Source organism: Allobosea sp. RCC_152_1, from assembly GCF_041360765.1.
GTDB classification, from domain to species: domain Bacteria; phylum Pseudomonadota; class Alphaproteobacteria; order Rhizobiales; family Beijerinckiaceae; genus Allobosea; species Allobosea spartocytisi.
The window spans coordinates 1,006,906-1,062,020 of record NZ_JBFUPU010000002.1 but is presented as its reverse complement, the minus strand read 5'-3'; the positions used below and the strand labels follow the sequence as shown (position 1 = coordinate 1,062,020).

General features: G+C 67.1%; 56 protein-coding genes (2 of these 56 only partly in view). 34 read left to right on the top strand and 22 right to left on the bottom strand.

The features are described 5' to 3' along the window. The 3 genes from AB6806_RS11555 to AB6806_RS11545 form a co-directional block, all read left to right on the top strand. Window positions 1-283, top strand: partial view of a GntR family transcriptional regulator gene (locus AB6806_RS11555; protein WP_081925417.1) — the 3' portion only. Its footprint begins 395 nt before the window's first position; the window shows 283 of its 678 coding nt (coding positions 396-678); its start codon lies beyond the left edge, outside the window; the stop codon is at window positions 281-283. A gap of 227 nt (window positions 284-510) precedes the next feature. Then, window positions 511-1,203, top strand: coding sequence for an invasion associated locus B family protein (locus AB6806_RS11550; RefSeq protein ID WP_112763651.1), 693 nt, complete (start codon window positions 511-513; stop codon window positions 1,201-1,203). 158 nt (window positions 1,204-1,361) lie between these two features. After that, a complete protein-coding gene (locus AB6806_RS11545) occupies window positions 1,362-3,758 on the top strand; it encodes a transketolase-like TK C-terminal-containing protein (protein WP_142022127.1) in 2,397 nt (798 codons plus the stop codon). Window positions 3,759-3,862: 104 nt separating this feature from the next. Here the strand turns inward: AB6806_RS11545 and AB6806_RS11540 are convergent, their stop codons facing one another. Beyond that, complete coding sequence (locus AB6806_RS11540) at window positions 3,863-4,168, bottom strand: hypothetical protein (RefSeq protein ID WP_038363524.1); 306 nt, start codon at window positions 4,166-4,168, stop codon at window positions 3,863-3,865. Between the two features lie 114 nt (window positions 4,169-4,282). Continuing rightward, window positions 4,283-5,386 carry a hypothetical protein gene (locus AB6806_RS11535; RefSeq protein ID WP_142022126.1) on the bottom strand — a complete coding sequence of 368 codons (1,104 nt, stop codon included), beginning with the start codon at window positions 5,384-5,386 and terminating at the stop codon, window positions 4,283-4,285. Window positions 5,387-5,844: 458 nt separating this feature from the next. Between AB6806_RS11535 and AB6806_RS11530 the strand changes: the two genes are divergently transcribed. From AB6806_RS11530 to AB6806_RS11520, 3 genes are all read left to right on the top strand, one after another. Continuing rightward, window positions 5,845-6,879 carry an aspartate-semialdehyde dehydrogenase gene (locus tag AB6806_RS11530; RefSeq protein ID WP_112763648.1) on the top strand — a complete coding sequence of 345 codons (1,035 nt, stop codon included), beginning with the start codon at window positions 5,845-5,847 and terminating at the stop codon, window positions 6,877-6,879. A gap of 295 nt (window positions 6,880-7,174) precedes the next feature. Continuing rightward, window positions 7,175-8,131, top strand: a complete 957-nt coding sequence (locus AB6806_RS11525; protein WP_370954634.1) for a DMT family transporter — start codon at window positions 7,175-7,177, stop codon at window positions 8,129-8,131. Between the two features lie 95 nt (window positions 8,132-8,226). Then, window positions 8,227-8,727, top strand: coding sequence for a hypothetical protein (locus tag AB6806_RS11520; protein WP_038363530.1), 501 nt, complete (start codon window positions 8,227-8,229; stop codon window positions 8,725-8,727). On the opposite strand, the gene AB6806_RS11515 is transcribed toward AB6806_RS11520, so the two are convergent. After that, entirely contained in the window at window positions 8,720-9,421 is a 702-nt protein-coding gene (locus AB6806_RS11515; protein WP_142022125.1) for a TetR/AcrR family transcriptional regulator, read from the bottom strand. The genes AB6806_RS11520 and AB6806_RS11515 overlap by 8 nt on opposite strands. Before the next feature lie 150 nt (window positions 9,422-9,571). On the opposite strand from AB6806_RS11515, the gene AB6806_RS11510 reads away from it, so the two are divergent. The 6 genes from AB6806_RS11510 (at window position 9,572) to bfr (ending at window position 14,591) form a co-directional block, all read left to right on the top strand. Then, a complete protein-coding gene (locus AB6806_RS11510) occupies window positions 9,572-10,759 on the top strand; it encodes an HlyD family secretion protein (RefSeq protein WP_142022124.1) in 1,188 nt (395 codons plus the stop codon). 18 nt (window positions 10,760-10,777) lie between these two features. Next, window positions 10,778-12,364 carry a DHA2 family efflux MFS transporter permease subunit gene (locus AB6806_RS11505; protein WP_133560647.1) on the top strand — a complete coding sequence of 529 codons (1,587 nt, stop codon included), beginning with the start codon at window positions 10,778-10,780 and terminating at the stop codon, window positions 12,362-12,364. A gap of 43 nt (window positions 12,365-12,407) precedes the next feature. Then, the gene (locus tag AB6806_RS11500) at window positions 12,408-12,983 is read left to right on the top strand and encodes a YbhB/YbcL family Raf kinase inhibitor-like protein (protein WP_112763643.1); all 576 of its coding nucleotides are present in this window, start codon (window positions 12,408-12,410) and stop codon (window positions 12,981-12,983) included. A gap of 168 nt (window positions 12,984-13,151) precedes the next feature. Next, window positions 13,152-13,685: an iron response transcriptional regulator IrrA gene (gene irrA / locus AB6806_RS11495; RefSeq protein ID WP_051988175.1), complete on the top strand. Its 534-nt coding sequence runs from the start codon at window positions 13,152-13,154 to the stop codon at window positions 13,683-13,685. Next, window positions 13,682-13,972, top strand: coding sequence for a (2Fe-2S)-binding protein (locus AB6806_RS11490; RefSeq protein ID WP_038363536.1), 291 nt, complete (start codon window positions 13,682-13,684; stop codon window positions 13,970-13,972). The genes irrA and AB6806_RS11490 overlap by 4 nt, the downstream gene beginning before the upstream one ends. A 124-nt stretch (window positions 13,973-14,096) precedes the next feature. After that, window positions 14,097-14,591 (top strand): bacterioferritin, encoded by a 495-nt coding sequence (bfr, locus tag AB6806_RS11485; protein WP_038363539.1) that lies wholly within the window; start codon window positions 14,097-14,099, stop codon window positions 14,589-14,591. Between the two features lie 196 nt (window positions 14,592-14,787). Here the strand turns inward: bfr and AB6806_RS11480 are convergent, their stop codons facing one another. After that, window positions 14,788-15,423, bottom strand: a complete 636-nt coding sequence (locus AB6806_RS11480; protein ID WP_038363542.1) for a cold-shock protein — start codon at window positions 15,421-15,423, stop codon at window positions 14,788-14,790. Between the two features lie 378 nt (window positions 15,424-15,801). On the opposite strand from AB6806_RS11480, the gene AB6806_RS11475 reads away from it, so the two are divergent. Beyond that, window positions 15,802-16,416 (top strand): GNAT family N-acetyltransferase, encoded by a 615-nt coding sequence (locus AB6806_RS11475; RefSeq protein WP_051988081.1) that lies wholly within the window; start codon window positions 15,802-15,804, stop codon window positions 16,414-16,416. A 12-nt stretch (window positions 16,417-16,428) separates the two neighbouring features. Here the strand turns inward: AB6806_RS11475 and AB6806_RS11470 are convergent, their stop codons facing one another. After that, window positions 16,429-17,115, bottom strand: coding sequence for an AprI/Inh family metalloprotease inhibitor (locus AB6806_RS11470; protein WP_142022123.1), 687 nt, complete (start codon window positions 17,113-17,115; stop codon window positions 16,429-16,431). 173 nt (window positions 17,116-17,288) lie between these two features. Between AB6806_RS11470 and AB6806_RS11465 the strand changes: the two genes are divergently transcribed. Further along, window positions 17,289-17,672, top strand: coding sequence for a RidA family protein (locus AB6806_RS11465; RefSeq protein WP_113253641.1), 384 nt, complete (start codon window positions 17,289-17,291; stop codon window positions 17,670-17,672). A 19-nt stretch (window positions 17,673-17,691) separates the two neighbouring features. Here the strand turns inward: AB6806_RS11465 and acs are convergent, their stop codons facing one another. The 5 genes from acs to tsaD form a co-directional block, all read right to left on the bottom strand. After that, on the bottom strand, window positions 17,692-19,644 hold the full coding sequence (gene acs / locus AB6806_RS11460; protein WP_038363550.1) for an acetate--CoA ligase: 1,953 nt from the start codon (window positions 19,642-19,644) through the stop codon (window positions 17,692-17,694). A 182-nt stretch (window positions 19,645-19,826) separates the two neighbouring features. Beyond that, complete coding sequence (locus AB6806_RS11455; RefSeq protein ID WP_142022122.1) at window positions 19,827-20,237, bottom strand: EVE domain-containing protein; 411 nt, start codon at window positions 20,235-20,237, stop codon at window positions 19,827-19,829. Next, on the bottom strand, window positions 20,237-20,563 hold the full coding sequence (locus AB6806_RS11450) for a hypothetical protein (protein WP_038363555.1): 327 nt from the start codon (window positions 20,561-20,563) through the stop codon (window positions 20,237-20,239). The genes AB6806_RS11455 and AB6806_RS11450 overlap by 1 nt, the downstream gene beginning before the upstream one ends. 11 nt (window positions 20,564-20,574) lie before the next feature. Then, a complete protein-coding gene (locus tag AB6806_RS11445) occupies window positions 20,575-21,570 on the bottom strand; it encodes an NAD(P)H-dependent glycerol-3-phosphate dehydrogenase (protein WP_142022121.1) in 996 nt (331 codons plus the stop codon). After that, the gene (gene tsaD / locus AB6806_RS11440) at window positions 21,567-22,622 is read right to left on the bottom strand and encodes a tRNA (adenosine(37)-N6)-threonylcarbamoyltransferase complex transferase subunit TsaD (protein WP_112763635.1); all 1,056 of its coding nucleotides are present in this window, start codon (window positions 22,620-22,622) and stop codon (window positions 21,567-21,569) included. The genes AB6806_RS11445 and tsaD overlap by 4 nt, the downstream gene beginning before the upstream one ends. A 373-nt stretch (window positions 22,623-22,995) precedes the next feature. Here tsaD and AB6806_RS11435 point away from each other — a divergent pair, with 373 nt between their 5' ends. The 4 genes from AB6806_RS11435 to rpoH all read left to right on the top strand — a co-directional run bounded on the left by AB6806_RS11435 (window position 22,996) and on the right by rpoH (window position 28,997). Continuing rightward, window positions 22,996-24,855 (top strand): uroporphyrinogen-III synthase, encoded by a 1,860-nt coding sequence (locus AB6806_RS11435; protein ID WP_370954633.1) that lies wholly within the window; start codon window positions 22,996-22,998, stop codon window positions 24,853-24,855. 18 nt (window positions 24,856-24,873) lie between these two features. Continuing rightward, entirely contained in the window at window positions 24,874-26,565 is a 1,692-nt protein-coding gene (locus AB6806_RS11430) for a heme biosynthesis protein HemY (RefSeq protein ID WP_133560630.1), read from the top strand. A 273-nt stretch (window positions 26,566-26,838) separates the two neighbouring features. Next, a complete protein-coding gene (locus AB6806_RS11425) occupies window positions 26,839-27,882 on the top strand; it encodes an RluA family pseudouridine synthase (RefSeq protein WP_038363561.1) in 1,044 nt (347 codons plus the stop codon). A 218-nt stretch (window positions 27,883-28,100) separates the two neighbouring features. Then, window positions 28,101-28,997, top strand: a complete 897-nt coding sequence (gene rpoH, locus AB6806_RS11420) for an RNA polymerase sigma factor RpoH (protein WP_038363562.1) — start codon at window positions 28,101-28,103, stop codon at window positions 28,995-28,997. A gap of 184 nt (window positions 28,998-29,181) precedes the next feature. On the opposite strand, the gene AB6806_RS11415 is transcribed toward rpoH, so the two are convergent. After that, window positions 29,182-30,225 carry a DUF2125 domain-containing protein gene (locus AB6806_RS11415; protein WP_370954632.1) on the bottom strand — a complete coding sequence of 348 codons (1,044 nt, stop codon included), beginning with the start codon at window positions 30,223-30,225 and terminating at the stop codon, window positions 29,182-29,184. A 117-nt stretch (window positions 30,226-30,342) separates the two neighbouring features. Here AB6806_RS11415 and AB6806_RS11410 point away from each other — a divergent pair, with 117 nt between their 5' ends. Then, the gene (locus tag AB6806_RS11410; RefSeq protein ID WP_038363565.1) at window positions 30,343-30,912 is read left to right on the top strand and encodes a gamma-glutamylcyclotransferase; all 570 of its coding nucleotides are present in this window, start codon (window positions 30,343-30,345) and stop codon (window positions 30,910-30,912) included. A gap of 135 nt (window positions 30,913-31,047) precedes the next feature. On the opposite strand, the gene AB6806_RS11405 is transcribed toward AB6806_RS11410, so the two are convergent. After that, window positions 31,048-31,554, bottom strand: coding sequence for a hypothetical protein (locus tag AB6806_RS11405; RefSeq protein WP_166652890.1), 507 nt, complete (start codon window positions 31,552-31,554; stop codon window positions 31,048-31,050). Window positions 31,555-31,638: 84 nt separating this feature from the next. Further along, window positions 31,639-32,568: an amidohydrolase family protein gene (locus AB6806_RS11400; protein WP_370954631.1), complete on the bottom strand. Its 930-nt coding sequence runs from the start codon at window positions 32,566-32,568 to the stop codon at window positions 31,639-31,641. A gap of 231 nt (window positions 32,569-32,799) precedes the next feature. On the opposite strand from AB6806_RS11400, the gene AB6806_RS11395 reads away from it, so the two are divergent. The 8 genes from AB6806_RS11395 to AB6806_RS11360 all read left to right on the top strand — a co-directional run bounded on the left by AB6806_RS11395 (window position 32,800) and on the right by AB6806_RS11360 (window position 40,703). Beyond that, window positions 32,800-34,149, top strand: coding sequence for an ABC transporter substrate-binding protein (locus AB6806_RS11395; RefSeq protein WP_370954630.1), 1,350 nt, complete (start codon window positions 32,800-32,802; stop codon window positions 34,147-34,149). Between the two features lie 103 nt (window positions 34,150-34,252). Then, window positions 34,253-35,179, top strand: coding sequence for a carbohydrate ABC transporter permease (locus AB6806_RS11390; RefSeq protein WP_370954629.1), 927 nt, complete (start codon window positions 34,253-34,255; stop codon window positions 35,177-35,179). Next, window positions 35,179-35,997 carry a carbohydrate ABC transporter permease gene (locus AB6806_RS11385; RefSeq protein ID WP_038363572.1) on the top strand — a complete coding sequence of 273 codons (819 nt, stop codon included), beginning with the start codon at window positions 35,179-35,181 and terminating at the stop codon, window positions 35,995-35,997. The genes AB6806_RS11390 and AB6806_RS11385 overlap by 1 nt, the downstream gene beginning before the upstream one ends. 94 nt (window positions 35,998-36,091) lie before the next feature. After that, complete coding sequence (locus tag AB6806_RS11380; protein ID WP_112763629.1) at window positions 36,092-36,988, top strand: dihydrodipicolinate synthase family protein; 897 nt, start codon at window positions 36,092-36,094, stop codon at window positions 36,986-36,988. 25 nt (window positions 36,989-37,013) lie between these two features. Beyond that, on the top strand, window positions 37,014-37,691 hold the full coding sequence (locus AB6806_RS11375; RefSeq protein ID WP_038363576.1) for a GntR family transcriptional regulator: 678 nt from the start codon (window positions 37,014-37,016) through the stop codon (window positions 37,689-37,691). Between the two features lie 52 nt (window positions 37,692-37,743). Next, window positions 37,744-38,736 carry a sialic acid TRAP transporter substrate-binding protein SiaP gene (locus AB6806_RS11370; protein WP_142022113.1) on the top strand — a complete coding sequence of 331 codons (993 nt, stop codon included), beginning with the start codon at window positions 37,744-37,746 and terminating at the stop codon, window positions 38,734-38,736. 171 nt (window positions 38,737-38,907) lie between these two features. Next, window positions 38,908-39,420, top strand: coding sequence for a TRAP transporter small permease (locus AB6806_RS11365; RefSeq protein ID WP_142022112.1), 513 nt, complete (start codon window positions 38,908-38,910; stop codon window positions 39,418-39,420). After that, window positions 39,417-40,703: a TRAP transporter large permease gene (locus tag AB6806_RS11360; RefSeq protein ID WP_142022111.1), complete on the top strand. Its 1,287-nt coding sequence runs from the start codon at window positions 39,417-39,419 to the stop codon at window positions 40,701-40,703. Before AB6806_RS11365 ends, AB6806_RS11360 begins: the two co-directional genes overlap by 4 nt. Window positions 40,704-40,718: 15 nt before the next feature. Here AB6806_RS11360 and AB6806_RS11355 read toward each other — a convergent pair whose 3' ends face one another. The 5 genes from AB6806_RS11355 to ftsE all read right to left on the bottom strand — a co-directional run bounded on the left by AB6806_RS11355 (window position 40,719) and on the right by ftsE (window position 44,604). Next, window positions 40,719-41,132, bottom strand: coding sequence for a hypothetical protein (locus tag AB6806_RS11355; RefSeq protein ID WP_133560612.1), 414 nt, complete (start codon window positions 41,130-41,132; stop codon window positions 40,719-40,721). Window positions 41,133-41,227: 95 nt separating this feature from the next. Beyond that, window positions 41,228-41,989 (bottom strand): lysophospholipid acyltransferase family protein, encoded by a 762-nt coding sequence (locus tag AB6806_RS11350; protein WP_038363582.1) that lies wholly within the window; start codon window positions 41,987-41,989, stop codon window positions 41,228-41,230. Between the two features lie 141 nt (window positions 41,990-42,130). Next, window positions 42,131-42,925, bottom strand: coding sequence for a YdcF family protein (locus tag AB6806_RS11345; protein ID WP_112763624.1), 795 nt, complete (start codon window positions 42,923-42,925; stop codon window positions 42,131-42,133). 67 nt (window positions 42,926-42,992) lie between these two features. After that, entirely contained in the window at window positions 42,993-43,958 is a 966-nt protein-coding gene (locus tag AB6806_RS11340) for a cell division protein FtsX (RefSeq protein WP_142022110.1), read from the bottom strand. Next, entirely contained in the window at window positions 43,945-44,604 is a 660-nt protein-coding gene (gene ftsE, locus AB6806_RS11335; protein WP_038363585.1) for a cell division ATP-binding protein FtsE, read from the bottom strand. The genes AB6806_RS11340 and ftsE overlap by 14 nt, the downstream gene beginning before the upstream one ends. A 272-nt stretch (window positions 44,605-44,876) precedes the next feature. Here ftsE and AB6806_RS11330 point away from each other — a divergent pair, with 272 nt between their 5' ends. The 3 genes from AB6806_RS11330 (at window position 44,877) to AB6806_RS11320 (ending at window position 46,750) form a co-directional block, all read left to right on the top strand. Then, the gene (locus AB6806_RS11330; RefSeq protein WP_185747959.1) at window positions 44,877-45,677 is read left to right on the top strand and encodes a zinc-ribbon domain-containing protein; all 801 of its coding nucleotides are present in this window, start codon (window positions 44,877-44,879) and stop codon (window positions 45,675-45,677) included. A gap of 131 nt (window positions 45,678-45,808) precedes the next feature. After that, the gene (gene hpt, locus AB6806_RS11325; RefSeq protein WP_038363587.1) at window positions 45,809-46,366 is read left to right on the top strand and encodes a hypoxanthine phosphoribosyltransferase; all 558 of its coding nucleotides are present in this window, start codon (window positions 45,809-45,811) and stop codon (window positions 46,364-46,366) included. A 9-nt stretch (window positions 46,367-46,375) separates the two neighbouring features. After that, the gene (locus AB6806_RS11320; protein WP_038363589.1) at window positions 46,376-46,750 is read left to right on the top strand and encodes a response regulator; all 375 of its coding nucleotides are present in this window, start codon (window positions 46,376-46,378) and stop codon (window positions 46,748-46,750) included. A gap of 21 nt (window positions 46,751-46,771) precedes the next feature. Here the strand turns inward: AB6806_RS11320 and AB6806_RS11315 are convergent, their stop codons facing one another. After that, window positions 46,772-47,278: an Lrp/AsnC family transcriptional regulator gene (locus AB6806_RS11315; protein ID WP_038363591.1), complete on the bottom strand. Its 507-nt coding sequence runs from the start codon at window positions 47,276-47,278 to the stop codon at window positions 46,772-46,774. Between the two features lie 135 nt (window positions 47,279-47,413). Here AB6806_RS11315 and AB6806_RS11310 point away from each other — a divergent pair, with 135 nt between their 5' ends. Beyond that, window positions 47,414-48,568, top strand: coding sequence for a trans-sulfuration enzyme family protein (locus AB6806_RS11310; protein ID WP_142022108.1), 1,155 nt, complete (start codon window positions 47,414-47,416; stop codon window positions 48,566-48,568). A 121-nt stretch (window positions 48,569-48,689) separates the two neighbouring features. Here the strand turns inward: AB6806_RS11310 and AB6806_RS11305 are convergent, their stop codons facing one another. Together AB6806_RS11305 and AB6806_RS11300 are read right to left on the bottom strand one after the other, a co-directional pair. Continuing rightward, window positions 48,690-49,277 carry a glycoside hydrolase family 19 protein gene (locus AB6806_RS11305; protein ID WP_142022107.1) on the bottom strand — a complete coding sequence of 196 codons (588 nt, stop codon included), beginning with the start codon at window positions 49,275-49,277 and terminating at the stop codon, window positions 48,690-48,692. A gap of 80 nt (window positions 49,278-49,357) precedes the next feature. After that, window positions 49,358-49,879: a cysteine dioxygenase gene (locus tag AB6806_RS11300; RefSeq protein ID WP_051988091.1), complete on the bottom strand. Its 522-nt coding sequence runs from the start codon at window positions 49,877-49,879 to the stop codon at window positions 49,358-49,360. Window positions 49,880-50,059: 180 nt separating this feature from the next. Between AB6806_RS11300 and AB6806_RS11295 the strand changes: the two genes are divergently transcribed. Further along, window positions 50,060-50,539, top strand: a complete 480-nt coding sequence (locus AB6806_RS11295) for an Lrp/AsnC family transcriptional regulator (protein WP_038363596.1) — start codon at window positions 50,060-50,062, stop codon at window positions 50,537-50,539. 99 nt (window positions 50,540-50,638) lie between these two features. After that, on the top strand, window positions 50,639-51,934 hold the full coding sequence (locus AB6806_RS11290) for an aminotransferase class V-fold PLP-dependent enzyme (RefSeq protein WP_370954628.1): 1,296 nt from the start codon (window positions 50,639-50,641) through the stop codon (window positions 51,932-51,934). A 111-nt stretch (window positions 51,935-52,045) separates the two neighbouring features. Here AB6806_RS11290 and AB6806_RS11285 read toward each other — a convergent pair whose 3' ends face one another. Then, window positions 52,046-53,665 (bottom strand): peptide chain release factor 3, encoded by a 1,620-nt coding sequence (locus AB6806_RS11285; protein ID WP_038363602.1) that lies wholly within the window; start codon window positions 53,663-53,665, stop codon window positions 52,046-52,048. Between the two features lie 197 nt (window positions 53,666-53,862). Here AB6806_RS11285 and AB6806_RS11280 point away from each other — a divergent pair, with 197 nt between their 5' ends. After that, window positions 53,863-55,115, top strand: partial view of an APC family permease gene (locus AB6806_RS11280; RefSeq protein WP_142022105.1) — the 5' portion only. The gene runs 115 nt beyond the window's last position; only the first 1,253 of its 1,368 coding nucleotides appear in the window; its start codon is at window positions 53,863-53,865; its stop codon lies off the right edge, out of view.

Below are 55,115 nucleotides of genomic sequence, written 5' to 3'. Positions count from 1 at the left end.
CTTCGAGGCGCTGCTGCTGAACGGCACGGCCATCGACCTGCACGATGCGAACATCGCCTTCCACGAGCATCTGCTCGGGCTGTGCGGCAATCTCGAACTGGCGGCGCTGGTGAAGGAGCTGCGCGGGCGCATCTCCTCGGCCGTGGCCGGGCAATGGCAGAAGCGCAGCCGCATCGAGCAGTCGAACCGCGAACATCTGGCGATGGTCGAGGCGCTGGCCGCGCGCGACACGGAGGCGCTGCGGCGGCTGGTGGGGGAGCATATCCAGCAGAGCGCGGAATAGGCGCGGGATTCCGCCGATGGCTCATCGGTCCGATTTCGAACGCAAGCGTCATTCTCTTCGGCCGCCGCTGGCATCTGGAGATTGAAGTTTAGATTTGATCGAATTCAGTTTCCTTGCCGAAAAGACACATGGCGAGATCTTGTTGGGGGCGTGGTGCATCGGGTTTTGACGCTGCCCGGGTGCCTTGCTACCTGTCGTTCCAGGCCCTCTTGCTGAACTGAGCCGTCATGAATCTTTCTTGCCGCCTGACCTTGGTTTCCTCCGCAGCGCTTCTGATCTCGGCGCTTTGGTTCGGCATCGGGCCGCTGCAAGCGCAGGAAGAGCCCTCTGCCGCGCCTGCGGCGCCTACGGTCCCGCGCCAGGCTCCCAGGCCAGCCGCGCCGGCACGGCCGGTGGCCAAGCCCGCCACTCCGGCTCCTTCCGCGCAAGGGGCGCCAGCCGTCACGCAGCCCGCGACGCAGGCCGCGACGCTGCCCAACGGCGCCAGCGCCATCAACGAGACCTATGGCGACTGGACGGTCGATTGCCGCATCCTCAACGGCCAGCGGCTCTGCGTGCTCAGCCAGTCGCAAGGCAACAGCCAGACAGGCCAGCGCGTCTTCGCCATCGAATTGCGCACGCCGCGCGAGGGCCGGGCGGAAGGCACGATCCTGATGCCGTTCGGCATGAAGCTCGACAATGGCGCGGTGCTGCGGCTCGACGACAAGAATCTGGGTCAGGGCCTGCGCTTCTCGACCTGTCTGGCGCAGGGCTGCCTCCTGCCGATCTCCTTCCCGACGGTCGCGACCGATGCGATGAAGACGGGCAAGACGCTGACGGTGGCGGCGCTCAACCTCTCCACCAGCGAGCCGGCTTCCTTCAATGTGTCGCTCAACGGCTTTGCCGCGGCGCTCGACCGCATCGCCCAGATCGATCGATAGCCGGCATTCGGCTCACAGGAGCAGATTGGCAGCTTCCGGCTTTCATGCCGCCTCGATTGGCGGAATCCGCCAAGTCGGGCGGGCCTGTCGCTGAAAATTGGTTCGCTTAGCCAGAGGCTTCGATGCATGATCGGAGTTCTGGGGAGTTCGAGCCAATCATGACGACCGATCCGCGCCTGCCGTTTCTCGCCGAGCTGGAGAGGAAGATCCTCTGGCTGGCCTCATGGACGATCCACAACGCCAATCATCTGCGCGACAACGGCGACGGCATGAAGGTCGGTGGGCATCAGGCCTCCTCGGCTTCGCTCGCCACGATCATGACCGCGCTCTACATGGCGGCGCTACGCCCGCAGGACCGGGTCGCGGTGAAGCCGCATGCCTCGCCGATCTTCCACGCCATCAACTATCTGATGGGGCTTCAGACGCGCGAGAAGCTGGAGAATTTCCGCGGCTACAAAGGCGCGCAGAGCTATCCGTCCCGCACCAAGGACATCGACGACGTCGATTTCTCGACCGGATCGGTCGGCCTCGGCGTCGCGCAGACGCTGTTCTCCTCGCTGACGCAGGATTACGTGAAGGCGCATGGCTGGGCGAAGGATCGCCCCGAAGGCCGCATGGTCTCGCTGATCGGCGATGCCGAGCTCGACGAGGGCAACATCTTCGAGGCCCTGATGGAGGGCTGGAAGCACGGGTTGCGCAACACCTGGTGGATCATCGACTACAACCGCCAGTCGCTCGACGCCGTCATCCGCGAGGGGCTCTACGACCGCTTCGAGACGATGTTCCGCAATTTCGGCTGGGACGTTGTCACGCTGAAATACGGCTCGCTGCAGCAGGCGGCCTTCAAGGAGAAGGGCGGCGAGCGGCTGAAGGCCTGGATCGATTCCTGCCCGAACCAGCTCTATTCAGCCCTGACCTTCCAGGGCGGTGCGGCCTGGCGCAAGCGGCTGATGGACGATCTCGGCGATCAGGGGCCGGTGACGAAGCTGATCGAGAAGCGTTCCGACGCGGAGCTCTCGAAGCTGATGTGCAATCTCGGCGGCCATGATCTGCCGTCGCTGTTGGAAGCCTTCGAGAGCATCGACCATGACAGGCCGGTCTGCTTCCTCGCCTATACGGTGAAAGGCTTTGGCCTGCCGCTCGCTGGCCACAAGGACAATCATGCCGGGCTGATGACCAAGGAGCAGCTCGACGGCTTCCGCAAGGCCAACGATATCCGCCCCGGCCATGAATGGGATTTGTTCGAGGGGCTCGACCTGCCCGAGAGCGAGATCCGGGCGTTCCTCGACAAGGTGCCGTTCTTCTCGCAGGGGCGGCGGCGCTTCTCGGCCGCGAAACTGCCGGTTCCGGAGAAGCTGGAGGCCGGCATCCAGGCCACGATGTCCACCCAGATGGGCTTCGGCAAGGTGCTCGACGATCTCGCCAAGACGGGTGGCCCGCTTGCCGACCGCATCGTGACGACGGCGCCGGACGTCACCGTCTCGACCAATCTCGGCCCCTGGGTGAACCGGCGCGGGCTCTTCGCCAAGGCCTCGATGGCGGACACCTTCAAGGACGAGCGCATTCCCTCGATGCAGAAATGGGAATTCTCGCAGAGCGGCCAGCATATCGAGCTGGGCATCGCCGAGATGAACCTGTTCATCAACCTGTCGGCGCTCGGCCTGTCGCATTCGATCTTCGGCGAGCGATTGATCCCGATCGGCACGCTCTACGATCCCTTCATCTCGCGCGGGCTCGATGCGCTGAACTATGCCTGCTACCAGGATGCGCGCTTCATGGTGGTGGCGACGCCGTCGGGCGTGACGCTGGCGCCGGAAGGCGGGGCGCATCAATCGATCGCGACGCCATTGATCGGCATGAGCCAGGACGGGCTCTGCGCCTTCGAGCCCGCCTTCGTCGACGAACTCGCGGTGATGATGCGCTGGTCCTTCGACTACATGCAGCGCGATGGCGAGGGCGATCCGGACGAGAGCACCTGGTTGCGCGACGAGACCGGCGGCTCGGTCTATCTCAGGCTCTCGACCCGACAGGTCGAGCAGCCGAGCCGGACGATGACGCCGGAGCTGGAGCGCGAGATCATCGACGGCGCCTACTGGCTGCGTAAGCCCGGTCCGAACGCCTCGGTCGTCATCGCCTATACCGGTGCGGTGGCACCCGAGGCGATTGAGGCGGTGGGGCTGCTCAGCGAGGACCGGCGCGATGTCGGCCTGCTCGCCATCACCTCGGCCGATCGGCTCAATGCCGGCTGGCAGGCGGCGGAGCGGGCGCGCCAGCGCGGCAACCACGCGGCGACAAGCCATATCGAGCGGCTGCTCGGAGAGCTGTCGCGGGATTGCGGCATCGTCTCGGTGCTGGACGGGCATCCGGCGACTTTGGCCTGGCTCGGCAGCGTGCATGGCCATCGGCAAAAGGCGCTCGGCGTCGAGCATTTCGGCCAGACCGGCACGGTCGCCGATCTCTACCGGCATTTCGGCATCGACGCGAACGCGATCGTGCACGCGGCGAATGCGGCCGCGCCGGGGCGGCCGGTGCGCTATCTCAAGGCGCTGCCCTGACAGGAATGCGTCATGGTCGGGCTTGGCCCGACCATCTCGGAAACCAGAAGACACTGGTCAGGTGATGTTCGGGTCAAGCCCGAGCATCACGACGATTGGTCCGCTCAGAAGCGGGGCGTCTCGATCGTATTGGCGAAGGGATTTGCGCCGGAGCCGACACGGCCGGGCAGGGTGCTCTCGCCATAGAGCGAGCCGGTGTTCACATAGACCGGCGCCGCCGCGAAGTGCTGGCTGGCATAGTTGTTCATCGAGCCGACCGGCACGACGTTCCCGGCGTCGAAATAGCTGCGCTTCTGGACGATGATGCGCAGCGGCTCGCGGCGGCTCTGGGCCTCGGCGATGCCCGCCATGACGGTCGACGCCGCCAGTGCGATGGTGAGGGCAGTGGCAACGCGCTTGAACGACATCATGACGGCGATCTCCGGGAGTGGCGCTACCCACCCGATGTAAGCATGCTGAACACGAAGCAAAGCCTAGCGCCTGCCTGTTAACAATATTGTTAGCATGGCGGCCGCTGCGCGGATTCAACGCTTCCGGCGCGTGGCCTTTGGGCGGACCGGTCGCGCGGGCGGCGTGGCTTTCGCCGGTTCGGCCGTCGCCGTCTTCACGCGCAGGGCCGGCACGGAGCCGTCGGTGTCGAGCCAGGACGCCTTGCGGCCCGCCGTGGCGAGGAAAGGCGTTGCGCAGGCCGCGTCGCGCTTGAGCTCGCTTTTCGTGAAAGACTGGCGCAGTTCCTCGTTGCCTGCGGCATTGGCGAGGTCGAGGCGGTCGATCAGGCAGGTGAGCTGACGCCGGTCAGCCGGCTTGCCGCCAGCGCACCACCAGCCGCTCATCGCGAAGCCTGTTTCGGCGCCGGTGGAACGGAAGGCGAGGCAATTACGGCTGGTATTGCCGTCGTCGAGGAGGACGTCGGCCGTTTCGAGCGGGCCGAAGCGTGTCGGGATCGCAGCCGGCGCGCTGCTGCGCCCGACCGAGAGGGAACGCAGCGCGGCCTCGCGGACGAGATCGATCGTGAAGGGTCGCGTGCTGGCCATGTCGAGCGGCCCGGTGCGCAGGCGCAGGACGAGATGCGGCCCGGCTTCCGCGAAGGCGGCGAAGGTCATGACATCCTCGCGGCGCCCATCCTCCGTGCGCTGGGCCTCATAGGCCGGCGTCGCACGCCCGAGCTCAGGGGAGCTGAGGTGGAACATCGCGATCGGCCGCGGAATCGCCATCCAGTTCGCGGGGCCGGGGCGGTCGGAACGGGTCGCGGCCGGGCGCGACAGCTCAGAAGGCGTCCGATCGATCGTGAGGCTGGCAAGTTGGGGCTGGTCCTCATCCTTGGCCGACAGGCCGGTGATGAGCGCGGCTGTCAGGCCGAGGCCGGCCAGCGCGGCAGCACTGCGCCAGAGCAGGGCGCCGGCGAAGCCGAGGCCGCGGCGTGGCGCGAGGCGGCGCATGCCTTGCCAGAAGGCACGAGCGAAGCGCTCGCCGTGATCGGCGGCGCTGATCAGACCGGGAACGAGATCGAGACTCTTGAGACGTGCCGCGAGCATGTGAGCCCAATCGCGCGCCGTCGCGAGACCGGGCCGCATCCGCGCGAGCCCCTCCCGGACCGCCTTTTCCGCCATGCTTGAAACCAGACGCAACCCGTCACTCCCGCGCGGCATCGCCGCCCCTGCACCATCCCAGCCCGTGCCGAGCTTGCCCGTGGGGAGTCGCCCGGCGGTTACCGAGCGGGCGGAATCGACCGGCAGCGTGAACAGGCGGTCAAGAAGCAGGGTTAACGGGCGGGCGGCCGAACCGGGCAGGAGTGGGAGGGAGATTGACTTTTCGACGCAACGGGTGTTCTCACGGGTCTCGGCGCATCCTCGCGCCGCCTGCGAAGTTTGCAGCCCTTTGGGATTGGTTCCGTGACTGTCGGCCTGACGACGAAACACACGACCAAAACGACGACCGGGAAAGCCGGTACGTCGCGCTGACGCTTCGCCTCGGTTCCGGGTCCATCTCCCCCCGGCGGGGGCAGATCGCCGAACCAGCCCGAAGACCGGGCGGGTCGGCTCCCAAAGGGAGATCCGAACCGATCTATCCGCAAAGGATCATATCAATGAGCTTCAAGGTCGCAGTGGTCGGGGCTACCGGCAATGTGGGCCGCGAGATGCTGGACATCCTGGCCGAGCGCGCTTTTCCCGTCGGCGAGGTGGTGGCGCTGGCCTCATCCCGCTCCATCGGCACCGAGGTCTCCTTCGGCGACAAGACGCTGAAGTGCCGGGCGCTGGAGCATTACGACTTCTCCGACACGGATATCTGCCTGATGTCGGCCGGCGGCGACGTTTCCAAGGAATGGTCGCCGAAGATCGGTGCGCAGGGCGCGGTGGTGATCGACAACTCCTCCGCCTGGCGCATGCATCCGGATGTGCCGCTGATCGTGCCGGAAGTGAACGCCGCCGCAGCAGCCGGCTTCACCAAGATGAACATCATCGCGAACCCGAACTGCTCGACCGCGCAACTCGTCGTGGCGCTGAAGCCGCTGCATGACAAGTTCGGCGTCAAGCGCGTGGTCGTCTCGACCTACCAGTCGGTGTCCGGGGCCGGCAAGGAGGGCATGGACGAGCTCTTCAACCAGACCCGCGCGGTGTTCTCGGCCGGCGAGGTCCTCACCAAGAAGTTCCCCAAGCGCATCTCCTTCAACCTCATCCCGCAGATCGACGTCTTCATGGAGGACGGCTTCACCAAGGAAGAGTGGAAGATGATGGTCGAGACCAAGAAGATCCTCGACCCGAAGATCAAGCTGACCGCGACCTGCGTGCGCGTGCCGGTCTTCATCGGCCATTCCGAGAGCGTCAACATCGAATGCGAGAAGCCGGTCACCGTCGACGAGGCGCGCGAGGTGCTGCGCACGGCGCCGGGCATCCTCGTCATCGACAAGCACGAGCCCGGCGGCTACATCACCCCGCATGAGGCGGCCGGCGAGGATGCGACCTATATCTCGCGCATCCGCGAGGATGCGACCGTCGAGAACGGCCTCGCCTTCTGGTGCGTCTCCGACAATCTGCGCAAGGGCGCGGCGCTGAACGCGATCCAGATCGCCGAGGTGCTGGTCAACCGCAAGCTGATCCAGCCGCGCAAGCAGGCGGCCTGACCGGCGCGGCCGCGTTCTTCGGGTGGTTTCCAAGGCGGGCTTCGGCCCGCCTTTTTGCTGCCAATCGTCATTCCGGGCGACCGAAGGGAGACCCGGAATCCATCGTAGAGCACGGAACTTTACGATGGATTCCGGATCGGTGCCGCTTCGCGGCTTGTCCGGAATGACGGTGATGTCGCTGCCGATCGAGGACCGGCGTCTGAAACCGACACTGCATAAGGCGCCTGTGATCTTTGCGCAGCGACGCGGCTCTCAAATCGATTAGACTATGGTTCCCCTCGCGATTTTCCGCCCTGTGCCCAGCCCCATTCCGCCCGGACCTGCTTCCGAAACCGCGCATCCGACCTCAGCCGGATCGCTGCGGCACGACAATGCCCTGCTCGGCATCGGCATCATGCTGCTGGCGACGGTCTTCCTGTCGGCCGGCGATGCGGCCTCGAAATATCTCGCGGCGAGCGTGCCGGCGCTGCATATCGTCTGGCTGCGTTACGCCACCTCGGCGCTCATCTTGCTCGCGATCATCGGCTTCCAGCGCGGCAAGATCTCGTTGCGGACGCGCCGGCCGGGCCTGCAATTGCTGCGCGGGATCGGGCTGATCGGCTCGTCGATCTTCTTCGTCTCGTCCCTGAAATACCTCAAGATCGCCGATGCGACGGCAACCAGCTTCGTCGCGCCGCTCTTCGTCACCGCCCTATCGATCCCGCTGCTCGGCGAAAGCGTCGGCTGGCGGCGCTGGCTCGCCACGATCGTCGGGTTGATCGGCGTGCTGATCGTGGTCAGGCCGGGCGGCAGCGGCTTCCAGCTCGCCTCGCTGCTGCCGGTGGTCTCGTCGCTGAGCTGGGCGTTTGCCCTCATCGTGACGAGGATGATGAGCGGAACCGAGAATCCGATCGCGACGATCACCTATTCGACCGTGTTCGGTGCGATCGTCTCGAGCCTGCTGCTCCCGGTGCACTGGGTCGAGCCGAATTGGACGATCGCGCTGGTCGGCCTCTTTATCGGCGCCGTCTCGACGGCGGGGCACTGGCTGGTGATCGTCGCCTTCCGCTATGCGGCGGCCTCGCTGCTCGCACCCTTCTCCTATATCCAGCTCTTCTGGGCCGCGCTCTTCGGCTTCCTGTTGTTCGCGGCGTTGCCGGACCTGTGGACCTGGGTTGGGGCTGCTGTCATCGCGGGCTCGGGCCTCTACACCGCCCATCGCGAGCGGATTCGGGCGCGGCAGGTCACGGCTGGTAACCAAGGCTCGCGATAGGGCGGCCGCTCCGCCTTTGGAGGAATGGCATTGCGGCCGAGTTGCTGTAGGGTGACGTTACGCCAACCGGCGCCCTTTTTTGCCAGGATCCCCCTATGCCGATGCATCTCGCACGCGCGGTTCTCGCCGCGAGCCTCCTCCTGCTGCCGGGGCTTGCGAGCGCCAAGACCTATTCGATCCCCGATCCCAATCCCGTCGCGGTCATCACGATGCCGGACGATTGGGAATCCACAGAGATCGACAAGGGTGTCGAATCGACGTCCGACGACGAGGCGGTCTACGTCTCGGTCGAGGTGACGGAGCTGAAGGACGCCGCACAGGCCATCGCCGAAGCGGTCACCTGGCTGAAGAGCAAGGGCGTCGTCGTCGATCCCGCGACGCAAGAGAAGAAGCCGTTCTCCAACAATGGCATGGAAGGCGTCCAGGTGCAGTGGACCGGCAAGGACGAAGACGGTCCCACCCATGTCAGCCTGACCCTGCTGCAGGTCACCGAGACCAAGGGCCTCGTCGTGACCTACTGGGCCTCTCCCGAAGGCGAGAAGGAGAACCTCAAGGAGCTCGCCTCGATCATCGACAGCCTGAAGGGCCTCAAATAGAGCGTAACGGCCGGCGCGCGGCAGGCTGTGCGCTGGCCGCGCGGGCGTAACGCGCCATGAACATCGTGACCGCCTCACTGACGATGCGGTGCACCTCCTCGTCGCTCGGGGGCGTCTGGATGGCGTTGAACAGACGCGGCCGCGTCAGGGTCGACTGGCAGAGATCAAGGAACTGCATCGCGGCAAGTTGGGTATCCTCGATGTCGAGCTTGCCCTCGCCGACCATGCGGTCGAGATATCGCGCGATCATGTTCGCGCCCGTTAGGGGACCGTTCTCGTAGAATTCCCGACCGAGATCCGGCATCCGCTCGGCGACGCCGATAACGATGCGATGGGCGCTGACCGCGAATTCCTGGTTGATCATGCGCACGAGGCATTGGCCGAAATTCTGCAGCGCGCGCGCCGGCTCTGGATCCTCGTTCAGGGCCGCGATGGCGCCACGCTTCTGGGCCTCGCGCTCGCGCTCGATCAGCGCGACGAAGAGATGTTCCTTGTCCTCGAAATAGACATAGAGCGTGCCCTTCGAGACATTGGCGGCGATGGCGATGTCGCTCATGCTGGCGGCGTCGAAGCCACGGGCCGTGAAGACCTGATAGGCGCCGTCGAGAATCTGGCGCCGCTTCTCGGGGTCGGTCCCGGCAACGCGTCGATTGCGCCGGTCCACCTTAACCTCCGGCTTGGAGTTCTCTGCCATGCTTCTCCGCCGGGCGGTCCGGCCATGCAATGCTGCTTTGCAAAAATAATCGAACCAATCAGTTCGATTTCACTTGATATGCATCATCACTGGCGCTATTTCAACCGCAATCGAACCAATCGGTTCGAATTGTTCTCATCAGGATAGCTCATGTCCGCCGAGATCACAGAACAGCGCCGGGACCGCCTCAAGCTGGTCGACCCGGCCCTGGAGACGGCACAGCCCACCGAGGCGCGCCAGCCCGTCGAAACCGCACCGGCCGCTCCTGTCGAGGCCGCGCAGCCGGCTTCGAAGCGCAATACCGTCCGCCGCGCCGGGCTGATCCTGCTCGCCGGCGTCGTACTCGGTGCCGGCCTCTGGTACGGCATCGACTGGTGGCGCAACGGCCGCTTCATCGTCTCCACCGACGACGCCTATGTCGGCGCGGAGATGGCGACGGTGTCGGCCAAGCTCTCGGCCAATGTCGCCAAGGTTTCGGTGCTGCAGAACCAGGAAGTGAAGGCCGGGCAGTCGCTCGTCACGCTCGATGACGGCGACCAGCGCATCGCGCTCGCCGCCGCGCAGGCGAAGACGGCGACCGCGCAGGCCACGCTCGGGCGCATCGACAGCCAGATCGAGGCCGGCCGCGCCAGCCTGCTGCAGGCCAAGGCGCAGCAGAACTCGGCCCAGGCCGGCGTGACCCGCACGGCGGCCGATTTCGATCGCGCCAAGAGCCTCGCGGCCAAGTCCTATGGCTCGCAGGCGACGCTCGATGCCGCGACGGCGGCGCGCGACCAGGCCCAGGCGGCGCTGGTCAGCGCCAATGCCGGCGTCACCGCCGCGGAAGCGAACATCAAGGTGCTGGAGGCGCAGCGCGTCGAGGCCGCAAGGCAGATCGACGAGCTCAAGGTGGCCGAGGACAAGGCCGCCCGCGACCTGACCTTCATGAAGATCGACGCGCCGATCGACGGCCTCGTCGCCAACACCAATGTCCAGCTCGGCGACCTCGTCGGCGCCGGCAAGCGGCTGATGTCGATCGTCCCGCTCGATCAGGTCTATGTCGACGCCAACTTCAAGGAGACCCAGATCGGTCCGCTGAAGATCGGCGACAAGGCGAGCGTCACGGTCGATGCGCTGCCGGGGCAGGTCTTCCACGGCACGGTCAGCGGCATCGCCGGCGGCACGGGCTCGGTCTTCACGCTGCTGCCGCCCGACAACGCGACCGGCAATTTCACCAAGGTCGTCCAGCGCGTGCCGGTGCGCATCGCGCTCGACCGGGAATCGACGGGCAAGCATGTGCTGCGCCCCGGCATGTCGGTCATCGTGTCCATCGATCCGCGTCCCGCCGGCCAGCGCTGACGCTGCAAGGAGGCCGTCATGGCCACCGCGACCCTGAACGCGCCGGCGGGTGCCCCGCCGGCCTCGGACGCCATCCCGCTACGCCGGATCTTCGCCTTCATCGCGATGGTCTTCGGCATGTTCATGGCGATCCTGGACATCCAGATCGTCTCGGCCTCGCTGGCGGAGATCCAGGCCGGACTCTCGGCGTCCTCGGATGAGATCGCCTGGGTGCAGACGGCCTATCTGATCGCGGAAGTGATCATGATCCCGCTCTCGGGCTATCTCAGCCGCGCCCTGTCGACGCGGGTGTTCTTCTCCATCGCGGCCGCCGGCTTCACGATCTCCAGCGTGCTCTGCGCCCAGGCCTCCTCGATCAACGAGATGATCCTGTGGCGCGCCGTGCAGGGCTTCATCGGCGGCGGCATGATCCCCGGCGTCTTCGCGGCCGCCTTCACGATCTTCCCGCCCTCCAAGCGGCCGATCGTCTCGCCGATCATCGGCCTCGTGGCGACGCTGGCGCCGACCATCGGGCCGACCGTCGGCGGCTATCTCAGCCATGCCTTCTCCTGGCACTGGCTGTTCCTCGTCAATGTCGTCCCCGGCATCGCCGTCACCATCGCGGCCTGGACGCTGATCGACTTCGACAAGCCGGATCGCGGCCTGCTGAAGCGCTTCGACTGGCTGGGCCTCGCCGGCATGGCCGCCTTCCTCGGCAGCCTCGAATATGTGCTCGAGGAAGGCACGCGGCTCGACTGGTTCGAGAGCCACGAGATCGTCTTCTTCTCGGTGGTCATGGTCTTCGGCGCGGTGCTGTTCTTCTGGCGTGCGCTGACGCGCGACGATCCCCTGGTCGATCTCTATGCCTTCCGGAACCGCAACTTCGCCTTCGGCTCGCTGTTCTCCTTCTGCATGGGCATCGGCCTTTACGGGCTGACCTATCTCTACCCGGTCTATCTCGGGCGCATCCGCGGCTATGACGCGCTGATGATCGGCGAAACCATGTTCGTCACGGGACTGGCCATGTTCCTGACGGCGCCGATCGCCGGCCGGCTCTCGGCCAAGCTCGATCCGCGCATCATGATGATCATCGGGTTCAGCGCCTTCGCCCTCGGAACCTGGATCGTTTCGCACATCACCGCGGATTGGGACTTCTACGAGCTGCTGCTGCCGCAGATCCTGCGCGGCTGCGGGCTGATGCTGTGCATGGTGCCGATCAACAACGTCGCGCTCGGCACCTTGCCGCCGCAGCAGCTCAAGAACGCCTCCGGGCTCTACAACCTGACCCGCAATCTCGGCGGCGCGGTCGGGCTCGCCGTCATCAACACCATGCTGAACACGCGCACCGACGTGCACATCACCCGGCTGCACGAATGGGTCGCGGCCGGGCGGCAGGTCGCCGAAGAGGCACTGGCGAACACGGCGCAGCGCTTCGGCGACTTCGGCGATGCCGCCAATACGATGGCTCTGGCCCTGCTCAACCAGCGTGCCCACAAGCAGGCGCTGATCATGGCGTTCGGCGACGTCTTCCTCGGGCTGACGGCGATCTTCGCCTGCCTCGTGGTGTTGTCGCTGTTCCTCAGCAAGCCGAAACCGGCACCGACCGGCGCGGGCGGCGGGCACTGAGCCTGCGATCCCGCCCGCTGGACCTCCTGGAATCGTTTCCGTCATGATCCCCAGTTTCGAACGCGTCTTCGGCCGCCTGCTGCGGCCTATCCGGGGCCATGACGCGGACCTGCTTTGCAACGATCCGCGCCTTGCCGTCGCGGCCGGGACGATGCAGCTGACCAGCCCGGCCTTTGCCGAGGGCGGCGATATCCCGAGCCGATATGCCGGGCGCGGGGTCGGCGAGAATGTGTCGCCGCCGCTGGCCTGGAGCGGCGTCCCGGCCGAGACGGTGGAACTCGTCCTCGTCATGCAGGATCCGGACGCACCGCTGCCGCGGCCGGTGACGCATCTCGTCGCGACGGACATCGCCGTCGACAGCGAAGGCGTGGAGGAGGGCATGCTCCGGCCCGAGACGAATCCGCAGATCGCCTTCCTGCCGGGTTCGCTCGGCCGCATCGGCTATGAGGGGCCGCGGCCGATCCGCGGCCATGGCCCGCACCGCTATGTCTTCCAGCTCTTCGCCCTGGCACGAGTCCTGCCCGCTCTCGATGACGTGATGCTTCCCGAGCTGGCATCGGGGATGGCGGGATGGGTGCTGGCGCGCGCGGTTCTGACCGGAATTTTCGAGCTCATCTAGGCGGATTGCAGCCGCGGATGGCGGTGGACGGAGCGGTGCTGCAGCGGAATGTCGCAAACCGCGCGATTGACATTGCGATGCCGGCAAGGCAAATATGGCAGTAATATCAGTAGTTTAGATGTTTTCTAAACTGCGAGGCCGCAAGGCCCCATGGTGGAAGGCGTTTCGATGAGCGTTCTGGTGAGCAAGGATCGGGAGCAGGCTGTCGCGGCGGAGCATATCCCGTGGCCGCAGAAAAGCCCGGCCTCCTGCCCGATCAGCGCGGTGAAGGCGCGCCTGCGTATGGCGGGTCTTCGCCCGACGCGGCAGCGCATGGCGTTGGGCTGGCTGCTCTTCGCCAAGGGCGACCGCCATGTCAGCGCCGAGATGCTCTATGAGGAGGCGATCCGCGCCCGCGAGCCGCTGTCCCTCGCCACGGTCTACAACACGCTGCGCCAGTTCTCGGAAGCCGGGCTGCTGCGCCAGGTTTCGGTGTCCGGCCCCAAGACCTTCTTCGACACCAATGTCTCGGAGCACCACCACTTCTACAACGAGGACGACGAGACGGTCACCGACATCCCCGGCTCGACGATCCATGTCTCGGGCCTGCCGGATGCGCCGGAGGGCATGATGATCGCCTCGGTCGAGGTCATCGTCCGGCTGCGCAGCGCGGATGGCGAAGAGGTCACGACGACGAAGCGGGTGGCGGGCCATCACGCGTGATCGTCTGTTCCTGCAACGTCATTTCGTGCCGGCAGATCAAGGGCACCGTCGGCGCTGACGGCAGCGGGCCGCGGACGGCCGGCGAGGCGTATGACTGCCTCGGTTGCAGCCCCGATTGCGGGCGTTGCGCGCGCGCGGTCCGTGCGATCCTGGCCGAGGCCCATGCCGCATGCGCGACGCAGTGCGGCAGTTGCGCCAGCCGCGAGATCGCGTGCGCCGTCCATGTCAGCGTGGGCCGCATGCTGGACGGCATCGCGCCGTCAGAGGATGTCTCGCAGGCCGCGTAAGCGACGCGCTGCCGGGATCGGGCGGCGTTGGATGATTGCAGCCGCCTTCGTTTTCCCTCTTTCCTTCCCGGATGCACCTCTCTACATTAGTATCATTCTAATGTAGATTGCGAGGAGCGACGCCATGAAGGGCGACAAGAAGGTCATCGAATATCTCAACAAGGGGCTGCGCTCGGAGCTCACCGCGATCAACCAGTACTGGCTGCATTACCGGATGCTCGACAATTGGGGGCTGAAGGAGATGGCCAAGACCTGGAAGAAGGAGTCGATCGAGGAAATGGTCCATGCCGACCGCTTCGTCGACCGCATCCTCTTCCTCGAGGGCTTCCCGAACCTCCAGACGCTCGACCAGCTCCGCATCGGCGAGACCGTCACCGAGGTCATCGAATGCGACCTCAAGGCCGAGATCGAGGCGCGGACGCTCTATCAGGAAGCGGCCAAATATTGCCGCGAGGTCGGCGATTTCCCGTCCGAGGATCTGTTCAAGGCCCTGATGAAGGATGAGGAAGGCCATATCGACTTCCTCGAGACGCAGCTCGACCTGATCAGCCGCATCGGCCTGGAACTCTACACCCAGAAGCATATCGGCGGCCTCGAAGGCGACGATCACGCGCATTGATCGAGGTGCTGCCTGCGTGGCACGCCGTCATGCTTGGGCTTGATCCGAGCATCTCAGGAACGAAAAGCGTTCGATCCTGCACGAGATTCTCGGGTCGCCGCCATGCGGCGCCCGAGAATGACGAGCCCGGTTGATCATGATCCAACAAAAAAGGCCCGCCATTGGCGGGCCTTCGTCTTTTGCGGCAGAAGCCGTCTCAGATGAAGCTGATGTTCGCGGCCTCCGGCCCCTTCCGGCCGGCACGGATCGAGAAGCGCACGCGCTGGCCGTCCATCGGCGGCTGCAGGCCGCTGCGGCTCAGCGAGGAGACATGCAGGAAGACGTCCGGGCCGCCCTTATCGGGAGCGATGAAGCCGAAACCGCGATCCGAGTTGAAGAATTTCACGGCGCCGTCATAGGGGCCTTCGACCGGTCCGCTGTCGCGATCCTGGAAACCGCCACCGCCATTGCGGTCCTGAAAGCCGCCGCCGCGGGGACCGCGGTCCTGGTAGCCGCCACCGAAATCGTCGCGCGGCGGACGCGCGCCGAAGCCACCGCCGCGCGGCGCGGGCGCCGCCGTCTGGGTCGCCGTCGACGGGTCGATCTCGTGGACTGCAACCACCTGCAGCCCCCGGCGGCCTTCACCGAGGTCGGCGACGATGGTTGCGCCGGGGAGCAGATCCTGCTGGTCCAGCGGGCCGATCGCCGAGATGTGCAGGAAAACGTCGGCAGAACCATCGGCCGGCGAGGCGAAACCGAACCCCTTCTCAGGGTCGAACCATTTGACTTTGGCTTCGATATTTTCGTGCGTGACGAAAGGCTGGGCAGCAGGAGGCTTGCGACGATCGAACATGGGGCTTCAGATATGAGTGACCGGGAGCACACAACTTAGCTCATGCCGGGCGCGCCGTCATCGGGGTCAGTGTGAAATTATCGCACGACAATTTCGGGGGTTATAGTGCTTTTTTTCGCGGCATCCCCAAGCTGATGAGGCCGCTTGCTATGCATCAAGGGCATGGGTTTTCGGCATTTTCGCCTGTTTCTTCGGCGGTTACGGCGAAAATGCCGCAGGTCTGCCTCTTGCAATCGCCGCATTCAGACGCGATCTGAGGCCGCGGATGCAATAACAAGTCGATAGATCACCGTCGCCGCGTCCTGTCGGATGCGCGACGCTTCAGGGAAGAACGCCTCCTGTTCGATCGCGCCTCAGGGCGCTGTTCGGGAGATGATAATGGCTCGATCAACACAAGCTCGCGGCAAGGCCGGCCGCGGGGAAATTCGCCGGCTCTGGCTGGCAGAACGCGATCTCTTCAGGGAGCATCTGCTCAGGCTCGATCCGCTGACGCGCCAGCAGCGCTTCGGCACGGCCGTGAACGATGCCTTCCTCGAGAATTATGCCACGACGACCTTTGGGGTCGGCGGGCTGGTCTATGCCTATGTCGAGGACGGGGTGGTCCGCGGCGCGGCCGAGTTGCGCGGTCTCGACGACATCGTCGCGCAGACAGGTGAGGCCGCCTTCAGCGTGGAGACGGGCTGGCGTCGTGCCGGTATCGGCGGCCAGCTGTTCTCGCGGCTGATCACGGCGGCCCGCAATCGCGGGATCAGGACGCTCTACATGACCTGCCTGCCGGAGAACGCGGCGATGAGGCGGCTCGCGCAGAAGTTCGAGGCCGATCTGGCCGGCGGCTACGCCGATATCGAGGGCGTGATCGCGACCGGCGGTCCGACACCCTTCACCATCCTGGACGAAGCCTTCGACAATGCGAAGGGCTTCGCGACGCTTGCCCTGTCGCTCCAGAAGACCTTCTGGCCGACGCGGATCCTGGCTCGCGCCTTCGGCGCCTGACGAGCGCTGCCCTCAGCGGTTGAGCGAGAGGGCGGCGCCCGATTTCGTCACGGCGCCGTCTAGCGCGTTGCCGCCCGAGGCGCGCAGCCGCGCCGCGACCGTGCCGCCTTGCTGGTAGAGATAGACCTCGCCGTCGCGATAGTCCCAGGCGGTGATCTTCTGCAGATCGCGATTGGCGCAGCCCGACGAGCTGGCGCGGTAGAGATCGAGGGTCGGCGAGCTCGAAAGCTGGACGCGGCAGGTGCCGCCGGTGGCCTCGCGCGCGGTCCAGCTCCCGATCACGTTGTCACGCGTCGCGGCCGGGCGGGCCGGGGCGGAGGGCGCCGGACCGAGGCCCGCAACCTGGTTGTTGCCGGGAGCGACCGGCGCGGGCGCCGGCTGGCCGGCGGGCGGCAGGCCCTGGCCCTGTGGCGTTCCGGCATTGGGATCGAAGAACGGATCCTGCGGCGGCGGCAGACCGGCGCCCGCCCCCGGCGGCGGGGCAGCGGCGGTCGGATAGCCGCCGGGCGGCGGCAGCGGCTCGGAGGTGATGGGGGCCGAGGTGACCGGCGGCGCGGAGGGCAGGGCCGGCTGATTGTAGGAAGGCGGATTCATCACCGGTCCGGAGAAGCGCTGGGAGCCGGCACAGGCCGTCAGGGCGAGGAGCGGGAGGAGTGCGGTCGCCTTCAGCGCCGGGATGGCGGTTTTCGTCGTCGTCATGCGGCGCGGTTCCGATTCCGATCAATCTTACGTGGCGTCAATATCATAGAGGCATAATGAACGCGGCATGAGCATGGTTTAGCTCAGCCGGGCCCGCTTGCGAACCCGCGAAGTCCGATCTGGTTCCGCTGTCACGCCAAAGGCATAGTGCGGCCTTCCCGGAAGGACCCGTCATGACGCCGCTCACACCTGCCAGCATCGCTGCTCCCTTCGCCCGCTACAGCCACGGCATGGAAGTGCCGGCGGGCTGGCGCCTCGTCGTCTGCTCGGGGCAACTCGGCGTCGCGGCGGATGGGAGCGTGCCCGAGGATGCGCGCGCGCAGGCCGATCTCTGCTTCGCCAACATCGCCGCGATCCTCGCCGAGGCGCGGATGACGCTCGCCGATATCGTGCGGATCAATGCCTATGTCACCGACCGCGCCCATATGAAGGGCTATATGGATTCGCGCGACGCCCATGCCGGCGCGCCGCCGCCGGCCTCGACCCTGATGATCGTCTCGGGCTTCACCCGGCCGGAGTTCAAGGTCGAGATCGAGGTGATCGCGGCCGCGCCCTGAGACGCGACCGCGCTGCGGTTCAGCCCGCCTTGCGCTTGTTCTGGCGATTGGCGACGAGGTCGTCGACCACGGCGGGGTCGGCCAGCGTCGAGGTGTCGCCGAGCGCGCCATGCTCGTCCTCGGCGATCTTGCGCAGGATGCGGCGCATGATCTTGCCGGAGCGGGTCTTGGGCAGGCCCGGCGCGAACTGGATCAGGTCCGGCGAGGCGATCGGGCCGATCTCCTTACGGACATGGGCGACGAGGTCCTTGCGCAGATCCTCGGACGGCTTCTCGCCCGCCATCAGCGTGACATAGGCGTAGATGCCCTGGCCCTTGATGTCGTGCGGGTAGCCGACGACCGCCGCCTCCGAGACGGCGGGGTGCGCGACCAGCGCCGATTCGACTTCCGCCGTGCCCATGCGGTGGCCGGAGACGTTGATGACGTCGTCGACGCGGCCGGTGATCCAGTAATAGCCGTCGGCGTCGCGCCGGCAGCCGTCGCCGGTGAAGTACTTGTTCGGATAGGTCGCGAAATAAGTCTCCTCGAAGCGCTTATGGTCGCCATAGACCGTGCGCATCTGGCCGGGCCAGCTTTCGGCGATGACGAGATTGCCCTCGCAGGCGCCGGTCAGCACCTTGCCTTCGGCGTCGACGATCTGGGGCTCGACGCCGAAGAAGGGCCGCGTCGCCGAGCCGGGCTTGAGGGCGGTGGCGCCGGGCAGCGGCGTGATCAGGATGCCGCCGGTCTCGGTCTGCCACCAGGTATCGACGATCGGGCAGCGGCGCTCGCCGACGACGCGATGGTACCATTCCCAGGCCTCGGGATTGATCGGCTCGCCGACCGAGCCGAGCAGGCGCAGCGACTTGCGCTTGGTCTTCTTCACCGGCTCCTCGCCGGCGCCCATCAGCGAGCGGATCGCGGTCGGGGCGGTGTAGAAGGTGTTGACCTTGTGCTTGTCGATGACCTCCCAGAAGCGCGAGATCGTCGGATAGGTCGGGATGCCCTCGAACATCAGCGTCGTCGCGCCGTTGGCGAGCGGCCCGTAGAGGATGTAGCTGTGGCCCGTCACCCAGCCGACATCGGCGGTGCACCAGTAAATGTCGCCGTCATGGTAGTCGAAGACGTACTGATGGGTGATCGAGGTGTAGACGAGATAGCCGGCGGTGGTGTGGAGCACGCCCTTCGGCTTGCCGGTCGAGCCCGAGGTGTAGAGAATGAAGAGAGGGTCCTCCGCCTTCATTTCGACCGGCGGGCAATGGGTCGAGACCTTCTCCGCCTCCTCGTGATACCAGACGTCGCGGCCTTCCTTCATGGTGACATGGCCGCCGGTGCGCTTGACGACGATGACGGTGCCGATGCCACCCTTCACCTTGTCGTCGGCGGCGTCGACATTCTTCTTGAGCGGCACGGCGCGGCCGCCGCGCAGGCCTTCGTCGGCGGTGATGACGACCTTGGAATCGGCATCCTCGATGCGGTTCGAGAGGGAATCCGGCGAGAAGCCGCCGAAGACCACCGAATGGACGGCGCCGATGCGCGCGCAGGCGAGCATCGCATAGGCCGCCTCCGGGATCATCGGCAGGTAGATGGTGACGCGGTCGCCCTTCTTGACGCCATGCGCCTTCAGCACGTTGGCGAATTTGCAGACTTCGGCGTGGAGCTGGCCGTAGCTGATCTTCTTCGATTCGGAGGGGTCGTCGCCTTCCCAGATGATCGCGGTCTGTTTGGCGCGCGTGGCAAGGTGCCGATCGACGCAGTTATAGGCGACGTTGGTGGTGCCGTCCTCGTACCATTTGATCGAGACCTTGCCCGGCTTGTAGCTGACGTTGCGGACCTTGCTGAACGGCTTGAACCAGTCGATCCGCTTGCCCTGCTCGGCCCAGAACTTGTCGGGATCCTTGACCGATGCCGCGTACATTTTCTTGTACTTAGCGTCGTTGGCCCAGGCCTTCTTCGCCCAGGCGGCGGGCACGTCGTAGATGATCTCGGTCATTGGCAGGCATCTCCCCGGACAGGGTTCTTTGTCGCGTTCCCGTGTCCGCCTGCCGGCGGGCGCGGTCCCGCTTCGTTTGAATTGGGCGCATCATAGGGTGCGTGTGCGGCGCGGCAAGCGCTTCGCGCTCGCACTTTCGTGTCACAGACTTTCGGCGATGTCGGCCTTGGGTCCGGATCGGTTCAGAGCCCGCCCATCTTGCAGACGAGGTCCCATTCCTCATCCGTCACCGGCTGGACCGAGAGGCGGAAGGAGGTGACGAGCGACATCTTGGCGAGCTTCGGCTCTTCCTTGACGGCGGCGAGCGTCACCGGCCTGGGCAGCGGCTTCACCGCCTTGAAGTCGACCAGCACCCAGGGCGGGCCGGCGGCCTCCCAGGGGTAGGCCTCGCGGATGACCTCGACGATGCCGACCACCTCGAGGCCTTCGTTGGAGTGGTAGAAGAAGACCTGCTCGCCCTTCTTCATGGCCATCAGGTTGAGCTTGGCGGTGTGGTTCTTCACCCCGTCCCAATGCGTGCCCTTGGCGCCGGCCTTGACCTGGTCGTCCCAGGACCAGACCGAGGGTTCGGATTTGATCAGCCAGTGAGCCATCAGGCCTCGTCCTCCTTCAACGGCACGGGCGGCTTGGAGGCCGCTTCGCCCTGTTCGTTCCAGAACCGCACCATCTCGCGCGTCAGCGCGGCGTAATCCTTCGGGTCGAGCTCGACCCGGACCTCGCCCTCGCCGAAAGGCAGGATCAGCACGAAGCGATGCGTGCCCTCGGCCTTTCGCCGGCGATGCTGGATGACGGGCGTGGCGATGCGGCCGGCCAACGGCACCGGGCCGCTTTCGGCGACGAGCTCGGAGCCGGTCGTCTTCCTGACCTCCGCGATGCCGCGCGCGATGCGCTTGCCGAGATCGTTGAGCTCTCCCGCCATGGCTTCCTCCGTCATTCCGCCCTGAGCGGCCGGGCGAGCAGCGCCGCCACGGCTTCACGCACGCCGATCCTGCCCGCGATGACCGCCGCGACGGCCTCGGCGATCGGCATCTCCTTGCCCTCCCGCCGCGCCATCTCGGCAAGGACGGGGGCGGTGAAGGCGCCTTCCGCGAGCTTGCCGCCGGCGGCTTCAGCCGGGCTCCTGCCCTGGCCCAGCGCCAGACCATAGGCGAAATTGCGCGATTGCGGCGAGGCGCAGCTCAGCACCACGTCGCCCAATCCCGAAAGGCCCATCAGCGTCTCGGGATCGGCGCCATGCGCCTCGCCGAAGCGGCGCAGTTCGGCGAAACCGCGCGCCACCAGCGCGGCGCGGGCGCTCTCGCCGAAGCCGAGCCCGATGGCGATGCCGGCGGCGATGGCGAGCACGTTCTTGGCCGCGCCGCCGATCTCGACGCCGCGCGGATCGCCCGAATGATAGATGCGGAAAGCGGGCGAGCTCAGCGCCTCGGCGAGGCTGCGCGCCAGCGCGGGATCGGCAGCGGCGAGCGTCACCGCGGTCGGCAGGCCGTGCCCGATATCGGTGGCGAAGCTCGGGCCGGAGAGGATGGCGGTCGGGGCTTGCGGCCAGCTTCCGGCGATGATCTCGGTCGGGAACAGCCCGCTCGCCTGCTCGATGCCCTTGGCGGCCGAGATCACCGGCGCGCCGGCGGGCAATGCGGTTGCCATCGCGGTGCAGGCCGCGCGCAGGTTCTGGGTCGGCACGGCGACGACCAGCGCGTCGCAGGAAGCGAGATCGGCCAGCGTCGAAGTGGCGCGGATTGCTTCGGGCAGATCGATGCCGGGCAGGCGTGGGGCCTGCCGCGTCGCGCGAATCGCCTCGACCGTCGCGGTGTCGCGCGCCCAGAGGAGTACCTCGCGGCCGGCGCGATGGGCGGCGAGCGCCAGCGCGGCGCCATAGGAGCCGGCGCCGACGACGCCGACCGTCGCGAAGCCCGGATTCTGACTCATGCGGCGGTCGCGGGCTTGGCCGCGAGTTCGTCGAGCGGCCAGCGCGGACGGGCGACGGCCGACATGTCGTCGACGAGGCCGAGCCGCAGCCGCTCCAGCCCGGCCCATGCGATCATCGCGCCATTGTCGCCGCACAGCGCCAGCGGCGGGGCGACCATCGGCAGGCCGGCCTCGGTGGCCAGCCGCGTCAGCCCGCTGCGGATTGCCTGGTTGGCCGCGACGCCGCCGGCGACGACCAGCGTCGTGGGCGTGATGCCGGCCTCGCGGCAGGCGCGCAGGCCGGCGCGGGTCCGGTCGACCATGACGTCGACGATCGCGGCCTGGAAGGAGGCACAGAGATCGGCGACGTCGTTGTCGGAGAGCGGCGCGATGCGTTCGGCGACGAGGCGCACGGCCGTCTTGAGGCCGGAGAGCGAGAAATCCGGCGTCGGCCGGCCCTGCAGCGGGCGCGGGAAGTCGAAGCGTTCGGGGTCGCCCTTCGCCGCCTCGCGCTCGACCGAGGGGCCACCGGGATAGGGCAGGGCGAGCATCTTGGCGATCTTGTCGAAGGCCTCGCCGACCGCGTCGTCGATGGTGCCGCCGAGCTTGAGGTAGTCGCCGACGCCGCGCACCGCGAGGAGCTGGGTGTGGCCGCCGGAGACGAGCAGCAGCAGATAGGGAAAGGCGAGATCGTCGGTGAGGCGTGCCGTCAGCGCATGGGCCTCGAGATGGTTGACGGCGATGAAGGGCTTGCCCGTCGCGAGCGCGATCGCCTTGCCGGCGGTGAGGCCGACCATGACGCCGCCGACGAGGCCGGGACCGGCGGCGGCGGCGACGGCGTCGATGTCGCCGGGCTTGAGGTCGGCATGGGCGAAGGCGCGCGCGATGATGCGGTCGATCGCCTCGACATGGGCGCGCGCCGCGATCTCCGGCACGACGCCGCCATAGGCGGCATGCGCCGCGATCTGGCTCAGCACCTCGTTGGACAGGATCCTGCTCTCGCCCGAACGCTCGATGGAGACGATCGCCGCTGCCGTTTCGTCGCAGGTCGTCTCTATCCCTAGAACACGCATGATCGGTCGACTTGTCCCGCGGAATGGAGGATCAGGTGATGAAGCTTCGCGGCTGGCGGTGGCCCGCCGGCAATTCCTTCGTATAGTGCGTGCCATGGCCCAAGGCCAAGGGCAATGCAGCGGGCGCCGTCAGCGGCTCCGTGGCGCCGGAAAGAAAAAGGAGAGGGAATGGCCGGCATCATCGTTCCGCCTCAATACGCCCTGATCGCGTTGGCCGATGCCGTTTGCGGTTCGGCCTGTGACCGGTGGTTGCCTCGCTAGAGCGCCGCGCGTCCTGCCGGACGCGATGACGGTGATCTATGTATTTGTTATCGCATGGGATTGTTCCGGAAGCTGGATTCCGCGTTTCGATCCGATGCCATAGGAGCAGCGAATGCGCGTCTTCGTCTTCCGACCCCGCCCCGATGCCGACCGGACGGCGCAGGCGATCGCCGCCCATGGCTTCGAGCCGCTGGTCGCGCCGCTGTTCGAGGTGGTCAGGCTACCGGGGGAGGCACCGGCCGGCGATTTCGCGGCCATCGTCCTGACCAGCGGCAATGCCGTTCCCGTGCTCGTCGAGGGACCCGAGGGCTGGCGCGACCTGCCGGTGTTCACCGTCGGCGCTCGCACGGCGGCGAAGGTCCGTGAGGCCGGCCTCGACGACGCCCGCAGCGCCGATGGCGACCGCAACGACCTGATCGAGCTGATCACGCGGACGGTGCCGGCGCCGGCGCGGCTGCTGCTGATCCTCGGCCGCGACCGCAAGGAGGACGTGCCACAGCGGCTGAAGGACGCAGGCTACGACATCACGCTCTGGGAGGCTTATGCCGCCGAGCCGGTCTCGGTATTGCCGGAGGACACGCAGGCCGCGCTGCGGCACGGCCGGGCCGACGCCGCCCTGCATTATTCGGCGCGCGGGGCGCGGACTTTCCTGAGCCTCGCGCAAGCGGCCGGCGTCGGCGCGGAAGCGCTCGAGCTCACCCATGTCGCGCTCTCGGCCGATGTCGCCTCGCCCTTGATCTCGGCCGGCGCCAGCACGGTGCTCGTCGCCGAGCACCCCGAGGAGGCCGCGATGCTGGCGGCGCTGGAGGAGGTTTCCCGGCGGCAGAAGCCGGGCGGGTCGGCGCAGGCGGAGCCGCGCGGCAGCCTGAAGCGCACGCCGCCGACGATCGATCTCAAGGCACAGTCGGACGCCGATATGGCCGGGAAGGCCGAGGCCGTTGCAGGAGCGTCCGCGCCCGAGGCCGTGGCGCCCACCGAGGCGCTGCCGCAGGAATTCTCGCCGCCGCCACCTGAACCGCCGCGGGCCGCGGCCGCAGCGCCGGTTGCGAAGCCGGCGACGCCCTGGCCGGCTCTGGCGATTGCCGGCGTCCTCGGCGGCGTTCTCGGCGCGGGGCTGATGCTCTACGCACTGCGGGCGAGCAGCCCGGCCGTCACGCCCGAACAGCTCGCCGATCTGAGCGGGCGGGTCGACGGGCTTCAGGCCTCCGTCACCGCCGCCGACCGCAAGGCCGGCACCGCCGGGGATGCAGCGGCGAAGGCAGGCTCGGAACTGCAAGCGCTTTCGGGCAGGATCGGCTCGCTTGCCAAGGCGCCAGCGGCCGATACGGGCGCCCTCACGGAGCAACTCCAGCGCACCGAGGCGGCGCTCGCCGCCACAAGCGAGCGGTTCGACAAGCTCACCGGGCGGGTCTCCGCCATCGAGACGCAGGCGAAGGCCGCTCCCACTGCGAATACGGAGGGGATGGCGGCGGCGCGAATCGTGCTGGCCGAGCGGGTCCAGCGGGCTCTGGCGGCCGGGCGCCCCTTCGGGAGCGACGTCGCCGCCCTGGTCAAGGCCGGCGTCCCGCAGGCCGATGTCGCCGCTCTCTCCGCCGTCGCGACAGCGGGCGCGGCGACGCGGGAGGCGCTGCTGGCGGGCTTCCGCACGCATGGCGCGATGTTCCAGCGCGAGGTCACGCCGCAATCGGATAGCTGGACGGACAAGCTGATCGGCTTGACGAGCCGCATTGTCACGGTCCGTCCGGTCGGCGACAACAGCTCGAATGATCCCGCCACGCTGCCGCTGCGGCTGGAGAGCGCGGTTGCGGCCGGCGACATGCCGAAGGCGGCGGCGCTCTGGGGCCAGTTGCCCGAGCCGGCGCGTCGCGCCAGCGCGGAATTCGGCGCCGATCTGCAAAAGCGGGCGGCGGCGGATGCAGCCATCGCCAAAATCGCGCAGGATGCGGTCGCAGCGCTTGGCGCCGCCGGCTGACGGAGGATAGAGAGGTCCATGGTTCGCGTTCTCGTCTACCTCGCCGTCTTCGCCTGCCTTGCCTTCGGCGCGGTATGGCTCGCCGATCGGCCAGGCGAAATCTCGGTGATCTGGCAGGGCTACCGCATCGACACCAGCGTCGCGATCGGCGCCATCGGCGTCGTCCTGCTCGCCTTCCTGGTGCTGCTGGCCTGGGCCATCATCCGCTTCGTCTTCGGCCTGCCTTCCGCCTTCAGCCTCTCCTCGCGGGCGCGGCGCCGGGCACGCGGCTTCGAGGCCGTTTCGCGCGGCATGGTCGCGATCGGCGCGGGCGACCCCGTCGCGGCCGGACGTTATACCGGCGAGGCGCGCCGCTTCGTGCCGAACGAGCCGCTGACCTTGCTGCTGGAGGCGCAGACGGCGCAACTCACGGGCAATCGCGCTCACGCAGAGGCCGCCTTCAAGGCGATGCTGGACCGCTCGGAGACGCGCGTGCTCGGCCTGCGCGGGCTCTTCGTCGAGGCCAAGCGCCGCGGCGACATGGCGGCGGCGCGCGCCTTCGCCGACGATGCCGTGCGCCGCTCGCCCTCGCTCGCCTGGGCGAACGATGCGCTGCTCGATTTCCACACCAATGCCGGCGACTGGCAGGCGGCACGCACCGCCGTCGAGCGGCGCGCAGCCTTGCGTCTCGCAGACAAGGCGGAGGCGCGCCGGCAGCGCGCCGTGCTGCTTGCGGCCGAAGCGCTCGAAGCCCGCGACAAGGAGCCGGAGCGGGCGCTCGCCGCGGCGCTGGAAGCGGTGAAGCTCGCGCCGGCGCTGACCCCGGCGGCGGCGCTTGCCGGCCGGATGCTGGCCGAGCGTGGCGATGTGCGCAAGGCGTCGAAGCTGCTGGAGGCGGCCTGGCGCGAGGCGCCGCATCCCGATGTCGCGGCGGCCTATCTCGATGTCCGTCTCGGCGACAGCGCGCTCGACCGGCTGAACCGGGCGATGACGCTGTCGAAGCTTCGCCCGGCCGACCCGGAAAGCGTGCTGGTGCTGGCCGGCGCGGCCATTCAGGCGCGCGAGTTCCAGAAGGCGCGCGACACGCTGAAGCCTCTGCTCGCGGGTGGGGCCTCGGTGCGGGCCTGCCTGCTGATGGCGGAGCTGGAGGAGGCCGAACATGGCGCCGCCGGCAGGGTGCGCGAGTGGCTGGGGCGGGCAACGCGCGCACCGCATGACGCGGCTTGGGTGGCGGACGGGCTCGTCTCTGATCACTGGATGCCGGTCTCGCCGATCACCGGGCGGCTCGACGCCTTCGTCTGGACGGTGCCACCAGCGACGCTCGGCAGCCCGCCGCAGGCGCTGGACGACGTGCTCGCGGATCTCGACGATTCGACCAAGCTGATCGAGGTGAAGCCGGAGAGCGTCACCGTCGTCGAGCCGGCTGCGGTCGTGGTGTCCGCACCGCCGAAGGAGGAGCCGAAGCCCGCTCCTGCGGTTCCGGTCGAGGCCAAGGTCGAGATCAAGAGCGAGCCGGCTGCGAAGCCGGAGCCGGAAGCACAGCCCGCTCCGGTGCCGAAGCCTGCCGGGGCGACCAATTCCACGGCCTCCGCGGCCCATGGCGCTGTGGCCCGTGAAGCGGTGCCGCCGAAGCCGGTGATCTTCCCCGTTCCGCACGCGCCCGACGATCCCGGGCCGGATGAGGAGCCGCCGGGCGAACCGAAGAAGAGCGGTTTCCGCCTGTTCGGCTGAGCGGGGCCTTCCCTTCTCCCCTTGCGGGAGAAGGTGGCAGCGCGCAGCGCTGACGGATGAGGGGTCGGGCGACCTTTCAAAAGGAGAGGTTTGGAAAGCGCTGACGATTCGAGGCTGAGCGACCCCTCACCCCAACCCTCTCCCGCGAGGTGGCAGGTTGCGATTCGCTCGTGCCTCGCCTTCCTGAGACGATACCGGGTCAAGCCCCAGCATGACGATGGGTGTTCGCGGAAAAGGCGTGCGGCCGGCCGTCATGCACCTTATAGCGACGGCATGGATTGTGATCAGGACGGCCAGAGCGGCCAGGACAACGGCATGGTGACCCTGCAGGTCGGGGCGGAGCAGGCGGGCCTCAGGCTCGACAAGGCGCTCGCCATGCTTGCCGGCGAGATTTCGCGGGCGCGGCTGCAGCAGGTGATCAAGGAAGGCGGGGTCGGCCTCAACGGCACCCCCGTCAGCGATGGCAGCCGCAAGGTGGCCGAAGGCGACGCCATCACGCTGGTGATGCCGGAGGCGAAGCCGCCGGATCCGGTCGGGCAGGACATCCCGCTCGACGTCGTCTACGAGGACGAGCACCTGATCGTGATCGACAAGCCGGCCGGGCTCGTCGTGCATCCTGCGGGGGGCCATGAGGACGGCACGCTCGTCAACGCGCTGATCGCCCATTGCGGCGAGAGCCTTTCCGGCATCGGCGGGGTCAGGCGGCCGGGCATCGTCCACCGGCTCGACAAGGATACGAGCGGCCTGCTCGTCGTCGCCAAGAACGACCGCGCGCATCAGAAGCTCGCGAAGCAGTTCGCCGACCATGGCCGCACCGGTCCGCTGCAGCGCGCCTATCTCGCCATGGTCTGGGGCACGCCGCGCCTGCGCGAGGGTACGATCGACGCCCCGCTCGAGCGCTCCAACCGCAATCGCGAAAAAATGGCGGTGGTGAAGGAGGGGCGCGGCCGCGAGGCGATCACGCATATCCGCCTGATCGAGCGCTATCCGCCGCTTCTGAAGGGGCTCGACGAGACCGAGCCGCTGGCGAGCCTGATCGAATGCCGGCTCGAAACCGGGCGCACGCATCAGATTCGCGTGCATATGAGTCATATCGGCCATCCGCTTCTGGGCGATCAGCTCTACGGCTCCGGTTTCGCGACCAAGGCGGTGCGCTTGCCGGAGGAGGCGCGCGAGGCGCTGGCGGCGCTCGGGCGGCAGGCGCTGCATGCGGCGGTGCTCGGTTTTGCGCATCCGGCGACGGGCGAGGAGATGCTGTTCGAATCCGACCCGCCCGAGGATTTTGCGAAACTGCAAACAGCGCTCGCGAGGCTGTGAGCCAATCGGGCGTTCCTGCCACCTTTCCGCCAGAGTGAGTTCGCATATACTGGGGTTGTCGGATGCGGATGGCCAAGGGGGCGCCGCACGCAATCGATCCCGCCGAACTCCCGACCGGTTTCTGCGTTGGATCAATTCGCATTGTCCGAAACCTGCGCGAAGGTTGATCGCGCGGTGGGCCCGCCGCACAGCGGGGGCCTCGACGAGGAGACACGCGCATGGCGAGTGCTTCGCTGCCTGTCCTGTCCGCCGAGGGTGGACTCTCACGTTATCTCGATGAAATCCGCAAGTTCCCGATGCTGGAACCGAGCGAGGAATACATGCTGGCCAAGCGCTGGCGCGAGCATGGCGACCGCGACGCGGCGCATAAGCTCGTCACCTCGCATTTGCGCCTCGTCGCCAAGATCGCCATGGGCTATCGCGGCTACGGCCTGCCGATCGGCGAAGTCGTGTCCGAGGGCAATGTCGGCCTGATGCAGGCGGTCAAGCGCTTCGAGCCCGAGAAGGGCTTCAGGCTCGCGACCTATGCGATGTGGTGGATCAAGGCCTCGATCCAGGAATACATCCTGCGCTCCTGGTCGCTGGTGAAGATGGGCACCACGGCCAATCAGAAGAAGCTGTTCTTCAACCTGCGCAAGGCCAAGAGCAAGATCGCGGCGCTGGGCGAGGGCGATCTGCGCCCCGACCAGGTCAAGCAGATCGCGACCAAGCTCGGCGTCAACGAGCAGGACGTGGTCGAGATGAACCGCCGCCTCGGCGGCGACGCCTCGCTCAACACCCCGCTGCGCGAGGATGGCGAAGGCGAATGGCAGGACTGGCTGGTCGACGATTCCGAGAGCCAGGAGCGCCGCCTCGCCGATTCGGAGGAGGCCAGCAACCGCCATACGGCGCTGCACGAGGCGCTGGAGGTGCTGAATCCGCGCGAGCGGCGCATCTTCGAGGCGCGCCGCCTCGCCGAGGATCCGATCACGCTGGAGGAGCTCTCCGAGGAGTTCGGGGTGTCGCGCGAGCGCGTCCGCCAGATCGAGGTCCGTGCCTTCGAGAAGGTGCAGGACGCGGTGAAGAAGGCGATCACCCGCATCGAGGCGCCGCGCGCGGCGCTGCCGGCGGCGTGACCGCGATCATCGACGTCGAGAGAATTTAAAAAGGGGCGCTTCGGCGCCCCTTTTCATTTGCTCGACATTTTCAAACGAGCACCTGGCTGCGGCTCGGCAAGCTTCTGCCGGAGAAGGCGCTGACCCCTTCGCTTCCCGAGATGGTCGGGTCGAGCCCGAGCATGACGAGGAGACGCGCGCCGCCTCAATACAACGGCAGCAGCGGCTTCAGCGGCAGGCGGATCGGGCCGAGGAAGACGCGGCCCTCCCGCAGGGAGACCGGCGGCAGCGGCGTGAGGCCGGGCGCCGTGGCGGCGGCGCTGCCGCCGCGCCCGCCCAGCAGGCCGCCGAGCCCGCCCAGCAGATTGCCGACGCGGACGCCGCCGATCTGCTGGATGCCCGCGGCGGCCAGTTGCAGATCGCCGCCAACATGGTGGGTCGGGTCGAGCAGCAATTGCCCGCTGCCGTCGATGCGGGCCGCGCCCTTGGTCGTGGCGAGGCGCGTGATGTCGAGGACGCCGTTGGCGTTGCGCCAGGCTTCGAGCGCATCGGGGTTGAAGCCCTGGCGGAAGGCCTCCGACTGGGTCAGCGTCGCCTGCAGGTCGATCGTGCCGGCATCGGTCGTGCCGAGCAGGGCGTCGATCACCGGCAGCACGGTCCCCTTGGCGGAGAGCGCGATATCGACGGCCTGATCGGTTGCCGGGCGGTCCGGATTGCGGCGCAGATGCGTTTCCAGCGAAGCAGCGCGCCAATTCTCGGCGGCCTGCCCCGGCGTGGTGAGGGTGGCGTTCGGCTCCGCCGCGACCAGCGCGAAGCGCTGCGGATCGCGCCAGGCCAGGCTGGCGTCGAGCTGCTTCCAGGTGATGTCGAGGCTGCGGCCTTCCGGCAGGGAGACGCGGGCGGGGCTGGTCGCTTCGAGGATGACGAGGCCCGGCGAATAGATTTGCCCGACAGCCAGCGCCGGGCCGGTCTCGACCCGCACGGCATCGCCCCAGCGCGTCGAGGTCAGGGCGAGCGAATCGCAGCGGACCTCGATGCGGAAGGGAAAGCCGCGAACGGTCCGGTTGTTGCAGGTCCAGCTCCGGCCGCGCTCGGCCTCCTTGGCGAGAGCCTTGTCGATCTCGGCGACGGTGCGGCCATGGACGTAGAACCAGAAGCCCGACCAGGCCGCCGCCAGCACGACGAGGAGGCCGAAAGGGGCATAGAGCCAGAAGCGGCTCTGGCGGCGCGTCGGGGAGAGGTCAGTCATGCGGCAGGCGTTCCTTGCGCGAAGGCGGGCCGATTGTTAGCTCGCCAGAACGGCGGATGCCAGAGTGGCGGATGCCCGCCACCAAGCAGGCCGGCATGGCCAAATGATGAGACGGCGATGACGAGCGAAAGCGATGCGGCGGATCTCTGGGTCTTCGGCTACGGGTCGCTGATCTGGCGGCCGGGATTCGCCTTTGCGGAAAGCGTTCCGGCGAAGCTCCATGGCTATCACCGCTCGCTTTGCGTCTTCTCGCATGTCCATCGCGGCACGCCGGACCGGCCGGGCCTCGTGCTCGGGCTCGATCGCGGCGGGGTGTGCCGGGGGCTGGCCTTCCGGGTCGAGGCCGGCCGGGCGGAGGAAACGGTCGCCTATCTCAGGGCGCGCGAGCAGGCGACGGCGGTCTATCTCGAGCGCCGTGTTCCGTTGCGGCTGGATGATGGCCGGCGAGTCGAGGGGCTGGTCTATGTCGCGGACCGCCATCACCTGCAATATGCCGGCAAGCTGCCGCCCGCCGCCTTGCTGAAGCTGGTTCGCCAAGGGCGCGGCCAGTCGGGCGAGAATCCCGATTATGTGCTGCAGACCCATGAGCATCTGCGCAAGATGGGGGTCTATGATCCCGTGCTCGCCGCGCTGGCGCAGGAGCTGGCGCCGGGCCTCCACGCGACGCATCCGCCGGTGAAGGGCTGATCGCCACGCCATGCGCCCGCAACCGGGCACTGTGGGACGGGCGTCCCCGCCGATTTGTTAGGGGTGCGCATCGTCATTCCGGGTCTAGCCCGGAATGACGATGCGTTTCCATGCGATGCGCGGCGCGGAACCGGCTCAGGCGCCCTTCAGGCGGGCGTTGCACTGGCTGTAATAGCCGCCGCCCTTCTGGATCCATTTCAGGCCGCCATTGCCATTGGTGGCCTTGTTGGCGTTGTACTGGTCGTCGCAGGTCTTGAAGCGCTGCTTGCCGGCCGAGAGCTGCGAATATTTCGGATCGACCTTGCTCGGGAACACGGCGTTGCCGGCCGGGGCGGGGGCCGCCATCGGCTTCGGCGCTGCCGGTGCGGCGGCGGTCGTGGCGGCGGGTTTCGGCGCGGCCGGAGCGGGCGCCGTCGTGGCTGCCGGGGCGGAGGCAGGGGCCGCGGTGGCGCTGTCGCCGCATTGCGTCTTGCGGAAGTCGTTCCAGGACTGGCCGTTGAGCGCGTTGCCCGTTTTGGCCGCCTGATACTTGGTGCTGCATTCCTTCATCGTCAGCGCGAGCGCCGGCGTCGAAGCCTGGATCATGAACCCGCCGGCGAGCGCGAGAAGGCCGGCAGCAAGCGCGAATCTGGTCTGTGTCATGATGATCCTCCCCCTTATGGGGTGCTTGTCGATGCCGCTGCGGCCGGACGGATCATTCCGGGCGGTCGGGCAGCAAGGATGAGGCTAGCCCCGCGAAGATGAACTGTCGCTGACGATTTTGGCCGGATTTCGGCCATGTTTCGTAAGGTAAACCCGCGCCGCATTGCCGCCGAAGATTGCGGCCCGCTCGGCGTCCGAGAGCGTCGCGGTGAGACGTTCGGCGGTTGCGAGCCATTCGGCGTAGGGCGCACGCAGCGTCGCGACCGGCCAGTCGCTGCCCCAGAGCAGGCGTTCCGGCCCGAAACAGGCGAGGAGATGCGCCACCGCAGGCGCCAGCGTCGCGTCCGTCCAGTCCGGCCCGGCTTCGGTGACGAGGCCGGAGAGCTTGCAGACCGTGTTCGGCTTTGCGGCCAGCTTGGCGATGCCGTCGCGCCAGGCGGAAAGGTCGGCACCGGCCACGCCTGTTGATGTGAGATCAGGTTTGGCGCCGTGGTCGATGACGACGGGAAGCTCCTTCTCGCGCTCCAGCAGGGTGAGCAGTGCCGGGATCTGCGGCAGCTTCACCAGCGCGTCGAAGACGAGATTGTGCTCGCGCAGTGCCGCGAAGGCGGGGGCGAGCTCCGGCCGGGCGAGCCAGTGCGGATCGGGAATATCCTGCGCCATGGGTCTGAGGCCCACCAGCAGCGGATATGCGGCCAGCGCGGCGATGCGGGCGGGGGCGTCGGGCGCCGCGAAATCGGCCCAGCCGACGACGCCGGCGACGAAGGGCGTGGCGGCCGCGGTTTCGAGCAGGAAGCGCGTTTCGGCCTCGCTCGGCGCGGCTTGGACGAGGATGGTGGCGTCGATGTCGTGGGTGGCCAGCAGCGGTGCGAGATCGGCCGGGGCGAAGTCGCGGTGGATGGCCTCGAGCGCGGGCGTGAGCCAGCCATAGTCGCCGCGGTCGAGCCGCCAGAGATGCTGGTGGGAATCGATGCGCGGCGGGGCAGGCGGCTTGCTGGGAGAGGGGCTCGTCATGCGCGTCGCCATGCGGATCCTGGGCTCGGCGGCAGCAGCGTTCGGCCGGCGCGGTCCCCTATGTGCACGCCAACATGTTAGCTTGCAACCGGCTTGAAAGCAGATTAGCGTCCTGCCCGGGTCGCTGTCGCGGCGGAGCCCAAAAGCTTGCCGCGACAGAGACGAAAGCCCGAAAATGGGCCGCCTGCAAGTGGGCGAAATACCGTTTCACAGGTCCTGGGGAGGACGCCGATGACCGACAGCATTCTCAAGCCGACTCGCCGTGCGCTGTTGCGCGGCGCCGCCGCGACCGGCGCGGGCGTCATCGCCGCGCCGCTGGTGCTGCGCGAGGCGCGTGCGCAGGCGCCGTTCAACTGGAAGCGCTTCTCCGGCCAGTCGATCGACGTGCTCTTGGTCAAGAACCCCCGCTCCGAGCTGATGCAGGCGGCGGAGAAGGAATTCACCGAGCTGACCGGCATCAAGGTCTCCTCCGAGCAGGTGCCGGAGCAGCAGCAGCGCCAGAAGGCGGTGATCGAGTTCGCATCGGGCAAGCCGAGCTTCGATGTCAGCGGCATCTCGCTGCATGTGCAGAAGCGCATGGCGGCGAAGGGCAAGTGGTTCGAGAACCTCGACCCCTACATCAAGGACGCCTCGCTGACGGCGCCGGATTTCGACTTCGCCGATTTCGGCGCCGGGCCCGTCGCCTATGCCCGGCAGGCCGACGGCTCGCTCGATACCGTGCCGTTCTTCGTCGACTACTGGATCGTCTACTACAACAAGGAGCTCTTCGACGCGAAGGGCGTCGCCTATCCGAAGTCGATGGACGAGATGTTCACCGTCGCGCAGAAGCTGCACGATCCCGCCAAGGGTATCGCCGGCTTCGTCTCGCGCGGGCTGAAGAACGCCAATGTCCCGGTCTGGACCTCGCTGATGCTCGGCCAGGGCTCGGAGACGACCTCGCCAGACGGCAAGCTGCTCACCGACACGCCGGAGGCGATCTGGGCCGGCGAGCTCTACAAGAAGCTCAACAAGGAGACCGGGCCGGTGGGTTCGGTCGGCTTCAACTGGAACGAGTGCCAGACCACTTTCATGCAGGGGCGGGCGGCGATGTGGCTCGACGGCGTCGGCTTCGCCACGCCGCTGGAGGACCCGTCGAAGTCGCGCATCGTCGGCAAGGTCGGCTACGGCATCACCCCGCCGGGGCCGAAGGCGCATCACGCCGGCATGTTCGCCGACGGCATGGGCATCTCGCGCGGCTCCTCGAAGAAGGAGGCGGCCTGGCTCTATGTGCAGTTCATGACCAACAAGAAGAACCAGATCGCCATGCTGAAGGCCGGCGCCGGCGCGCCCGGACGCTCCTCGGCCTATCTCGACACCGAGACGATCCAGCAGTCGAAGTTCGGCAAGCAGTATTTCGATTGCCTGCTCGGCTCGGCCAAGATCGCCCGGGCCGGCCTGCCGCAGATCGTGCCGGTGACCGAGTTCCGCGACGTCTTCGGCGTGGGTCTGACCAACATGATCGGCGGGGCCGATGTCGCGAGCGAGCTCAAGAAGGCGACGGAAACCTTCGCCCCGGTGCTGGCCAAGAGCGAGCTGGGGTGAGCGCAAGAGGCGTCATGGCCGGGCTTGACCCGGCCATCTCGTCACCAATGCACACTCTCGAAGAGGTGCTCGGGTCAAGCCCGGGCATGACGGTTCCAGACGCATGACCAGTACATCCCTGCCAGCCAATCTCGCCAGCGCGGCGCCCGCGACCTCCACAACGTCGCAGGATTTCACGCCGCGCTACTGGCTGTTCTCGTTGCCGGCGGTGCTGGTGATCGCGGCGGTGATCGTGTTCCCGTGGCTGTTCACGCTGTTCATGTCCACGCAGGACTGGAAGATCGGCGGCGGCGCGGAGTTCGTCGGCCTCGGCAACTTTGTCGAACTGGCCAGGGACCAGCGCTTCCTCGAATCGATGGGGCACACGGCCTATTTCACGATCCTCGCGGTGGTGCTCCCGATCGTGTTCGGCACGGCGGCGGCGCTGGTGTTCCATCGCGAATTTCCCTTTCGCGGGCTACTGCGCACGATCTTCGTGATGCCGATGATGGCGACGCCGGTCGCGGTCGCGCTGGTCTGGACGATGATGTTCCACCCGCAGCTCGGCGTGCTGAATTACCTGCTTTCGCTGTTCGGCATCGGCCCCTCGGCCTGGGTCTACGATCCCGCGACGGTGATCCCGACGCTGGTGATGGTCGAGGTCTGGCACTGGACGCCGCTCGTCATGCTGATCGTGCTCGGCGGTCTCGCCGGGCTGCCACGCGAACCCTATGAATCCGCGCTGATCGACGGCGCCAATGACTGGCACATGTTCCGGCACATCACGCTGCCGCTGGTCTGGCCCTTCATCATGGTGGCGATCGTGATCCGCACCATCGATGCGCTGAAGGCCTTCGACACGATCTTCGTGATCACCCAGGGCGGGCCGGGCACGGCGTCGGAGACGCTGAACATCTTCCTCTATCTGCAGGCCTTCCAGTTCTACAAGATCGGCTACGCGTCCTCGGTCGTGGTGATCTTCTTCGTCATCATCATCATGCTCTCGCTGTTGCTGCTCTATGCGCGGCAGAAGTCGAAGTGGAACGCGTGATGGGCCGCTTCGCCAAAAAGCTCGGCTTCTGGGCCTCGGTCTTCGTGCTGGTGTCGCCGGCGGTGCTGGTCTTCCTCTGGATGATCTCGCTGTCGCTCAAGAACGAGCTCGACAACACCGCCTTCCCGCCGGTCTTCATCCCGGATCCGCCGACGCTGAAGAACTATGTCGACGTCTTCGCGCAGAACAATTTCGGGCTCTATCTCTGGAACTCGATCCTGGTCACGGGCGGTGCGGTGCTGCTCGGCCTCATCGTCGGCGTGCCCGCGGGCTATGGCATCGCACGCGGCAAGGCGCATAAATTCGCGATCCTGATCCTGATCGCGCGGATGACGCCGGCCTTGTCCTATCTCATCCCGCTCTTCCTGCTCTTTCAGATCACGGGACTGGTAGGCACGATCACGGCGCTGGTCATCACCCATCTCGTCATCACCATCCCGATCATCGTCTGGATCATGATCGGCTACTTTGAGAACATCCCGATGGAGCTGGAGGACGCCTCGCGCATCGACGGTGCCACGAGCTGGCAGGCCTTCCGCCATGTCGCGCTGCCGCTGGCGAAGCCGGGCATCGTCGTCGGCGGCATCCTCGCCTTCATCTTCTCCTGGAACAACTTCATCTTCTCGGTGGTGCTCGGCGGCAAGGCGAGCCGCACCCTGCCTTCGGCTGTCTACAACTCCCTGACCTTCGAGCAGATCTCCTGGGGCCCGCTGGCAGCGGCGGCGCTGCTGGTGACCCTGCCGGTGCTCCTGGTGACCGTGATCGCGCAGCGCCAGATCGTCGCGGGATTGTCGGCCGGAGGCCTCAAGGACGGCTAGCCGGAACCATCGCAAGGACGCTGCGGAGCCCTTGCGAGTCGATCTGTCTTCGTACTAACATGTCAGTCACTGTTCAGCTCTGAAAGTTCCCTCCATGGCCTCCGAAAAGACCCGCTTCGGCCTTTCCTGCGCGATCACGACCCCGATGCGGGAGGGCGGCGGCATCGACCTGCCGCGCCTCGTCCGCCATGCCAAGCATGTGCTCGCGCAGGGCTGCGACTCGGTCACGCTGTTCGGCACCACGGGCGAGGGTGCGGCGCTCGGCCTGCCGGCGCGGACCGCGATGATGGGCGCGCTGATCGGCGCAGGGATCGATCCGGCCAAGCAGATCTATGCCGGTATTGCCGCGGCCTCGATGCAGGAGGCGGTGGAGCAGTCCAGGCTCGCGCTCGATGCCGGGGCGAAGGGGCTGCTGGTCGCGCCGCCCTTCTACTTCAAGGGCGTCAGCGACGAAGGGCTCTATGTCTGGTTCTCGCAGTTCTTCGAGAAGCTGGGCGCTTCGGCCCGCAATGTCATCCTCTACCACATCCCGTCGGTGACGGCGGTCGAGATCAGCGTCGGGCTGGTGCAGCGGCTGAAGACGGCCTTCCCCGGGCTCGTTGCCGGCGTCAAGGATTCCTCCGGCGACTATGCCAACACCGAGGCGCTGCTGAAGGCGCATGGCGAGCTCGCCATTCTCGTCGGCGACGAGCGCCAGCTCGCGAGGGCGGTGCGCAACGGTGCGCAGGGCTCGATCTGCGGCGTCGCCAATCTGGTGCCGGCATTGTTGCGACCGATGGTCTACGAGGGCAAGGACAGCCCGGTGGTGAATGCCCTCGTCGACGAGATCTGCTCCTATCCGGTGCTGGCGGCGGTGAAGGCGCTGACGGGTCATGTCCATGGCGATCCGGGCTATGGGGCAATGCGCCCGCCGCTGGAAGCACTGGACGAGGCCACCCGCAAGCGGCTCTTTGCAGCCTTCGATTCGATCACGCAGGCGAAAGCCGCCTGAAGGAGGCGGCCCGAGGGAGGGACATGTGACCCAGCCGGAGCAGGAACCGCGCGAAGGCGAGCCGCTGAAGCTGAGGGAGCGCGCCTATGCCTCCTTCACCGAGCGGCTGCTGGCGCGCGAGATCAAGCCCGGCCAGTTCGTGACCCAGCGCGAGCTCGTGGCGATGACCGGCTTTCCGCTCGGCGCCATTCGCGAGCTGATTCCGCGTCTCGAAGCCGAGGGGTTGATCAAGACCGTGCCGCAGCGCGGCATGCAGGTCGCCCATGTCGACCTGAACCTGATCCGCAACGCCTTCCAGTTCCGGCTCTTCCTCGAGAAGGAGGCGACGGCGCTCTATGCGCAGAACGCGACCGACGCCGAGATCGCCGAGCAGCGGGCCCGGCACGAGGCGATCGTCGCCCGAGCCGAGGCCGGCGGCGACGAGCGGCTGATCGAGGATGCCGAGGACATCGACCGGCTGATGCACGAGGCGATCATCGACCATCTCGACAACGAGATCGTTGCCCAAGCCTTCCGGGTCACCTGGCTCAAGATCCGGCTGATCCGGCAATACGAGACCCGCATCCACAACAGCATCATCATCCCGGTGATGCAGGACCATCTCGCCATCATCGCGGCGATCGAGACGCGCGATCCCGAGCGCGCCGCTGCGGCGATGGCCACCCATATCGGCAACGCCCGGACGCGGGCGATGCAATACTGAGAGCGAAGACCATAACGAGCCGGAACACCGGCCGCCTCCGGAGGAAACAGAGATGATCAAGCAGAGCAGACGCGATTTCCTGGCCGCCGCTGCCGCAGGCTCGGCAGCCATCGCCGCCCCCTCGATCCTGCGGGCGCAGGCCCTCGTCCTGCGCTGGGCCGACGGCCAGCCGGCGACCCACCCCTCGCCGCAGAGCGCGGTGAAGGCCGGCGCCGAGATCAAGGAAAAGACAAGCGGGCGCATCGATGTGCAGTCCTTCCCGAACGGGCAGCTCGGCTCGTCGCGGGACATGGTCGAGTCGGTCGCATCGGGCGCGCTGACCATGGTGACGGAAGGCGCGGCGCAGCTCGGCCAGTTCGTGCCGCAGCTCTCGATCATCGAGGCGCCCTATATCTGGAAGGACGCGGCGCATATGACGCGGGCGCTGAAATCCCCGCTGATCGACGAGCTCAACAAGGCGCTGGTCGAGAAGCGCGGCATGCGCATGATCGGCGTCAATTATTATGGCGTGCGCCACCTCACCAGCGGCAAGAAGCCGATCAACTCCGTCGAGGACATGAAGGGCTTCAAGCTGCGCGTGCCGGAGGTCGACACCTTCCGCGCCATGGCCGAGGCCTGGGGCGCACGGCCGACGCCGCTGAACTTCTCCGAGCTCTACCTCGCGCTGTCGCAGGGCGCGGTCGACGGGCAGGAGAACCCGCTCCCGACCATCGCCTCGGCCAAGTTGGCGGAGGTGCAGAAATACCTCGTGCTGACGGCGCACATCATCACGCCGCGCCTCGTGATCGTGAACGAGGCCGCCTGGCAGAAGATCCCGCAGGCCGATCGCGCCGTCATCGTCGCCGCCGTCGACAAAGCCGCGGCCTGGCAGGACAACGAGATCCTGGAGCAGGAGAAGAGCCTGGCTGAGAGCCTCGGCAAGCAGGGCATGACGGTGACGACGCCGGACAACGAGGCTTTCCGCAAGCCGGTGCTGGCAACGGTCCCGGCCAAGTTCGAGAGCAAATGGGGCAAGGGGCTCTGGGATCGCATCCAGGCGCTGTGACCTTTCCCTGTGCTCAGCCCTCATCCTGAGGAGCCGCGAAGCGGCGTCTCGAAGGATGTTCCCGGAGACTCCGGAACCAACTGGACCATCCTTCGAGACGCGCTCCTTAGGAGCGCTCATCAGGACGAGGGCTGAGCTCGGGCTTCCAGGTATCGAGAAAAGGCAATCCGCATGACGCTCTGGCCCAGGCTGTTCGACCGGGTGATGGAGGTGATCGCCGCGATTCTCCTCGTTGCGCTCTTGGTCACGGTGTCGCTCGGCATCGTCACCCGCGCCGTCGGCGAGCCGCTGATCTGGACCGACGAGGTCTCGCGTTTCCTGATGCTGTGGGTCGCGGTCGTGGGCTGGATCCTTGCCAGCCGGCGGCGCGCCCATATCCGTATCCGCTTCTTCCACGACATGCTGCCGGCGCGGGGATGGCGCTCGGCGGAAGCGCTCATGCAGCTCGCCATGGTCGTCTTCGGCGGCCTGACCGTCTGGTATTCCATCCATCTCGTGCAGGCCAATTACGATCTCGAGGCGACGACCGTGCCGCTCTCGATGGGGCTGCTCTACGCGCCGATGGTGCTGGCCGGCATCGTGACCGTGCTGCAGGGCCTCACGGAATTCGTCGGCAACCTCATGAACTGGCGGACCTCTCCCTATGAGCCGGTCGCGGCGACGCTGCAGGAGCCGGCCGAATGAGCGCGCTGATCTTCAAGATCTCGGCCGTCTGGCTGCTGTCGATCCTGGCGGGCTTCCCGCTCTTCGCCTCGATGGGGCTCGCCGCCTTCGCCTTCGTGCTGATCGGCGAACTCTCGGCCTCGATCGTGCCGCAGAAGATGGCGCAGGCGATGAACTCCTTCCCGATCGTCGCGGCGCCGCTCTTCATCCTGATGGGCAACATCCTCGCGGCGGCGCGCATCACCGACCGCATCGTCGCTTTCGCGACCTCGGTGATCGGCTGGCTGCGCGGCGGTTATGCCCATGCCTCGATCCTGACCAGCATGATCTTCGCCGGCATGGTCGGCTCGGCGGTGGCGGATGCGGCGGGTTCGGGCGCCATCGAGATCCGCGCCATGCAGAAAGCCGGCTACCGGCCGGAGACGGCGGCGGCGATCACCGCCGCGGCGGCGACGATCGGGCCGATCATCCCGCCTTCGCTGCCGATGGTGATCTACGGCGTCACGGCGGATGTCTCGATCGGGCGGCTGTTCATCGGCGGCGTCATCCCCGGCATCCTGATGGGCTTGTCGCTGATGGTGATGGTGATGTTCATCGCCAAGCGACAGGGCTTCCGGAAGGAAGGGTTCAAGGGCTTCCGCGAGATCGGCCGCAGCTTCCTGAACGGCTTCTTCGCGCTGATGACGCCGCCGATCATCCTGGGCGGCATGTTCTCGGGCCTCGTCACGCCGACGGAAGCGGCGGCCGTCGCCTGCCTCTACGCGCTCTTCCTCGGCTTCTTCGTCTACCGAACGCTGGAGGTGAAGCAGCTCTGGCCGATCCTGATCGACACGGTCGAGACGATGGGGCTCGTCGCCGTGCTGGTGATGGCCGCGGGCGCTCTCGGCTGGTGCATGTCGATCTCGCGCGTGCCGCAGACGCTGACGCCGCTGATCGTCGAGACGATCGCGCATCCGCTCGTCTTCCTGCTGGTCTGCAACCTCATCCTGCTCGTCGTCGGCTGCTTCATGGAGGCGTTGGCGGCGATGCTGATCCTGATCCCGATCCTGGTGCCGGCGGCGAACAGCTTTGGCATCGACCCGGTTCAGTTCGGCATCATCATGATCCTGAACCTGATCCTGGGGACGATCCATCCGCCGATCGGCGTCGTGCTCTTCGTGGTGACGCGCATCGCCAACGTCTCCTTCGAGGCGATGTCGAAGGCGATCCTGCCCTGGCTCGTGCCGCTGCTGGTGGTGCTGGCCGCGATCACGCTCTGGCCGCCGCTGACGACCTGGCTGCCGAACCATATCATGGGGCCGTGAGGTCGGGCCGATGCGCTAGCCCGCCGTTTCCGCCTGGGGCATCAGGTCGAGCAGGGCCGCGCGGCGGCTGGCGCCGTCCTCCGCGAGGAGATGGACGTGGATCTCCTTCGCGCCAGCCTCGGAGACGGCGCGCTGCCAGCGTGCCAGCGCCGCCTCGACGCCGAAGGGACCGGAATCGCGGGCCGCGATGATCTGCCGCTCGGCCGAGACGGCGAGCAGCACCGCATCGGTGAAGCTCAGGGGATGGGTGTCGTCGGCGGCGAAGACCGAGGCGACATAGCGCCGGCCCGAGCGGCCGCGCCAGGCGGTGAAGCGACGCTCGCTCAGCGCAGCCGTGCTGCGCAACGGCATCTCGCGGGCCACTGTCTCCGGCGCCGGGGCCGGTTCATCGAACAGGTCCGGGGTGAAGCGATAGGCGAGGGCAGCCATATTCGTTCCTCCTGCAATAGGAACAAAATGGGAACGCTGTGGGGATAAGTCAACCGGGCCCGGTTTGGGCGAGATGATGCTGCTGTCAGGATATGTCAGGAGTTCGCGAGTGGATCCAGGCCGCGGGCGGCCAACTCGGCTCGGCCCTGGGCGAGCAGCCGGTCGCTGGCCGTCTCGATGCGCTCCTGCAATTCGTGCTGGAAGCTCGTCTTGTCGAGGCCCGGCATGATCGGCGGCAGGATCTCCAGCCGGATCGTCCCCGGGCGCCGCAGAAACTGGCGGCGCGGCCAATACAGACCCGAATTCACCGCGACGGGCAGGCAGGGCACACCCATCTCGGCATAGAGATGGGCGACGCCGAATTTGTAGGCCGGCGGCGCGCCGGGCGGCCGGCGGGTTCCCTCCGGAAAGATCAGGAGCTGGCGGCCCTTCTGGCCCAGCTCGATCTTGGCGAGGCGCGTGACGTCCTTGAGCGCGCGGGCGCGGGCGCCGCGATCGACCGGGATCATCCTGAGCTTGGCGAGGCACCAGCCGAAGACCGGGATGCGCATCAGTTCCCGCTTCAGGATGAAGACCGGGTCCGGAAAGAGGGTGAAGAGGGTAAAGGTCTCCCAGAAGGACTGGTGCTTGGCGGCGACCATCAACCCGCCTTCGGGAATGTTCTCGCGCCCGATGATCTCGTAGCGCGTGCCGGCGACGACGCGCATCAGCCAGAGCGAGCTGTGCGACCAGGCCGCGGCGACGTTCCGAAGCACCGCCTGCGGCAGCAGCAGCGCCGGCAACACCACGAAGATCAGCCAGAGGATGAGATTGGCATAGAACAGGACGTTGAAGGCGAGCGAGCGCAGGATCAGCATGGGCCCGCAATGAGCCCGAGACGCGGCGCCGGTCAAGCGCTTCCCGGACCGCGCTCGAAAACTTCTCGAGTCCTCATCCGGAGGCGCCATTTCGCCGGAAGCGACGTCTCGGAACAGAGCGCGAAACGTCAGCCTGCCGGCTCAGCCGTCGCGGTGGGTGGCCCCGCGCAGATGCGAGCGCCTTTCGGCCTCCGGGCCCAGGACTTCGGCCGGCTTCGGCGAGACCGGCTTGCGGCCGCCGATGATGACCGAAAGCCGGGAATATTCCGGGTCGTCCTCGACGAAGCTGCGCAGCCGCGCCACGAGATATTTGACGTATTCCGGGGCGAGCAGCCTGATCGTCGACCAGCGGTACCACCAGCCCGCGGTGTCGAGCTGATCGGTGACGACGGGATGGGCGATGAAACGCAGGCCCGGCATGGCATGGGAAAACTCGGCCAGGGTGCGCGGCATGTGATAGTTCGACGTCACCACCAGCAGCGAGCGGAAGCCGTGCCGGCGCACCCAGCGGCGGGTCTCGATCGCGTTGCCGATGGTATTGCGCGCGCGGTAGTCGAGATCGACGCAGCAGGCGAGCAGGTCACGCGATGCCGGGTTGAGCCGGGCGAGCTCCTCGCGGCTGGTCTTCTCGTTGACGCCGCTGATGAGGAGGCGCGCGCCGCGATCGGCTCCGAGCAGGCCGATGGCGTCGCCGATGCGCTGCGAGCCGCCGGTGACGACGACGATCGCATCGGTCTGCGGTGTCGCGACCGGCTCACGGGCCTCGATCCCGGCCGCGAAGCGGGCATAGCCGCAGACGAAAAGGACCGCACCGAGGGTGGTGGTCGCGATGGCCGCGAGCGCCAGGATACGACGACGCGACAGCCCGCCGCGCGAAACGGACGTCACCGTAGCGCCCACCGCGAGATGGTCGTTGCTGCTGCCAATCATGGCCATGGCGCGAACCTAACCGGCCAATCGGGCATAACGGCGGCACGAGGCAAATTGTCGTTGCGCCGCGTCGTCATGCCAGCACCTTCAGGTAATGGCGCACGGTGAAGCGCGAGACGAGCCCGGCGATGGCGGCGACGACCAGGGCGACGAGCACGACCGCGGCATAGCCGGCCCAGCCGATCTCGAAGGCGCCGAACAGGGCCTGCAACTGCTCCGCCTCCGGCGCCGTCGACCAGAAGGACGAGACGAAGCCCAGAAGCGCGATCGCGACGATGGCGGCGAGGCCGCCCATCGCGCCGCCGCGCAGGCCGAGCCGGATGAAGCGGCTCTGGAACTCGCGCGCGATGAAATCGTCGCCGGCGCCGACGAAATGCAGCACCTCGACGCTTTCGCGGCTGCCCGCCATGGCGCCCCGCGTCGCGAAGGCGACGGCCAGTGCCGCCGCCGTCAGCACGAGCAGCACGATGACGAAGCCGGAGACGATGATCGTGCTCGCCATCGCCGAAAGCCGCCTGATCCAGACCCGGTGATCGTCGAGGATCGCCGTCGACACCTCGTTGCGCAGGGCCGGGCCGAAGCGGGCGATGTCGGGAGAGGCGCCGGGCTTGAGCTTCAGCACGATGAGCCGGGGCACCGGCAATTCGACGAGGTCGAGGCCGGTGCCGAGCCAGGGTTCGAGCAGCTTGTCGGATTCCGCCTTGGGCACGGCACGCACGCTCTCGATGCCGTCGAGCGCCTGGGCCATCGCCACGGCCTTGGCGACGTCTTCCTCGATGTTGCGGCGCGCCTCCGGGCGGATCTGGATGGTCATCTCGTCGGAGACGGCACCGCGCCACTGGTCGGAGGCGCGCGCGGCGAGCACGGCCGCCCCGGCGCTCAGCGCGGCGAGAAAGGTCAGGATCGCGATCACGGCCATCAGCGCGCGGCCGGCCACCGTGTCGACCGGCACGAGCGGCTGGCCGCGCCGGAGATTGGTCGGCAGGGCCTTCTCCTCGCGTGCCTCGTGGTCGTATTCGATGGCTTCAGGCATCGACATGCAGATGCCCGTCGGCCAGGACGAGACGCGGCGCGTCGTAGATGTCCATGAGGTTGAGGTCGTGGGTCGCGATGATCACGGCGGTGCCGAGCTGCTGCAACTCCATGAACAGGCGCAGCAGGCGGCGGCCGAGGCCGGGATCGACATTGCCGGTCGGCTCGTCGGCCAGGAGCAGCTCGGGCCGCGCGATCAGGGCGCGGGCGATGGCCGCGCGCTGCTTCTCGCCGCCGGAGAGAACCGCCGGCACGGCATGCATGCGCTCGCCGAGGCCGACCCAGCGCAGAAGCTCGACGACCTCGGCGCGATAGCTCGCCTCTTCCTTGCCGAGCACGCGCAGCGGCAGCGCGACATTCTCGTAGACGGTGAGATGGTCGAGCAGGCGGAAATCCTGGAAGACTACGCCCATGCGGCGGCGGAAGGCCGTCAGCGTCGATCCGTCGAGGCGCGAGACATCCTGCCCGAAAAGGTTGACGAGGCCGCGCGTCGGCTTCAGCGCCATCAGGATGAGGCGCATCAGCGTCGTCTTGCCGGCGCCGGACGGCCCGGTCAGATACTGGAACGAGCGCGGCGCAATGCTGAAGTTGATGTCCTTCAGCACCTCCGGGCCCATGCCGTAACGCAGGCCGACATTCTCGAAACGAACCAAGCCGTCTTCCTCGTCCCATAGCGCACGGCCGGCAGAAATCCCGGCCGGCGCAGCAATGCTATATCGTAAGCGGCGGCGCACCGAGCCGCTGCGCACGCCTCAACATGCCCCCAAGATTCTTCACGCGACGTTAACCATAAATCGCGTCAATGAAGCCGGTTGCCTCGGTTGGCCGAAGCAATGCTTCGCCGTGGCTTGCCGCCGGCGAAAGGCCCGGAAAGACTCGGTGCCGACTGCCGGTGCCGTTCATCGCAGGAAACCACGCTGCCTTCATGCTGATCGTCTGTCCCTCCTGCGCCAGTCAGTATGAGCTCGACGCGGCCAAACTGGGGCCGGGCGGGCGCAAGGTGCGCTGCGCCCAATGCAAGACGCTGTGGCATGTCGATGCGGCGAGCGAGATGCCGCCGGCGCCGAGCGTCGAGGAGACGCAGGCCCTGCTGGCCGAGGAGCTGGAGCGAGCAGCCGCGATCGAGGCGGAGATCGCCGCAGTCGTTGCCGAGGACGCCACGGCGGGCGAGGCGGGCGTGCCTGAGGAGGAGCCGCCGCCGGTCGTGCCGCCGGAAACCCGTCCTTCGGCGGGATACAGGGCGCGCTTCGGCAAAGCCGTGGTCGTGGGGCGCAAGGGGCTCGCGCTGCCCGCCGTCGCGGCGCTGGCCGGCGTCACGCTCCTGGCCGGACTGGCCTGGCAACGCAATCTCGTGGTTCAGGCCGCGCCGCAGCTCGCAGGTCTGTTCGAGCGGATCGGCCTGCCGGTGAATGTCCGGGGCCTGAGCTTGACGGCCGTCGAGAGCGGCTTGATCGACGATGGGCAAAGCCGTTTCCTCGTCGTCGAGGGCGACGTCACCAATATCGCGAAAGGCAGGACCAAGGTGCCGCCGATCCAGGTTTCGGTAAAGGACGAGGCCGGGCAGACCCTCTATAGCTGGACCACGGAGCCGCCGCGCGGCGTGCTGGAGCCGGCCGAGCTGATGCGCTTCCGCGCAAGGCTGGCGTCCCCGCCGGAAAAGGGGCGCTCGGTGCAGGTGCGCTTCACTTCCACGGCGGGCACGGCCAATATCGCGAGCGCGCATTAATCTTGCAACGATGCCCCCGCCCTGCGGTTTGCGGCGGCCCGAACGTACGATATCAACCCGCCGCGAACGTTCTCGGCGCAAGCCCTGCGCGGGAACCTTCGCGGCCATAAGTCACGAAAGCAGGAGTCATTATGCCGGAACGGCGGATCAGGGTGCTCTATGACGAGGCTGCGATCGCGCAGCGCAATGCGGAGATCGCGCAGGCGGTCGCCGACAGCCAGCCGAAGGACTTGCTCGTCGTCGCCGTCCTCAAGGGCAGCTTCATGTTTGCCGCCGATCTGATCCGCGCCATGCATCGTGTCGGCCTCGCGCCCCAGGTCGAGTTCATCCACCTGTCGAGCTACCGGACGGGGACCGTCTCCACCGGCCAGGTCGAAATCCTGCGCGACGTGCAGAGCGAGGTGCGCGGGCGCGACGTGCTGCTGGTCGACGACATCCTCGAATCCGGCCGCACGCTCGCCTTCGCCAAGGATCTGCTGGCGGCGCGCGGCGCCCGCTCGGTCTCGACCGCCGTGTTGCTGGAGAAGCCGAACAAGCGTGCCGTCAACATCGTGGCTGATCATGTCGGCTTCGAATGTCCGGATTATTTCGTCGTGGGCTACGGCATGGATGTCGCCCATTCCTATCGGCAACTGCCCTTCGTCGGCGTCATCGAAACCGAGGATCAGGCCGGTCTGCCAGGCATCTGAGGAACTGCCATGTCGCGTATTCTGGTCGTCGATGACGAGGAGCCGTTGCGCGCGCTGGTCGCGCGCGGGCTCGGCATGGATGGTCACACCTGCATCACCGCTGCGGACGGAGCCGAGGCGCTCGACATCCTCATCGCCGAGCAGGGCCATTTCGACCTGCTGCTGACCGATATCCGCATGCCGCTGATGGACGGCATTGCGCTGGCGCTCGCCGCCAAGCAGCAGTTCCCGGAGCTGACCATCATGCTGATGACCGGCTATGCCGAGCAGCGCGAGCGGGCGAAGAGCCTCGAGGCGATCGTGGAGGAGGTGATGACGAAACCCTTCACCATTGCCGAGCTGCGCGCCACGGTGCTGAAGGTGATCGAGCGTTCGATCGGGTAGGCGAGCGTCTTAACGACTGTCCTATGAGGTGCGCCTCGGCAGCGGGGAGGCGCGACGTTCCTGTGGGCCTTTCCGCAGCGGGCCGACCACTTCGCGCATGGCGACATAGGTGTAGAACGACGCGACATTGGGATCGTCGTGGAAGACCTCGCGGGCAAAGGCGGCATAGGCTTCCATGCTCTCCACCTGGAGGTGGAGGACGAAATCGGCGCCTCCGGTCACATAGGATGCCTGCCTGATCTCGGGGCGCGAACCCAGCTTGCGCGCGAATGCGTCGGCGAGCTGCGAGCCCTGCACCAGCGAGACCAGCACATGGATCGTGACGGGCACGCCGAGCACGGCCGGGCTCACGACCGAGACGTCCGCGGTGATGATCTTCTCCGCCCGCAGCCGGCGTAACCGACGCAGCACGGCGCTTTGCGACAGCCCGACCCGTTCGGCTAGGATGCGCGCCGGGGTCTGGTTGTCGCGCTGCATTTCCTCCAGCAGCGCATGATCGAAGCGGTCGAGATCGGCGATTTTCGTCACGTTGGATCCTTTGATGACGAAAATAGTCGTATGCCGGCGAAAAACGCCAATTAAAATTACGATCGCGCGCTAGAGTGTGGTCAGCCGTCGATATAGGCGAGAGCGCCGCGCAAAGCAGGAAGGCCCGGAGAGACAATGAGCACGAAGAGCTGGAGCCCGCGGAGCCTCACGGCGCAGGCCATGGGGAAGATCGATCCCGTCACCAAGGCTGTGGTGCCGCCGATCCATGTCGCGACGACCTATATCCGCGACGAGGACAACGGCTATTCGACCGGCTTCATCTACGGGCGGCCGGACAATGAGACGACACGCGAGGCCGAAAGCCTGCTCGCGATGCTGGAGGAGGCGAAGGGCGGGGCGCTGCTGTTCGGTTCGGGCTCTGCGGCGGCGACGGCCGTGTTCCTGGCGCTCTCGCCCGGCGACCATGTCGTCGCCTCCAAGGTGATGTACTGGGCGCTGCGCAACTGGCTGATGACCGAGGCGAAGCGCTGGGGCCTGAATGTCGAGTTCGTCGAGACCGACGATCTCGCCGCGCTGAAGGCCGCCGTGAAGCCCGGCGTGACCAAGCTCATCTGGGCCGAGACGCCCTCCAACCCGCTCTGGACAATCACCGACATCGCCGCCGTCGCCGAGATCGCGCGCAAGGCCGGGGCCAAGCTCGCGGTCGATTCGACCTGCGCCTCGCCGGTGCATACGCGGCCGCTGACGCTCGGCGCCGACATCGTCATGCATTCGGCGACGAAGGTGCTGAACGGCCATTCCGATGTCATCGCCGGCGCGCTCTGCGCCCGCGAGGATGATGAATTCTGGAACCGCATCAAGACGGTGCGGAGGGGGCAGGGCGGCATCCTCGGGCCGTTCGAGGCCTATCTGCTGATGCGCGGCATGCGCACGCTCCATGTCCGGCAGGAGCGCCAGTCGGCTTCGGCCATGGCGCTGGCGCAGCGGCTTTCGGCGCATCCGCTGGTGGCGCGCGTGCTCTATCCCGGCCTGCCACAGCATCCCGGCCACGACATCGCGGCGCGGCAGATGGAGAACGGCTTCGGCTTCATGCTCTCGGTCCAGGTCACGGGCGGCGAACAGGCGGCGATCCGGACGGCGGCGCATGTCGAGCTCTACAAGCGGGCGACCTCGCTTGGCGGCGTCGAGAGCCTGATCGAGCATCGCGCCTCGATCGAGGGCGCCGGCTCGCCTTGCCCGACAGACCTGCTCAGGCTGTCGACCGGCATCGAGGATGTCGAGGATCTCTACGCCGATTTCGACCAGGCGCTGAAGGCGGGGCACGGTTGAGCGGCTACCGCCTGCCGTCATGGTCGGGCCTGACCCGACCATCTCTGAAACCAGCTTTCTGGTCACGAGATTATCGGGTCTGCGCTTCGCTTCGCCCGAGAATGACGCGTGCGCCAGGGGATCACACCCAAATCCCTTTTGCCTTTTCCAGATAGCGCGCCCGTTCCGCCAACCCGTTGCGGCCGCCATTGATCAACTTCGTCACGGCGGCGACGTCGTCGGCGTCGGCGGCATTGTTGATCGCGCGCTCGCTCCAATAGGCGAAGGCAACGAGGAGCGAGATGTCCGGCTCCTTGGCGCGCTCCGGCTCGGCTTCGAGGTCGATGCCGATGATCTCTCCGAAGCGGCGGTAATTGGCGCGACCGGTGAGCTGGAAGATACTGCGGCCGTGATAGCGGATGCCGTCGCCGGCCTGGGTGTTGCCGAGGTCCTGCCGGCCCTCATAGCGCAGGAAATAGCTCGCGCCGCCATATTCCTCCAGCGTGCGGAAGCCGTCGGTCTCATGGGCGGCCTGGGCGAGGAAGTGGCATAGACGCAGCCGCGTCGAGACATCGTGCTCGCGGGCGAGAGCGTCGAAGCGCAGGGCAATACCGTTGACGATATGCGCCTTGCCGTTCGGGGCGAGGCGCAGAAGACGCTCGCGGGTGACGGCGAGTTCGGGTTGCGGCGATGTCCCGGAGATGTATGCGACGATGCCTCTGAGCGACATGGCTGGCCTCCTGCAAAGGAGGCCATCATCGCGTGGCGGTGCATCGCGGGGATAAGTTGCCGGGAGCGTCCGGCCCGAGATCAGCCGCCGACGGCGGTGTATTCGGTCTCGATCGAGGAGGCATGGGCCTCGTGGTCGAAGCCGTAGATGTGGATCGAGATCGCCTCGCCCGGCCCGAAATTGCGCATCCGGTGGATATTCGGTCCCGAGGGCAGCATGCAGGCGACATAGCCGGGCTGCCGCTGCTGTTCCTCGGTCGGGACGGCGCGGCTGGCGTCGATGGCGCGATACCAGGTCTCGGTGACGACGCCCGAGACGACGCCGAAGCAGCAGGAGCAGTGGTGATCATGGATTGAGGTCGCGGAGCCCTCGCCCCAGACGATCGCCCAGATGCTGACATTCTCGTCGCCGGCGAGCAGGTTGCGGGCGTAACAGCCGGGCTTACGCTCGAGCGGCAGGCGCTGGATCAGATCGGGCATGGCGACGAGCTCGCGCAGTACATCGCGGGCCGCCGCGAGATAGTCCCGCGAGAGCGTTCCCTCGTCGCTACGCAGGCTGCGAAGCACCGCGCCCTGCCGCTCCGCGCTCAGAAAACCCTGCATCCCGTCACCCTCTCGATCCGACCAGGAGAATGGTACCGGGAGAGGGCGGGCAGCGGTTTGCAGAGATCGAGAATTTTTTGCTCTTATCGAAATTTTGTACCCTTGATTTCAGAAAATGTGGAAAAATAAACCCGGTGTATGCTTCGCTTAAGAAGCTGGTTCCGAATCTGCTGAGGGCATATGGCCAAGCTCGATGCTTTCGACCTGCGCATTCTCGCGCGTTTGCAGGAGGATGCGAGCCTGCCGCTGGCGGAGCTGGCGGAGTCGGTCGGGCTTTCGCCCTCGCCATGCTGGCGGCGGGTGCAGAAGCTGGAGGAGGGCGGATACATCAAGCGCCGCGTCGCGCTGCTCGACCGGGAAAAGCTCAATGCCGGCGTCACCGTCTTCATCGCGGTCAGGACGGCGCGGCATTCGATGGAATGGCTGGAACGCTTCCATTCCGCCGTCCAGGACCTGCCGGAGATCGTCGATTTCTACCGGATGAGCGGGGAGATCGACTATCTGCTCAAGGCCTGCGTCTCCGATATCGCCGCCTATGACGCGCTCTACAAGAAGCTGATCTCGCGCATCGATCTCTCCGATGTGACCTCGATGTTCGCCATGGAGGAGCTGAAGTCGACGACAGCGGTCCCGCTGGGATTCGCGCTGCCGGGACATTGAGGGTCGGACCGGTTCGCGGAAAGCGGATGCGTGGCATGTCACAGCACTGAGACAGCTTGGCGCTACCTCCCGCGCGGGCCGTCCCAGGAGATCATGAACATGTCGAACCCGGTTCCTCAGACCAGCCGCCGTGCGCTGTTGCTCGGCCTCGGGGCCGCCGCGCTGGCGGGGCCGGTTCTTGCGCGTTCGCTGCCGGCATTGCCGACATCGAACCTCGGGGCGGATACGGGCTACTGGCAGGCCGTGCGCGGCCTCTACAGCGTCACGCCCGACATGGTGAACCTCGAGAACGGCTATTGGGGCATCATGGCGGAGCCGGTGAAGGCGGAATACAAGCGCCTGACCGATTTCGTGAATTTCGAGAACACGGTCTATGCCCGGACCAAGATCGGGGCGGATCTCGACAATGTTCGGACTCCGCTCGCGGAGTTTCTCGGCGTCGCGCGTGAGGAGATCGCGCTGTCGCGTGGCGCGACCGAGGCGCTGCAAGCCTTGATCTCGGGCTACAACAAGCTGAAGCCCGGCGACACCGTGCTCTATGCCGATCTCGACTACGATTCGATGCAGTATGCGATGAACTGGCTGAAGGATCGGCGCGGTGTCGCGGTGGCGAAGTTCGACATTCCGGAACCCGCGACGCGCCAGGCCGTGCTCGACGCCTATGACGCTGCCCTGAAAGCGAATCCGAAGACCAAGCTTCTCCTGCTGACCCATGTCAGCCACCGCACCGGCCTGATGATGCCGGTGAAGGAGATCGCGGCCATGGCCAAGGCGCGCGGCGCCGACGTCATCCTCGACGCGGCCCATAGCTGGGGCCAGATCGACTTCCAGGCCAAGGATCTGGGCGTCGATTTCATCGGCTTCAACCTGCACAAGTGGATCGGAGCCCCGCTCGGCGTCGGCATGATCTACATCGCCCGGGAGCGCCTCGCCGATATCGACCCCTATATGGCCGACGAGGATTTCAAGGCCGACGACATCCGCTCGCGCCTGCATACGGGCACGCCGAACTTCGCCGCTCAGCTCACCGTTCCGGCGGCGCTCGCCCTGCACCGGGAGATCGGGCCGCAGGCCAAGGAAGCGCGCTACCGCCATCTGCGCAATTACTGGGTCGCTAAGGCGCGCGAGCTCAAGGGCGTCGAAATCCAGACGCCGGACGATCCGAGCATGGTCGCCGGCATCACCTCCTTCGCGCTGACCGGCAAGCGCTCGCCCGCCGACACCAACGCAATCGTCGCGGCGCTGCGCGACCGGCACAAGGTGATGACGGTGCGTCGCGGCGGCGTCGCCAAGGGCAACACGATCCGCATCTCGCCGGCGCCCTACATCATGGAAGCCGATCTCGACAGGTTCGTCGCGGCGCTGGCGGTGGTGTCCGGCAATCGGGCTGGCTGACGTCGGACCTTTCCTCTGCCGTCATGGTCGGGCTTGTCCCGACCATCCACGGAGAGCCGTGTTCAAGACGTGGATGCTCGCCACAAGGGCGAGCATGATGCTGAGCCCGGATCAGGCCTTCGTGACCTTCTGGTAGTCCTTCACGTCCGAGAAGGTGATGTCGGGCGCGCGCTCGGCATCGTATTTCAGCGTGAACTGGCTCGACGCCATGAAGACCGGGTCGCCGTCGAGGTCATCGGCCATGGCCGAGGGCTTGTGGCCGACGAACTTGGCCAGCGCGACCTTGTCCTCCGAGGAGACCCAGCGCGCGATCGAGAACTGGCAGGGCTCGAAATCGACGGGGAGCGAGTATTCCGCGTCCATGCGCTCCTTGAGCACGTCGAGCTGAAGCGCGCCGACGACGCCGACAATGGCGGGCGCGCCGTCATGCGGCAGGAAGAGCTGGACGACGCCTTCCTCGGCCATCTGCTGCAGCGCCTCGCGCAGCTTCTTGGCCTTCATCGCGTCCTTCAATTTGACGCGGCGCAGGATTTCCGGGGCGAAGCTCGGCACGCCCTTGAAGACGATGTCCTCGCCCTCGGTCAGCGTGTCGCCGATGCGCAAGGTGCCGTGGTTCGGCAAGCCGACGATGTCGCCGGCGAAAGCCTCCTCGGCGATCGAGCGGTCGCGGGCGAAGAAGAATTGCGGGGCGTTGAGCGGCATCGGCTTGCCGGTGCGGACCAGCTTGGCCTTCATGCCGCGCGACAGCTTGCCCGAGCAGATGCGCATGAAGGCGATGCGGTCGCGGTGGTTCGGATCCATGTTCGCCTGGATCTTGAAGACGAAGCCGGTCATCTTCGGCTCGTCCGCCTCGATCGGGCGCTTGTCGGATGCTTGCGCGCGCGGGCTCGGGGCATAGGCGCCGAGCGCGTCGATCAGGTCGCGCACGCCGTAGTCACGGAGCGCCGCGCCGAAATAGAGCGGCGTCAGATGGCCCTCGCGGAAGGCCTGGAGATCGAAGGGCTTCAGCCCCTCGGCGGCCAGGAAGACCTCCTCGCGCCAGGTCTCGGCGGCGCCATGCGGCAGCAGCTCGTCGAAGAGCGGATCGTCCCAGCCGGAGACCTGGCGGTCCTCGGCGCGCTCGTCGCCCTTCTGGTTGCGGCGGAAGGTATTGGCCTTGAGATCGTAGGTGCCGACGAATTCGCGGCCGCGGCCGACCGGCCAGGTCATCGGCGCGACGTCGAGCGCCAGCGTCGTCTCGATCTCGTTGATCAGGTCGAAGGGATCGCGCGTCTCGCGGTCGACCTTGTTGATGAAGGTGACGATCGGGATGTCGCGGAGACGGCAGACCTCGAACAGCTTCTTGGTGCGGTCCTCGATGCCCTTGGCGGCGTCGATCACCATGACGGCGGCGTCGACGGCGGTCAGCGTGCGATAGGTGTCTTCCGAGAAGTCCTCGTGGCCTGGCGTATCGAGCAGGTTGAAGACGTGGCCGCCGTACTCGAAGGTCATCACCGAGGTGACGACCGAGATGCCGCGCTGGCGCTCGATCTTCATCCAGTCCGAGGAGGTCTGGCGGCGGCCCTGCTTGGCGCGCACCTCGCCGGCGAGCTGAATGGCGCCGCCGAAATAGAGCAGCTTCTCGGTGAGCGTCGTTTTGCCCGCGTCCGGGTGCGAGATGATGGCGAAGGTGCGCCGGCGCGCGTGCGGCGCCTCGGCCGCCGGGGCCTGAAGGGTCGAAAGATCGGTCATGGCCGGTTTGAAGACAGGATGAGGCGGGCGAAGTCAATCATTCTCGCCGCGCCGTGGCGGCGCGTGCCGAATTCCGCGCCGCTCACGGCTCCGTGAGGATTGCCGACCGCTTTGTGAGCGGAACAACCGCCATTCCCGCCGCATTCTCCCCTTCGACTTCCGTCGTACGACTCTTCATGCCAGCCGAGGGGACCGGAATGCCCGCAGCCGTCAAGGCCGAGCCGCAGCCGAGCTTGTCCGTATTCGATGCCGTGACGATCATGGTCGGCATCGTCGTCGGCATCGGCATCTTCAAGACGCCGGCCGTGGTCGCCGCGAATGTCGGCAGCGAGGCGGCCTTCATCGGCGTCTGGATCATGGGCGGCGTGGCGACGCTGATCGGTGCGCTCTGCTATGCCGAGCTCGCCGCCGCGCATCCTCACGCCGGCGGCGAATATCATTTCCTCGCCCGTGCCTATGGCCGCTCCGTCGCGATGTTGTTCGGCTGGGCGCGCGGCGCCGTGATCCAGACCGGGGCGATCGCGGCGGTCGCCTTCGTACTCGGCGACTACGCCGCGCAGGTCGCGCCGATCGGACCGATGGGACCGGCGCTCTATGCCGCGCTTTCGGTGGTGGCGCTGACGGCGCTCAACGTCATCGGCACGGTGCAGAGCAAGAGGTTGCAGATCCTCATGACCTTCATCGAGGTCGGGGCGCTCGCCGCCATCATCCTGCTCGGCCTGTGCTTCGGCGGCGATGCTCCGGCGCAGCCGGCTGCCCCTGCGCCCGGGACGGCGGCGATCGGCCTCGCCATGGTCTTCGTGCTCCTGACCTATGGCGGCTGGAACGAGGCGGCCTATCTTTCGGGCGAGCTGGAGAACCCGGCGCGCAACATGGCGCGCGTGCTGGCCATCGGCACGGCGATCCTCGTCGCGATCTACGTGCTCGCCAATCTCGCCTTGCTCGCGATCCTCGGCCTCGACGGCCTGCGGACTTCGGAGGCGGTGGCGGCTGATATGATGCGGCAGGTGGCCGGCGAGCCGGGCGCCGTGATCGTCAGCCTCGCCATCGTCGTCGCCGCGCTCTCGACGCTCAACGCCACCATTTTCACGGGCGCGCGGGTTTATTTCGCCATGGCGCGGGATCTCACCCTGCTGCCGCGCGTCGGGGAATGGGACGAGCGCGGCCGCGCCCCGGCGAACGGGCTCCTGCTGCAAGGTGCCGTCGCACTGCTGCTCGTCGGTTTCGGCGCGGCGAGCCGGGACGGCTTCCAGTCCATGGTCGACTACAGCGCGCCGGTGTTCTGGGCCTTCCTGCTGCTGGTTGGCGCAGCGCTGCCGATCCTGCGCTGGCGCGAGCCCAAGCGGAATCTGCCGTTCCGTGTGCCGCTCTACCCGCTGACGCCGATCCTGTTCTGTCTGGGCTGCGCCTACATGCTGCATGCCAGCCTCGCCTATACCGGCAGCGGCGC

Coding starts and splice junctions, on each gene's coding strand:
- AB6806_RS11550 (WP_112763651.1), top strand. CDS start 511: ATGAATCTTTCTTGCCGCCTGACCTTGGTTTCCTCCGCAGCGCTTCTG.
- AB6806_RS11545 (WP_142022127.1), top strand. CDS start 1,362: ATGACGACCGATCCGCGCCTGCCGTTTCTCGCCGAGCTGGAGAGGAAG.
- AB6806_RS11540 (WP_038363524.1), bottom strand. CDS start 4,168: ATGATGTCGTTCAAGCGCGTTGCCACTGCCCTCACCATCGCACTGGCG.
- AB6806_RS11530 (WP_112763648.1), top strand. CDS start 5,845: ATGAGCTTCAAGGTCGCAGTGGTCGGGGCTACCGGCAATGTGGGCCGC.
- AB6806_RS11520 (WP_038363530.1), top strand. CDS start 8,227: ATGCCGATGCATCTCGCACGCGCGGTTCTCGCCGCGAGCCTCCTCCTG.
- AB6806_RS11515 (WP_142022125.1), bottom strand. CDS start 9,421: ATGGCAGAGAACTCCAAGCCGGAGGTTAAGGTGGACCGGCGCAATCGA.
- AB6806_RS11510 (WP_142022124.1), top strand. CDS start 9,572: ATGTCCGCCGAGATCACAGAACAGCGCCGGGACCGCCTCAAGCTGGTC.
- AB6806_RS11505 (WP_133560647.1), top strand. CDS start 10,778: ATGGCCACCGCGACCCTGAACGCGCCGGCGGGTGCCCCGCCGGCCTCG.
- AB6806_RS11500 (WP_112763643.1), top strand. CDS start 12,408: ATGATCCCCAGTTTCGAACGCGTCTTCGGCCGCCTGCTGCGGCCTATC.
- irrA (WP_051988175.1), top strand. CDS start 13,152: ATGAGCGTTCTGGTGAGCAAGGATCGGGAGCAGGCTGTCGCGGCGGAG.
- bfr (WP_038363539.1), top strand. CDS start 14,097: ATGAAGGGCGACAAGAAGGTCATCGAATATCTCAACAAGGGGCTGCGC.
- AB6806_RS11480 (WP_038363542.1), bottom strand. CDS start 15,423: ATGTTCGATCGTCGCAAGCCTCCTGCTGCCCAGCCTTTCGTCACGCAC.
- AB6806_RS11475 (WP_051988081.1), top strand. CDS start 15,802: ATGGCTCGATCAACACAAGCTCGCGGCAAGGCCGGCCGCGGGGAAATT.
- AB6806_RS11470 (WP_142022123.1), bottom strand. CDS start 17,115: ATGACGACGACGAAAACCGCCATCCCGGCGCTGAAGGCGACCGCACTC.
- AB6806_RS11465 (WP_113253641.1), top strand. CDS start 17,289: ATGACGCCGCTCACACCTGCCAGCATCGCTGCTCCCTTCGCCCGCTAC.
- acs (WP_038363550.1), bottom strand. CDS start 19,644: ATGACCGAGATCATCTACGACGTGCCCGCCGCCTGGGCGAAGAAGGCC.
- AB6806_RS11455 (WP_142022122.1), bottom strand. CDS start 20,237: ATGGCTCACTGGCTGATCAAATCCGAACCCTCGGTCTGGTCCTGGGAC.
- AB6806_RS11450 (WP_038363555.1), bottom strand. CDS start 20,563: ATGGCGGGAGAGCTCAACGATCTCGGCAAGCGCATCGCGCGCGGCATC.
- AB6806_RS11445 (WP_142022121.1), bottom strand. CDS start 21,570: ATGAGTCAGAATCCGGGCTTCGCGACGGTCGGCGTCGTCGGCGCCGGC.
- tsaD (WP_112763635.1), bottom strand. CDS start 22,622: ATGCGTGTTCTAGGGATAGAGACGACCTGCGACGAAACGGCAGCGGCG.
- AB6806_RS11435 (WP_370954633.1), top strand. CDS start 22,996: ATGCGCGTCTTCGTCTTCCGACCCCGCCCCGATGCCGACCGGACGGCG.
- AB6806_RS11430 (WP_133560630.1), top strand. CDS start 24,874: ATGGTTCGCGTTCTCGTCTACCTCGCCGTCTTCGCCTGCCTTGCCTTC.
- AB6806_RS11425 (WP_038363561.1), top strand. CDS start 26,839: ATGGATTGTGATCAGGACGGCCAGAGCGGCCAGGACAACGGCATGGTG.
- rpoH (WP_038363562.1), top strand. CDS start 28,101: ATGGCGAGTGCTTCGCTGCCTGTCCTGTCCGCCGAGGGTGGACTCTCA.
- AB6806_RS11415 (WP_370954632.1), bottom strand. CDS start 30,225: ATGACTGACCTCTCCCCGACGCGCCGCCAGAGCCGCTTCTGGCTCTAT.
- AB6806_RS11410 (WP_038363565.1), top strand. CDS start 30,343: ATGACGAGCGAAAGCGATGCGGCGGATCTCTGGGTCTTCGGCTACGGG.
- AB6806_RS11405 (WP_166652890.1), bottom strand. CDS start 31,554: ATGACACAGACCAGATTCGCGCTTGCTGCCGGCCTTCTCGCGCTCGCC.
- AB6806_RS11400 (WP_370954631.1), bottom strand. CDS start 32,568: ATGACGAGCCCCTCTCCCAGCAAGCCGCCTGCCCCGCCGCGCATCGAT.
- AB6806_RS11395 (WP_370954630.1), top strand. CDS start 32,800: ATGACCGACAGCATTCTCAAGCCGACTCGCCGTGCGCTGTTGCGCGGC.
- AB6806_RS11390 (WP_370954629.1), top strand. CDS start 34,253: ATGACCAGTACATCCCTGCCAGCCAATCTCGCCAGCGCGGCGCCCGCG.
- AB6806_RS11385 (WP_038363572.1), top strand. CDS start 35,179: ATGGGCCGCTTCGCCAAAAAGCTCGGCTTCTGGGCCTCGGTCTTCGTG.
- AB6806_RS11380 (WP_112763629.1), top strand. CDS start 36,092: ATGGCCTCCGAAAAGACCCGCTTCGGCCTTTCCTGCGCGATCACGACC.
- AB6806_RS11370 (WP_142022113.1), top strand. CDS start 37,744: ATGATCAAGCAGAGCAGACGCGATTTCCTGGCCGCCGCTGCCGCAGGC.
- AB6806_RS11365 (WP_142022112.1), top strand. CDS start 38,908: ATGACGCTCTGGCCCAGGCTGTTCGACCGGGTGATGGAGGTGATCGCC.
- AB6806_RS11360 (WP_142022111.1), top strand. CDS start 39,417: ATGAGCGCGCTGATCTTCAAGATCTCGGCCGTCTGGCTGCTGTCGATC.
- AB6806_RS11355 (WP_133560612.1), bottom strand. CDS start 41,132: ATGGCTGCCCTCGCCTATCGCTTCACCCCGGACCTGTTCGATGAACCG.
- AB6806_RS11350 (WP_038363582.1), bottom strand. CDS start 41,989: ATGCTGATCCTGCGCTCGCTCGCCTTCAACGTCCTGTTCTATGCCAAT.
- AB6806_RS11345 (WP_112763624.1), bottom strand. CDS start 42,925: ATGGCCATGATTGGCAGCAGCAACGACCATCTCGCGGTGGGCGCTACG.
- AB6806_RS11340 (WP_142022110.1), bottom strand. CDS start 43,958: ATGTCGATGCCTGAAGCCATCGAATACGACCACGAGGCACGCGAGGAG.
- AB6806_RS11330 (WP_185747959.1), top strand. CDS start 44,877: ATGCTGATCGTCTGTCCCTCCTGCGCCAGTCAGTATGAGCTCGACGCG.
- hpt (WP_038363587.1), top strand. CDS start 45,809: ATGCCGGAACGGCGGATCAGGGTGCTCTATGACGAGGCTGCGATCGCG.
- AB6806_RS11320 (WP_038363589.1), top strand. CDS start 46,376: ATGTCGCGTATTCTGGTCGTCGATGACGAGGAGCCGTTGCGCGCGCTG.
- AB6806_RS11310 (WP_142022108.1), top strand. CDS start 47,414: ATGAGCACGAAGAGCTGGAGCCCGCGGAGCCTCACGGCGCAGGCCATG.
- AB6806_RS11305 (WP_142022107.1), bottom strand. CDS start 49,277: ATGTCGCTCAGAGGCATCGTCGCATACATCTCCGGGACATCGCCGCAA.
- AB6806_RS11300 (WP_051988091.1), bottom strand. CDS start 49,879: ATGCAGGGTTTTCTGAGCGCGGAGCGGCAGGGCGCGGTGCTTCGCAGC.
- AB6806_RS11295 (WP_038363596.1), top strand. CDS start 50,060: ATGGCCAAGCTCGATGCTTTCGACCTGCGCATTCTCGCGCGTTTGCAG.
- AB6806_RS11290 (WP_370954628.1), top strand. CDS start 50,639: ATGTCGAACCCGGTTCCTCAGACCAGCCGCCGTGCGCTGTTGCTCGGC.
- AB6806_RS11285 (WP_038363602.1), bottom strand. CDS start 53,665: ATGACCGATCTTTCGACCCTTCAGGCCCCGGCGGCCGAGGCGCCGCAC.